General features: G+C 66.6%; 53 protein-coding genes, 1 tRNA gene and 1 pseudogene (2 of these 55 running past the window's edge). 18 read left to right on the plus strand and 37 right to left on the minus strand.

All coding sequences use genetic code 11. The annotated features are described in order from the left end of the window. Positions 1-613 carry the start of a glycoside hydrolase family 15 protein gene (locus tag AADH62_RS02345; RefSeq protein WP_341578124.1) on the minus strand. It extends 1,181 nt beyond the left edge of the window, so 613 of the gene's 1,794 nt are visible here — the first part of the coding sequence; it begins with the start codon at positions 611-613; its stop codon lies beyond the left edge, outside the window. Between the two features lie 119 nt (positions 614-732). Here AADH62_RS02345 and AADH62_RS02350 point away from each other — a divergent pair, with 119 nt between their 5' ends. Beyond that, positions 733-2,106: a glucose-6-phosphate dehydrogenase gene (locus AADH62_RS02350; RefSeq protein WP_341578125.1), complete on the plus strand. Its 1,374-nt coding sequence runs from the start codon at positions 733-735 to the stop codon at positions 2,104-2,106. 12 nt (positions 2,107-2,118) lie between these two features. Here AADH62_RS02350 and rraA read toward each other — a convergent pair whose 3' ends face one another. After that, the gene (rraA, locus tag AADH62_RS02355) at positions 2,119-2,586 is read right to left on the minus strand and encodes a ribonuclease E activity regulator RraA (protein WP_292732226.1); all 468 of its coding nucleotides are present in this window, start codon (positions 2,584-2,586) and stop codon (positions 2,119-2,121) included. A 119-nt stretch (positions 2,587-2,705) separates the two neighbouring features. Between rraA and AADH62_RS02360 the strand changes: the two genes are divergently transcribed. After that, positions 2,706-3,533, plus strand: coding sequence for an LLM class F420-dependent oxidoreductase (locus AADH62_RS02360; RefSeq protein ID WP_341578126.1), 828 nt, complete (start codon positions 2,706-2,708; stop codon positions 3,531-3,533). Positions 3,534-3,622: 89 nt separating this feature from the next. Beyond that, positions 3,623-4,189: a nitroreductase family protein gene (locus tag AADH62_RS02365; RefSeq protein WP_228178268.1), complete on the plus strand. Its 567-nt coding sequence runs from the start codon at positions 3,623-3,625 to the stop codon at positions 4,187-4,189. 68 nt (positions 4,190-4,257) lie between these two features. Here the strand turns inward: AADH62_RS02365 and AADH62_RS02370 are convergent, their stop codons facing one another. Continuing rightward, a complete protein-coding gene (locus AADH62_RS02370; protein ID WP_341578127.1) occupies positions 4,258-6,471 on the minus strand; it encodes an ATP-dependent Clp protease ATP-binding subunit in 2,214 nt (737 codons plus the stop codon). A gap of 166 nt (positions 6,472-6,637) precedes the next feature. On the opposite strand from AADH62_RS02370, the gene AADH62_RS02375 reads away from it, so the two are divergent. Further along, complete coding sequence (locus tag AADH62_RS02375; RefSeq protein WP_341578128.1) at positions 6,638-7,873, plus strand: DUF2254 domain-containing protein; 1,236 nt, start codon at positions 6,638-6,640, stop codon at positions 7,871-7,873. A 37-nt stretch (positions 7,874-7,910) separates the two neighbouring features. On the opposite strand, the gene AADH62_RS02380 is transcribed toward AADH62_RS02375, so the two are convergent. From AADH62_RS02380 to AADH62_RS02395, 4 genes are all read right to left on the minus strand, one after another. Next, positions 7,911-8,582 (minus strand): hypothetical protein, encoded by a 672-nt coding sequence (locus tag AADH62_RS02380; protein ID WP_341578129.1) that lies wholly within the window; start codon positions 8,580-8,582, stop codon positions 7,911-7,913. 76 nt (positions 8,583-8,658) lie between these two features. Beyond that, on the minus strand, positions 8,659-9,636 hold the full coding sequence (locus AADH62_RS02385; protein WP_228178264.1) for a GlxA family transcriptional regulator: 978 nt from the start codon (positions 9,634-9,636) through the stop codon (positions 8,659-8,661). A 236-nt stretch (positions 9,637-9,872) separates the two neighbouring features. Further along, complete coding sequence (locus AADH62_RS02390) at positions 9,873-11,072, minus strand: glycosyltransferase (protein ID WP_341578130.1); 1,200 nt, start codon at positions 11,070-11,072, stop codon at positions 9,873-9,875. A 2-nt stretch (positions 11,073-11,074) separates the two neighbouring features. Then, entirely contained in the window at positions 11,075-12,298 is a 1,224-nt protein-coding gene (locus AADH62_RS02395) for a glycosyltransferase (protein ID WP_292728750.1), read from the minus strand. 165 nt (positions 12,299-12,463) lie between these two features. On the opposite strand from AADH62_RS02395, the gene AADH62_RS02400 reads away from it, so the two are divergent. From AADH62_RS02400 to AADH62_RS02410, 3 genes are read left to right on the plus strand one after another with little or no spacing between them, the layout of a single operon-like run. Beyond that, the gene (locus tag AADH62_RS02400) at positions 12,464-13,138 is read left to right on the plus strand and encodes a GAP family protein (protein WP_228178261.1); all 675 of its coding nucleotides are present in this window, start codon (positions 12,464-12,466) and stop codon (positions 13,136-13,138) included. Between the two features lie 40 nt (positions 13,139-13,178). After that, a complete protein-coding gene (locus tag AADH62_RS02405) occupies positions 13,179-13,607 on the plus strand; it encodes a DUF6325 family protein (protein ID WP_228178260.1) in 429 nt (142 codons plus the stop codon). An 18-nt stretch (positions 13,608-13,625) separates the two neighbouring features. Further along, entirely contained in the window at positions 13,626-13,967 is a 342-nt protein-coding gene (locus tag AADH62_RS02410; RefSeq protein ID WP_228178259.1) for an SHOCT domain-containing protein, read from the plus strand. Between the two features lie 2 nt (positions 13,968-13,969). On the opposite strand, the gene AADH62_RS02415 is transcribed toward AADH62_RS02410, so the two are convergent. Next, positions 13,970-15,010: an AI-2E family transporter gene (locus AADH62_RS02415; RefSeq protein ID WP_341578131.1), complete on the minus strand. Its 1,041-nt coding sequence runs from the start codon at positions 15,008-15,010 to the stop codon at positions 13,970-13,972. 13 nt (positions 15,011-15,023) lie between these two features. Then, positions 15,024-15,776 carry a potassium channel family protein gene (locus AADH62_RS02420; RefSeq protein WP_341578132.1) on the minus strand — a complete coding sequence of 251 codons (753 nt, stop codon included), beginning with the start codon at positions 15,774-15,776 and terminating at the stop codon, positions 15,024-15,026. 95 nt (positions 15,777-15,871) lie between these two features. Here AADH62_RS02420 and AADH62_RS02425 point away from each other — a divergent pair, with 95 nt between their 5' ends. Then, the gene (locus AADH62_RS02425) at positions 15,872-17,149 is read left to right on the plus strand and encodes an ion channel protein (protein WP_341578133.1); all 1,278 of its coding nucleotides are present in this window, start codon (positions 15,872-15,874) and stop codon (positions 17,147-17,149) included. Here AADH62_RS02425 and AADH62_RS02430 read toward each other — a convergent pair. The 5 genes from AADH62_RS02430 to dnaK are packed head-to-tail and all read right to left on the minus strand — an operon-like array spanning position 17,136 to position 22,280. Further along, a complete protein-coding gene (locus AADH62_RS02430) occupies positions 17,136-18,230 on the minus strand; it encodes a DUF998 domain-containing protein (RefSeq protein ID WP_341578134.1) in 1,095 nt (364 codons plus the stop codon). The two genes, AADH62_RS02425 and AADH62_RS02430, sit on opposite strands and share 14 nt — an antisense overlap. Positions 18,231-18,263: 33 nt before the next feature. After that, a complete protein-coding gene (locus tag AADH62_RS02435) occupies positions 18,264-18,728 on the minus strand; it encodes a heat shock protein transcriptional repressor HspR (protein WP_341578135.1) in 465 nt (154 codons plus the stop codon). A 21-nt stretch (positions 18,729-18,749) separates the two neighbouring features. Then, complete coding sequence (locus AADH62_RS02440) at positions 18,750-19,742, minus strand: DnaJ C-terminal domain-containing protein (RefSeq protein WP_341578136.1); 993 nt, start codon at positions 19,740-19,742, stop codon at positions 18,750-18,752. Positions 19,743-19,757: 15 nt separating this feature from the next. After that, positions 19,758-20,402, minus strand: a complete 645-nt coding sequence (locus AADH62_RS02445; RefSeq protein ID WP_341578137.1) for a nucleotide exchange factor GrpE — start codon at positions 20,400-20,402, stop codon at positions 19,758-19,760. Positions 20,403-20,414: 12 nt separating this feature from the next. Further along, the gene (dnaK, locus tag AADH62_RS02450) at positions 20,415-22,280 is read right to left on the minus strand and encodes a molecular chaperone DnaK (RefSeq protein WP_341578138.1); all 1,866 of its coding nucleotides are present in this window, start codon (positions 22,278-22,280) and stop codon (positions 20,415-20,417) included. Between the two features lie 206 nt (positions 22,281-22,486). On the opposite strand from dnaK, the pseudogene AADH62_RS02455 reads away from it, so the two are divergent. Next, positions 22,487-22,897 (plus strand): annotated as a pseudogene (locus AADH62_RS02455) (GNAT family N-acetyltransferase); the annotation flags it as partial. Positions 22,898-23,118: 221 nt separating this feature from the next. Here AADH62_RS02455 and AADH62_RS02460 read toward each other — a convergent pair. Next, complete coding sequence (locus tag AADH62_RS02460) at positions 23,119-24,327, minus strand: cation:proton antiporter (RefSeq protein ID WP_341578140.1); 1,209 nt, start codon at positions 24,325-24,327, stop codon at positions 23,119-23,121. 3 nt (positions 24,328-24,330) lie between these two features. After that, on the minus strand, positions 24,331-24,819 hold the full coding sequence (locus AADH62_RS02465; protein ID WP_300591466.1) for a cation:proton antiporter regulatory subunit: 489 nt from the start codon (positions 24,817-24,819) through the stop codon (positions 24,331-24,333). Positions 24,820-24,881: 62 nt separating this feature from the next. On the opposite strand from AADH62_RS02465, the gene AADH62_RS02470 reads away from it, so the two are divergent. Beyond that, a complete protein-coding gene (locus tag AADH62_RS02470) occupies positions 24,882-26,381 on the plus strand; it encodes an MFS transporter (protein ID WP_341578141.1) in 1,500 nt (499 codons plus the stop codon). A gap of 111 nt (positions 26,382-26,492) precedes the next feature. Here the strand turns inward: AADH62_RS02470 and AADH62_RS02475 are convergent, their stop codons facing one another. Beyond that, positions 26,493-27,077, minus strand: a complete 585-nt coding sequence (locus AADH62_RS02475; protein WP_341578142.1) for a MarR family winged helix-turn-helix transcriptional regulator — start codon at positions 27,075-27,077, stop codon at positions 26,493-26,495. Positions 27,078-27,220: 143 nt separating this feature from the next. On the opposite strand from AADH62_RS02475, the gene AADH62_RS02480 reads away from it, so the two are divergent. After that, entirely contained in the window at positions 27,221-27,952 is a 732-nt protein-coding gene (locus tag AADH62_RS02480) for a hypothetical protein (RefSeq protein WP_341578143.1), read from the plus strand. A gap of 112 nt (positions 27,953-28,064) precedes the next feature. Here the strand turns inward: AADH62_RS02480 and AADH62_RS02485 are convergent, their stop codons facing one another. From AADH62_RS02485 to AADH62_RS02550, 14 genes are all read right to left on the minus strand, one after another. Beyond that, positions 28,065-28,787: a phosphate ABC transporter ATP-binding protein gene (locus AADH62_RS02485; RefSeq protein WP_300590871.1), complete on the minus strand. Its 723-nt coding sequence runs from the start codon at positions 28,785-28,787 to the stop codon at positions 28,065-28,067. A 312-nt stretch (positions 28,788-29,099) separates the two neighbouring features. Further along, a complete protein-coding gene (locus AADH62_RS02490) occupies positions 29,100-29,912 on the minus strand; it encodes a sortase (RefSeq protein ID WP_341578144.1) in 813 nt (270 codons plus the stop codon). A 257-nt stretch (positions 29,913-30,169) separates the two neighbouring features. Further along, positions 30,170-31,426 carry a hypothetical protein gene (locus AADH62_RS02495; protein ID WP_341578145.1) on the minus strand — a complete coding sequence of 419 codons (1,257 nt, stop codon included), beginning with the start codon at positions 31,424-31,426 and terminating at the stop codon, positions 30,170-30,172. 53 nt (positions 31,427-31,479) lie between these two features. Further along, positions 31,480-32,589, minus strand: coding sequence for a hypothetical protein (locus AADH62_RS02500; protein WP_341578146.1), 1,110 nt, complete (start codon positions 32,587-32,589; stop codon positions 31,480-31,482). Between the two features lie 128 nt (positions 32,590-32,717). Continuing rightward, on the minus strand, positions 32,718-34,199 hold the full coding sequence (locus AADH62_RS02505; protein WP_341578147.1) for a hypothetical protein: 1,482 nt from the start codon (positions 34,197-34,199) through the stop codon (positions 32,718-32,720). A 30-nt stretch (positions 34,200-34,229) separates the two neighbouring features. After that, positions 34,230-35,459, minus strand: coding sequence for a hypothetical protein (locus tag AADH62_RS02510; protein WP_341578148.1), 1,230 nt, complete (start codon positions 35,457-35,459; stop codon positions 34,230-34,232). A 238-nt stretch (positions 35,460-35,697) separates the two neighbouring features. Beyond that, the gene (locus AADH62_RS02515) at positions 35,698-38,316 is read right to left on the minus strand and encodes a hypothetical protein (RefSeq protein WP_341578149.1); all 2,619 of its coding nucleotides are present in this window, start codon (positions 38,314-38,316) and stop codon (positions 35,698-35,700) included. Positions 38,317-38,387: 71 nt separating this feature from the next. Continuing rightward, positions 38,388-40,001, minus strand: coding sequence for a phosphate ABC transporter substrate-binding protein PstS (gene pstS, locus AADH62_RS02520; protein WP_341578150.1), 1,614 nt, complete (start codon positions 39,999-40,001; stop codon positions 38,388-38,390). Then, positions 39,998-41,239, minus strand: coding sequence for a phosphate ABC transporter permease PstA (gene pstA / locus AADH62_RS02525; RefSeq protein WP_341578151.1), 1,242 nt, complete (start codon positions 41,237-41,239; stop codon positions 39,998-40,000). The genes pstS and pstA overlap by 4 nt, the downstream gene beginning before the upstream one ends. Beyond that, positions 41,239-42,351: a phosphate ABC transporter permease subunit PstC gene (gene pstC, locus AADH62_RS02530; RefSeq protein WP_341578152.1), complete on the minus strand. Its 1,113-nt coding sequence runs from the start codon at positions 42,349-42,351 to the stop codon at positions 41,239-41,241. Before pstC ends, pstA begins: the two co-directional genes overlap by 1 nt. A 220-nt stretch (positions 42,352-42,571) precedes the next feature. Further along, positions 42,572-44,269 carry a protein kinase domain-containing protein gene (locus AADH62_RS02535; RefSeq protein ID WP_341578153.1) on the minus strand — a complete coding sequence of 566 codons (1,698 nt, stop codon included), beginning with the start codon at positions 44,267-44,269 and terminating at the stop codon, positions 42,572-42,574. Between the two features lie 8 nt (positions 44,270-44,277). Then, on the minus strand, positions 44,278-44,838 hold the full coding sequence (locus AADH62_RS02540) for a hypothetical protein (protein WP_341578154.1): 561 nt from the start codon (positions 44,836-44,838) through the stop codon (positions 44,278-44,280). A gap of 154 nt (positions 44,839-44,992) precedes the next feature. Beyond that, the gene (gene dcd, locus AADH62_RS02545) at positions 44,993-45,601 is read right to left on the minus strand and encodes a dCTP deaminase (protein ID WP_341578155.1); all 609 of its coding nucleotides are present in this window, start codon (positions 45,599-45,601) and stop codon (positions 44,993-44,995) included. Positions 45,602-45,632: 31 nt separating this feature from the next. Beyond that, the gene (locus tag AADH62_RS02550; protein ID WP_341578156.1) at positions 45,633-46,745 is read right to left on the minus strand and encodes a substrate-binding domain-containing protein; all 1,113 of its coding nucleotides are present in this window, start codon (positions 46,743-46,745) and stop codon (positions 45,633-45,635) included. A 221-nt stretch (positions 46,746-46,966) separates the two neighbouring features. Between AADH62_RS02550 and AADH62_RS02555 the strand changes: the two genes are divergently transcribed. Further along, positions 46,967-47,040, plus strand: a tRNA-Gly gene (locus AADH62_RS02555). 104 nt (positions 47,041-47,144) lie between these two features. Here AADH62_RS02555 and AADH62_RS02560 read toward each other — a convergent pair. Then, positions 47,145-47,771 (minus strand): hypothetical protein, encoded by a 627-nt coding sequence (locus tag AADH62_RS02560; protein WP_341578157.1) that lies wholly within the window; start codon positions 47,769-47,771, stop codon positions 47,145-47,147. 249 nt (positions 47,772-48,020) lie between these two features. Further along, positions 48,021-48,215 (minus strand): hypothetical protein, encoded by a 195-nt coding sequence (locus tag AADH62_RS02565; RefSeq protein ID WP_341578158.1) that lies wholly within the window; start codon positions 48,213-48,215, stop codon positions 48,021-48,023. Between the two features lie 199 nt (positions 48,216-48,414). Here AADH62_RS02565 and AADH62_RS02570 point away from each other — a divergent pair, with 199 nt between their 5' ends. The 3 genes from AADH62_RS02570 to AADH62_RS02580 all read left to right on the plus strand — a co-directional run bounded on the left by AADH62_RS02570 (position 48,415) and on the right by AADH62_RS02580 (position 50,891). Next, complete coding sequence (locus tag AADH62_RS02570) at positions 48,415-49,107, plus strand: TetR/AcrR family transcriptional regulator (protein ID WP_341578159.1); 693 nt, start codon at positions 48,415-48,417, stop codon at positions 49,105-49,107. A 70-nt stretch (positions 49,108-49,177) separates the two neighbouring features. After that, entirely contained in the window at positions 49,178-50,092 is a 915-nt protein-coding gene (locus AADH62_RS02575; protein ID WP_341578279.1) for an ABC transporter ATP-binding protein, read from the plus strand. A gap of 1 nt (position 50,093) precedes the next feature. Beyond that, positions 50,094-50,891 carry an ABC transporter permease subunit gene (locus tag AADH62_RS02580; RefSeq protein ID WP_341578160.1) on the plus strand — a complete coding sequence of 266 codons (798 nt, stop codon included), beginning with the start codon at positions 50,094-50,096 and terminating at the stop codon, positions 50,889-50,891. A 3-nt stretch (positions 50,892-50,894) separates the two neighbouring features. Here AADH62_RS02580 and AADH62_RS02585 read toward each other — a convergent pair whose 3' ends face one another. Then, positions 50,895-51,731, minus strand: a complete 837-nt coding sequence (locus AADH62_RS02585; RefSeq protein ID WP_341578161.1) for a PfkB family carbohydrate kinase — start codon at positions 51,729-51,731, stop codon at positions 50,895-50,897. A 125-nt stretch (positions 51,732-51,856) separates the two neighbouring features. On the opposite strand from AADH62_RS02585, the gene AADH62_RS02590 reads away from it, so the two are divergent. Beyond that, positions 51,857-52,825 (plus strand): nucleoside hydrolase, encoded by a 969-nt coding sequence (locus AADH62_RS02590; RefSeq protein WP_341578162.1) that lies wholly within the window; start codon positions 51,857-51,859, stop codon positions 52,823-52,825. 20 nt (positions 52,826-52,845) lie between these two features. Here AADH62_RS02590 and AADH62_RS02595 read toward each other — a convergent pair whose 3' ends face one another. Together AADH62_RS02595 and AADH62_RS02600 are read right to left on the minus strand one after the other, a co-directional pair. Continuing rightward, positions 52,846-53,709, minus strand: a complete 864-nt coding sequence (locus AADH62_RS02595) for an EamA family transporter (protein ID WP_341578280.1) — start codon at positions 53,707-53,709, stop codon at positions 52,846-52,848. Positions 53,710-53,773: 64 nt separating this feature from the next. Continuing rightward, on the minus strand, positions 53,774-55,066 hold the full coding sequence (locus tag AADH62_RS02600) for a serine hydrolase domain-containing protein (RefSeq protein WP_341578163.1): 1,293 nt from the start codon (positions 55,064-55,066) through the stop codon (positions 53,774-53,776). A 79-nt stretch (positions 55,067-55,145) separates the two neighbouring features. Between AADH62_RS02600 and AADH62_RS02605 the strand changes: the two genes are divergently transcribed. Together AADH62_RS02605 and AADH62_RS02610 are read left to right on the plus strand one after the other, a co-directional pair. Continuing rightward, positions 55,146-55,454: a DUF2470 domain-containing protein gene (locus AADH62_RS02605; RefSeq protein ID WP_341578164.1), complete on the plus strand. Its 309-nt coding sequence runs from the start codon at positions 55,146-55,148 to the stop codon at positions 55,452-55,454. A gap of 72 nt (positions 55,455-55,526) precedes the next feature. After that, on the plus strand, positions 55,527-56,192 hold the full coding sequence (locus AADH62_RS02610; protein ID WP_341578165.1) for a biliverdin-producing heme oxygenase: 666 nt from the start codon (positions 55,527-55,529) through the stop codon (positions 56,190-56,192). A gap of 7 nt (positions 56,193-56,199) precedes the next feature. On the opposite strand, the gene AADH62_RS02615 is transcribed toward AADH62_RS02610, so the two are convergent. Then, a protein-coding gene (locus tag AADH62_RS02615) for an ATP-dependent DNA helicase (protein ID WP_341578166.1) crosses the window boundary here: on the minus strand, positions 56,200-56,776 show its final stretch. 800 nt of this gene lie beyond the right edge of the window; only the last 577 of its 1,377 coding nucleotides appear in the window; the start codon falls outside the window, past its right edge — the gene reads right to left on this strand; it ends in the stop codon at positions 56,200-56,202.

The following is a 56,776-nucleotide window of genomic DNA, read 5'->3' on the forward strand; positions in this document are numbered from 1 at the left end:
AGTGCAGCGTGTGGGTGAGCAGTCGGTCGACATCAGCGGGGTCGGGAGCCTCGAGATGAGACGGAAACCAGGTCAGGGTCAGATCCAGGCCACTGCCCGATTCGACGGTGAACGATCCGCGATGGACATGGTCGTCCGGGTTCATCTCGACACCGCGCACCAGCACGGCATCCGGGCCCGCGATCGCCAGCAGTGCCGGCGCAACATGGCTGCCCACCTGGCGGACCCAGGGCAGCGCACGGGCATAGTCGAAGCGCATCCGCAGTTCCGTCGTGAAATCAACGTGTCCCGAGACGCCCTCGATGCGACGCACGAGCTCCACCCGACCGCCGTCGATCGGCATGAACTCGCGCACCTCCGCCACACCGGTGGGCGTCTCCCAGCGGGTGACGAGCACGAACGTGTCGTCTTCGTAATACCGGGTCACCGTAGCGTCGGGGTCCGTAGCGCGGATGGTCCAGTGGCCGTGCTTCTGTTCGCCCAGCAGCGCGCCGAAGATCGACGGAGAGTCGTATCTCGGCAGGCACAGCCAGTCGATGCTTCCCTCCCGGGAGACAAGCGCAGCCGTGCGGCAGTTGCTCAGAATCGCGTAGTCCTCGATCGGGGCAGCCATGACCCGATTCTGTCAGTCCGCGATGCCTTGCCCGCGGTATAGCGAGGATTCGATACGAATCCGCTCGGAGTTGGACCAGCCCCTGGTCGCGGTTCACGAGGCGTCGATAGGGTGGCGGCATGGCCGACCAGACGACGACCCTCCTCATCCTCGGCGCCTCGGGCGACCTCACCTCCCGCCTGCTGCTTCCCGCGCTCGGACAGCTTCTGTCCAGGCAGCCGCAGCGGCGCGTCCGTCTTCGCGGCGCAGGCATGGATGACTGGACCGACGCGCACTGGCAGCAGGTCGTGCGCGACGCCTTCGCCTCGAGCGACTCTGCGGCGGCATTCGAGAAGGTCGCCGAGACTACCTACACGAAGGCCGATATCACCGCGCCCGATGACCTCACAGCGCTGCTCTCGGAAACGGAGGGCCGCATCGCTCTCTACTTCGCGGTGCCCCCGGCGATCGCCGCGAAGGCGTGCGAGTCACTGTCTGCCGTCGACCTGCCGCCCGGCCTCATCCTGGCCCTCGAGAAGCCCTTCGGCAGCAACGCAACGAGCGCCCACGAGCTGAACGCGAAGCTCGCGGCCCTCGTGCCCGAAAGCCAGGTGTTCCGGGTCGACCACTTCTTGGGACGGTCGATGTCGCTGAACATCATCGGCGCACGATTCGCGAATCGGGTCCTCGAGCCGGTGTGGTCTGCCGAGCACATCGAGTCGATCGACATCACCTATGACGAGAAGCTGGGGCTCGAGGGTCGCGCCGGGTACTACGACAAGGCCGGCGCGCTTCGCGACATGATCCAGAGCCACCTGCTGCAGTTGATGGCCCTGGTCACGATGGAGCCGCCGGCAACCCTCGGCGAGCAAGACCTCCGCGGAGCTACCACGTCGGCGCTTCTTGCCACCCACATCTGGAACGACGACCCTGTCGGGTCATCTCGCCGTGGCCGCTACACGTCGGGCTCGATCGATGGGCGAGATCTCCCCGACTACGTGGACGAACCAGGCGTCGTACCCGACCGCGACACCGAGACCCTTGCTGAGGTCGTGCTCGAAGTCCGCAACAACCGCTGGGCCGGCGTGCCCATCACGTTGCGCTCTGGCAAGGCTGTCGGTGACCCTGTCAAGGAGATCTTGATCCGCTTCCGCCCGGTTCGGCACCTCCCTGACGGATTCACGGGCGCGACCCACGGGTCGCGGCTGCGGTTCACGCTCGGGCCCGACCGGATGTCGCTGGGGCTGAACGTCAATGGAAGCGACGACCCGTTCGCGCTCACGTGGGCAAAGCTCAGCGCCGATCTCGGCGAGGGGGCGCTTCTGGCCTACGCCGAAGTCCTCTCGGAGATTCTCGATGGGGACCCAACCCTGTCGGTGCGTGGGGATGCTGCCGAGCAGTGCTGGCGCATCGTGCAGCCGGTGCTCGACGCGTGGGCAGCAGGCGACGTTCCCTTGCAGGACTACGCGGCAGGCTCGCACGGGCCGGACGGCTGGCCCGACCACGACTACTGAGGCATCGCCGCGCTACCGCTCCACAAGCACGCCGTCGGCATCCGCCCACACGTGTTTGCCCGGGGTGAACGTTACGCCGCCGATCTCGACCGGAACATCGACCTCGCCGACACCGTCCTTGGCGCTCTTACGTGGGTTGGAGCCCAGCGCCTTGAGGCCGATGTCGAGCTGGCCGATCGCCTCCCGATCGCGGACCGCCCCGTAAACAACGACTCCGGTCCAACCGTTCTCGACAGCGGACGCCGCGATGAGGTCTCCGACCAACGCAGACTCCAACGAGCCTCCGCCGTCGATGACCAACACGGCTCCGTGCCCTGTGGTTGCGAGGATCGCCTTCACCAGGGCGTTGTCGCGATGGCAGCGGACCGTACGGATGGGCCCGTCGAACTCGATCCGGCCGCCGATGTCCTGCAGCTGGATGCCGAGCGAATCGAGCTCGTCGCCGCGTTCATCGAACAGGTCAGCTGTTGCAATCGTCATGCCCTGACGGTATCTGCGCGCATCGCCGGGTGAGTGGGTCGGCAGCCGGAAAGATTCCGCAGACTTCCGAGCGGCGCAACCGCGGGTCCGTCACGACCGGATCGGACGATACTCGAAGGATGACGACCCACCCCGCAAAGCATCGCCCCGTGCGCGTCGGCGTGCAGCTCGCGCCCCAGCATGCCTCCTACTCCCAGATCCGCGATGCCATCCTTCGCGCCGAAGATCTGGGAGTCGACGCGATCTTCAACTGGGATCACTTCTTCCCGCTCACCGAACCGCTGGAGGCCGCACACTACGAGGCGTGGACGATGCTCGCCTCGATCGCCGAACTCACGGATCGCGTGGAGTTCGGCCCGCTGGTCAACTGCAGCTCGTACCGCAACCCCGACCTGCAGGCCGACATGGCCCGCACCGTCGATCACATCAGTGCGAAAGGCGGGACGGGTCGGCTGATCTTCGGCACGGGCTCCGGCTGGGCCGAGAAGGACTACCTCGAGTACGGTTACGAGTTCGGCACTGTCGGATCACGGCTGAACGATCTGCGCGACGACCTCGGCCGCATCCGTCGCCGGTGGGAGTTGTTGGATCCGGCCCCGACGCGGGACATCCCGATCCTCATCGGCGGACAGGGCGAACAGAAGACACTCCGGCTCGTAGCCGAGCACGCCGCCATCTGGCATACGTTCACGCCGATTGAGAAGATCCCGCACAAGCTCGACGTACTTCACGATTGGTGTGCCCGCGTCAATCGGGATCCCGCCGACATCGAGATCGCGACGGGCTTCACGCCGCGCGGATTCGGGCCGCTGCTGGAACAGGATGCCCTGGAGCGGCTGCATCCGCTCGGGGTGCGATTCATCATCCCGTCGATTGACGGGCCGGACTACGACCTCTCCCCCGTGAAGCCGCTGCTGGAGTGGCGAGACCGGATGAACGGAGCCTGACGCGGCGCGGGGAATACCAACCGGAACTCGGTGTTGACGGAAAAGGACGACGGGGTCCGTTCCCACATTCCTCAACACCGGGAGAAATCATGACCACCATCGCCCCGTCCAATGCCCTGCTCGATGTCCTCGCGAACCGCCGCAGCACTCGGGTCTTCGACGATCAGCGCCCCGTCGACGAGTCAGCGTTGTCGGCAGCCCTCGAGGCTGCGCGCTGGGCCCCGTCGGCGGCAAACACCCAGCCATGGCGAATGATCGTCGCACGGCGCGGAACTGACACGTTCTCGCAGATCTCGGATGCGCTCACGGGGTTCAACCGGGTCTGGGCGATCACGGCGGGAGCCTTCGTGGTCTTCCTTGCCGATACCGAGCACGACGGCGTGGAGTTGCCGTGGGCCGAGTATGACGCGGGCCAGGCCGCTGCTTACTTCACCGTGCAGGCACACGCCGACGGCCTGATGACCCATCAGATGGGAGGGTTCGATCGCGCCGCCATCGCTGCCGCGTTCTCGCTCCCTGAGACGGTTCGCCCGCTCACCGTCATGGCCGTCGGGAACCTCGGCGATCTCGACGCGGCAGACGAGGCGGTCCGCGAACGCGAGGCCGCGCCACGCACCCGCCGGCCGCTGTCGGAGACAGTTCTGGCCGACGCCTGATCGCACGGGGCATAGGCGCGGGGCTCGAGGTCATCATCTGATCTCGAGCCCCGCGGTGTTTCTCGGCGTCAGTCGTCCATCAGTTCGGCTTCGATGATGTCGTCATCCTCGCCCGGACGCGGCGTCGGGGCGGCGGCCGGTCCATTACTGGTCAGGACCAGCGAGTCCCCGTCGACCGCAACATCCACCCGGACGAGGTCTCCGTCACGTACCCCGCCCGACAGCAGCGCCATCGCCAGGCGATCCTGAATCTCGGACTGGATGAGACGGCGCAGCGGACGAGCACCGAACACCGGGTCGTAGCCCCGCTCGGCAAGCCACCCTCGTGCGTCAGGCGTGACCGCGAGGGTCAGCCGGCGCTCGTGGAGGCGCTGCTGCAGTCGGTCGACCGTCAGTTCGACGATCTGGGCCAGATCGTCCTGCGAGAGCGCCTGGAAGATGACGATGTCATCGAGCCGGTTGATGAACTCGGGCTTGAACGCCTGGCGCACCAGAGCGAGTACCTGTGAGCGCTTCTGCTCCAGCGGCATCGTCGGGTCGATGAGGATCGGCGAACCGAGATTCGAGGTCAAGATGAGGATGACGTTCGTGAAGTCCACGGTGCGACCCTGGCCGTCAGTAAGGCGACCGTCATCCATCACCTGCAGCAGGATGTCGAACACTTCCGGATGCGCCTTCTCGACCTCGTCGAGCAGGACGACGCTGTACGGACGTCGCCGTACAGCCTCCGTCAGCTGTCCACCCTGCTCGTAACCGATGTATCCGGGAGGGGCACCCACCAACCGGGCAACCGAGTGCTTCTCGCCGTACTCCGACATGTCGATGCGCACCATGGCGTGCTCGTCGTCGAAGAGGAATGCGGCGAGCGCCTTCGCGAGCTCGGTCTTGCCGACTCCCGTGGGGCCGAGGAACAGGAACGAGCCTGTCGGTCGGTTCGGGTCGCTGATCCCGGCGCGCGATCGGCGCACCGCATCGGCGACCGCCTTCACTGCCTCCTTCTGCCCGATCAGGCGCTTGCCGAGCTCGGCCTCGAGGTGCACGAGCTTCTCACTCTCGCCCTGCAGCAGGCGCCCCACCGGAATACCGGTCCACCCGGCTATGACAGCCGCGATGTCTTCCTCGGTGACCTGCTCGTTGACCATCCGGTCTTCGCTGGGTTCAATGCTCTCGGCCTCGATGATCCCGCGCTCGAGCGCCGGGATCTCGGCATAGAGCAGCCGCGACGCGCGCTCCAGGTCACCCTCGCGCTGAGCGCGCTCGGCCTCGATGCGCGCCGCATCCAGGCGGGTCTTCAGTTCACCGACACGGTTGAGGATCGAGCGCTCGGTCTCCCACTTGGCCTGCAGCTCCGAGAGCTTGTCCTGCTCGCGCTTCAGGTCCGCGCGCAGTTTCTCGAGGCGCTCGCGCGACGCGTCATCCTTCTCCTTCTTGAGAGCGAGCTCCTCAAGCTTGAGCCGGTCGACATGGCGGCGCAGCTCGTCGATCTCCAGCGGTGCCGAGTCGATCTCCATCCGCAACCGGGATGCTGCTTCGTCGATGAGGTCGATGGCCTTGTCGGGCAACTGCCTGCTCGGGATGTAGCGGTGCGACAGGGCAGCCGCCGCGATCAGCGCGCTATCCGAGATCGCGACCTTGTGGTGTGCCTCGTATCGCTCCTTGAGTCCGCGAAGGATCGCGACGGTGTCTTCGACGTTGGGTTCGCCGACGTAAACCTGCTGGAAGCGGCGCTCGAGCGCGGCATCCTTCTCGATGAACTCGCGATACTCGTTGAGGGTCGTCGCCCCGATCATGTGCAGCTCGCCGCGAGCGAGCATCGGCTTGAGCATGTTGGATGCCGCGACCGATCCTTCGCCACCGCCCGCGCCCATGAGCACGTGGAGTTCGTCGATGAAGGTGATGATCTGACCTTCGGAGTCGGTGATCTCCTTAAGCACCTTCTTGAGACGGTCTTCGAACTGCCCGCGGTACATGGCGCCGGCGACGAGCGCCGAGATATCGAGCGCGATGAGCTCCTTGCCCCGGAGGCTCTCGGCAACATCCCCCGCCACAATGCGTTGAGCGAGACCCTCGACGACGGCAGTCTTGCCGACGCCCGGTTCGCCGATGAGGACGGGATTGTTCTTGGTGCGGCGGGTCAGGACCTGGCTGATACGCCGGATCTCGGCATCCCGACCGATGACGGGGTCGAGTTTGCCCTGGCGGGCACGGTCGGTGAGGTTGATGCCGAACTGTTCGAGCGCGCTCTGCTGCTCGTCCTGGTCGGCCATCGGGGTGGTCTGCATGATGCCTCCTGCGCGGCGACGTGGGTGGCGGTTCGTCCGCCGAAATCTGCGTGAGCTCAACCTTGAGCCGTTCTGACTCAAGTTTATCACCGCGTGGTCGATTCGGGAAGAGCTTCGCCGATAAACGGGGCCTCGGGATAGCGTGGGTTCTCATGCGGAGCCGACGATGACAAACGTGAGGGTGTTTCTGACCCAGATGACCCGCGCGGTGTGGTTCCGGGCCTCGCTGTTCAGCCTCGCCGCCGTGCTGCTCGCCCTCGCGGCGGGGTTCCTCGAGCCGCTGCTTCCCGATCTCGCCGTCAACCTGGGGCAGGGGTCGGTCGACGAAATCCTGCAGATCGTCGCGAGCTCGATGCTCGCCGTCACGACGTTCTCCCTGACTGCGATGGTCACGGCCTACGGTTCGGCGTCACGGGTAGCTACGCCCCGTGCAACTCAGCTCCTGGTTGCCGACCCCACGTCGCAGAACGTGCTGTCGACCTTCATCGGCGCGTTCGTCTTCTCGATGGTGGGAATCATCGCGATCTCAACCGGCTACTACGGCGACCAGGGCCAGGCGATTCTGTTCGCGGGCACGCTGGTGGTCATCGTGATCGTCGTGGTCGTGCTCCTGCGGTGGATCTCACATCTCGGATCGTTCGGGCGTATGTCGGACATCATCGACCGCGTCGAATCGGCGGCCCAGCGCACGACGTCCCAGTACGCGAATCGTCCGAGCCTGGGTGCCCGCCGGCAGGACCCGCGAACGGTGACCGGCGCCTCGGTGAGGCCAGAGCGCGCGGGATACGTTACGCACATCGACCTCGGCCGCCTGGAAGCGGTGGCCGAAGCTCGAGAGCTCACGATTCATGTCCGCGCACTGCCGGGGACAGTCGTCGACGCGGCCAGCCCCCTCGCGCTGGTTGCCGGCACCGTTGATGAAGAGGTCCGTTCGAAAGTCGCCAACGCATTCCACATCGAGTCCCACCGAAGCTACGACCAGGACCCGCGACTGGGGATGATCGCCCTATCTGAGATCGCGAGCCGCGCGCTCTCACCCTCGACCAACGATCCGGGTACCGCCGTCGACGTCCTCGCTGCCCTCAGTCGCGTGTTCGAGAACATGCTGCAGACCGAGCCCGACGACGACACACCATACGGCCACGTCACCGTCGAGCCCGTCACCCTCGGCGACCTCGTCGAGGACGCGTTCCGCCCGATCGCCCGCGACGGTGCCGGAATGGTGGAGGTCGGCATCCGGCTCCAGAAGACCCTCGCCTCGCTCGCCGACCTCGCCGGTCCCGCGCGCAGTCGTCCGTTCACGGATGCCGCGACCGACGCTCGCGCGCGAGCACAGCGCGTCCTCTCCCGCTCCGACGCTGTGGCCTTACGGAGGGCAGCGTCAGCCGCGCCGCGCCGCTGACGACAGCCGCCACTGACGCGGCGGGAGCCGATCGGACTCAGTCGCCGAGGCTGGGGTACAGCGTTCGGAGGTGACTGAGCACGTCACCGGTGATCTCGGTTTGCGAACTCGTCGTGCCTGCGCCGTTGACCGTCACCCAGAGTGGGGACGCGAAAGCGTAGACGGTCGTGAACATCCCGAGGGCGTCGTCGCGCTCCCACGTGTATGCCGGAGCTGTACCGATCAAGGTGCCCGTAAAGACACTGGTACCGAGGGCTGTGGTGAGGGTGTCGCGGGATGCCTGCGGCAGCGCGGCAACAACGACGGTGAAAGCTCCGTCGCTCTGCGGAATCCCCCAGATGCATCCGATCTTCTGTGTCGCTTGGGTCAGCGCGGTCTCTGCGACAGGGCCCGCCATGATGCCCGCGAATTCCGTGGGTCCAAGTTCAGCGATGAACTGCGCGTCTGCCCCGAACTGGGCCTGCGCGACGGCCAGATCGAGCAGGTCGGTGCACGCGAGAGCGTCGAGGTCGATCTCCTCGGCGGGCGCCTCTGTCATCGGTGGCCCGTCGGAGGTGGCATCCGGGGACGGCTCCGTCGATGCGGATGCCGAAGGCGTCGGGTCGGGCTGGCTAGCCGGGGTGCACCCGACCAGAGCAACGCTCAGCGCAGCAACGCCGGCCCATACCGAGATCCGCGACGCGGCCATCTGTCCCCCAGCCCTCGACATGGCCAGAGTGTATCGGAGCCGCAGCACGCCACAGGGCGCCGTTGCCCGATCGTTGCGTCCGCAGACGAGGACAGCCTCAGCCGGTCGGAGCGAGGTCCTGCGATACCGAGGGGAAGCGCGCGCGGTACGCGGTCGGGGTGATCCCCAGGACCCGCGCAAAGTTCTGACGCAGTACCGCTGCGGAACCGAATCCGCTCTCCCACGCAATCCGGTCAAGGCCCAGGTCGGTGCGCTCGAGCAGCCGCTGCGCGTGGATGATGCGCTGGCGGGCAAGCCACGCCGCCGGTGTCGCGCCAAGGTCCGCCTTGAAGCGCCGGGCAAACGTCCGAGGCGACATGTGCGCTCGCGCGGCGAGCTGTTCCACCGACAGATCGGCGCGGAGGTTCTCGAGCATCCAGTCGGTCACCGGAGCAAGGGAGTGAGACGCCGCCACCGGCAGCGGCTTGTCGATGAACTGCGCCTGGCCGCCGTCCCGCTGCGGTGCGACCACCATTCGCCGGGCGATGCGGTTCGTCGCCTCTGCGCCGAGTTCCTGGCGCATGAGGTGCAGGGAGGCATCCAGCCCCGCCGCCGTCCCGGCGCTCGTGATGATGCGGCCGTCTTGGACGTACAGGACATCGGGGTCCACGTCGATCTGGGGATACATCCGAGCCATGGTCTCGGCGTACATCCAGTGGGTGGTGGCACGACGACCGTCGAGCACTCCCGCCGCCGCCAGGACGAACGACCCGCTGCACACACTCATGAGCCACGCGCCGCGCTCGGCTGCGCGTCGAACGACGGCCGATACCCGGGTGTCGGCCTCGTGCCATCTCTCGCGCGGCACCGGTGTCACGATCACAAGATCAGCGGTCTCCGCGAACGATAGATCCTCGTCGACCGTGATCGAGAACCCGAGGTTGCTCGGCACGAGCCCCGGCTCCGCAGCCACGATGCGGAAATCGAACCCCCGGATGCCATCGCCGGAGCGGTCGAGACCGAAAGCCTCACATGCCAGCCCGAATTCGAATGGCGCGAAGCCCGGCTGGACGACGGTGGCAACGGTGCGGATCATGATGACTCGACTTTCGGCAGCGCACCCAGGGTGGCATGAATCCTACGACGTATGTTCATTCCGCCACTCGTGGCGGGAATTATTCGATCATAGCTTTTCTGACATGATTATTCTCCTCTTCATGTCAGCGATTGCCGTGTGGGGCGTGGTTTCCGCGCTCCGCGCCGTCCGCACCGACGGCTTTCGCCGCGTTCCCACCGACTATCGACGCCTGCCGTGACGGTGCCAGCGCGGGTTCAGCGCTCGGCGTGCCGGGCTCTCGCTGCCTCGTACACCTCGAGCATGGCCGCGGTCCGCGACGACTGGCGGAATCTCTCGGCGATCGACGGGTCGGGCACTGGCGCTGCGCCGTCGCGGATGTCGGCGACGGCGCTGCGCAAGACCTCAGCGAGGGTTGCGGTCTCGTCATCCGGAACTGCCCACACACCAGAGCCGAGTTCTGCCACGAGGTCCGGGTCGCAAACGATCGATGGGGTTCCGAGTGTCGCAGCCTCGAAGATCGTCATTCCCTGCGTCTCGAACCCGATCGAGGTCTGGACGAGGGCGTCGGCCGACCGGATGCGTCGCAGCGTTTCACGGTAGGGCAACGACCCGAGGAAGAACACCGACGCACGGGCACGCTCGGCCACCCGCTGAGCGGCAGCCCGTTGCGCGCCGTTGCCGATCACTTCGATGTCGGCGTCGATTCCCGACGCGACCACCGCCTCCAAGAACGGAATCAGACGCTTCTCGGGACTCATCCGCCCCACCCACACCAGGCGCGGAGACCTGGACTCGGGAAGCCCGCGCGGGGAGCTGAGTGCCAGGGCCAGTTCGTCGTCGTCGATGCCGTTCCAAACGACATCGACATGCGGGGCGACGCGGCGGGCCTCAAGGCGGCGCGCGAAGTGGGCCGAGGGCGCCGTGACGGCATCCGCCGACGCCGCCAGCATGCGTAGGTACGCCCAGCCGTCGGCGCCCGCATCCGCAGGTTCCGAGAGCGCACGACGGCCCCACCGGTTCAGAACGCGCAGCACGAGGTCCGGGAATGGGGCGACCGCGCGGATGCCGACATCGACCCGGTTGTGGAACGTGAACACCACGGGAAGACCGTGGCGCCGGGCAAAGCGTAGGCCGAGGAACGCGCCCCAAAAGTCACCCTGCACGTGCACGATGTCGACCGGTAGCCGCCCGGCCATCACCGCGTCGACGGCGCGATCGGCCCTGGCACTCGGCCACGTCATCGAGTACTCGCGATCGAGGGTCACTGGGATGGATGGAAGGTCGGCGTATCCCGGGTCCTCAGAATGCTGGGCCGAGCGCCGGCCGTGTCTGCGGGGCGCGACGATCGTGACGGTGTGACCGGCTTTCTCGAGGAACCGGCGCTGTAGCCGCATCGACACCTGTGCGCCGCCGAGCGTTTCGGCGTGCTGGTCGCCGAACATCACGACGTGCATTGCTACTCCGGGACGGGTTCGCCGCGGTACAGCGCTTCGAAAGTGTCGAGTGTGCGGTTGATGTCATGGATGGCGACGGCATCGAGAGAGGCTTGCTGCATCCGGCGGCGCTCCTCAGACTCCGCGGTGAGCACATCAGTGAGGCGCGCTGCCAGCTCATCGTCATCGCCCGGCGTGAAGAGATAACCGTTCTCGCCGTCGTGCACCAGGTGCGGGAGTGCCACGGCATTGGCCGCGACGATCGGAAGACCCGAGGCCATCGCCTCCATTGTGGCGATCGACTGGAGCTCGGCGATCGAGGCGATAGCGAAGACTGTTGCCCGCGAGTACAGCGCCCGCAACTCCTCCTCGGAGGTGTGACCGTGGAAGGTCACGCGATCCCCGAGACCAAGCTCCGTAGTCAGCGCTTCCAGGCTCTTGCGCTGGTCGCCGCCGCCGACGATGTCGAGGGTCGCCCCCAGTGCGGGGTCGAGCTTGGTCATGGCTCGCAGCAGGACATCGATCTGCTTCTCGTTGGTGAGTCGACCGACGAACAACACGCGCTTGTCGGGACGGGCACTGAAGTCAGGCGTGTAGTTGTGCATGTCGATGCCGCACGAGATCGGGATGACGCCGGTGATCCCCGTCGCCCGCTCCAGATAGTCGGCAGCGCGGCGCGTAGGAGTGGTGATGACACGGGTGAGTTGGAACGTTCGGTTCGCGTCTGCCCACGCCCACCGAATGATCGTGTCGTTCCACGACTTCGGCATCGCCGAGTAATCGAGGATGTTCTCCGGCATGACGTGGTTGGTCGCGACGACGGGAATTCCACGCTCGCGCGCGATCCGGGTCAGCGCGCGACCGATCACGATGTGCGACTGAATGTGGACGACATCCGGCTTCACGTCATCGAGCACGATGCGGGAGTAGTGCTTGGCGCGCCATGGCCACACGAAACGCAGCCAGTCGTGCGGATACCACCGGTACGAGCGAATGCGGTGAACGGTCATCTCCTGACCTTCGATCACCTCACGGAACACGCCGTGCTGCGCCCACGTCTTGCTTGGGGCCATGACGTGAACGTCGTGCCCGCGAGCAACCAGACCTGCCGCGAGCCGCTCCGCGAAACGCGCGGCGCCGTTGACGTCAGGAAAGAAGGTGTCAGCACCGATGAGCACGGTGAGGCGGCCGTCGCCACCGGGATGGTCGCCGGTCGGCGAGCCGTCGGACGCGTCGAGGGAAGTCACAGAGGGGCTGCCTTTGCTGAACGGCGGTCGCACCGCGGGATGCGGCGACACAACTGTACCTGAGCGACCCGAGCTGTCCCGGGAGGCGCTCCCGGGTGCTCCGGCGAGGGAGCGCGTGTCGTATGGACGATGATGGAGCCGGGAACATCTCGCAGGAGGTTCGACATGGGCAACGCGATCAGCGCGGTGCTTCCTCTCGCACTCGGCATCGCTCTCAGCCCGATCCCGATCATCGCGACGATTCTCTTGCTGCTCTCACCCCGGGCGCGAGCATCTTCAGTCGGGTTTGCCGCGGGGTGGATTCTGGGCATCCTCACCGCGGTCATCGTCTTCCTACTCTGCGCTGCGGTGATCTCGACGCCTGTCGTGGGAGGCGTTCGCCCCGTACAGGGCGGGATCCATCTCCTTCTCGGTGTCACGCTCATTGGCCTCTCCGCTCATCAGTTCCGGTCGCAGGCGAGGTCGCACGGGCGGCCGCCGGAGCTTCCACGCTGGATGCAGGGGATCGGTCGACTCGGGTTCTGGGACGCTCTCGGCCTCGGCATCCTGCTGGCCGCTGCGAACCCGAAGAACCTGGTCCTGGGTGCGGCTGCGGGTGTCGTGATCGGCACCTCGAACCTGGCAGTCGGCAACGCCGTGGGCGCGATCGCGGTGTACGTGCTCCTGGCGGCCTCGACGATCGTTGTCCCCGTCGTCGGATTCCTTGTGGCCCGCGACCGCCTCCGCCGACCGCTTGACTCACTCAGGTCCTGGCTGGAACGCGAGAACGCCGTCATCATGGGGGTGGTGCTCTTGATCCTCGGCGTCGTGGTCATCGCCAAGGGACTCGCGTACTTCTGACTTCTCCTGCATCCCTGTCATCAACCCGAAAGGATCCACCATGGCTGAGTTCCGCTACGGACCGGTCGAGCTCTACCTCGTCGGCTTCGAGGGCGATCGCCCGAGCCCCGATACCGCAGCCGCCTTGGCCGAGCTCGTTGAGGGCGGCCTCGTTCGTCTCCTCGACTTAGTGATCGTGTCGAAGTCGGAATCAGGCGAGGTGGAGGTCATTGAGATCGAAGAGCAAACCGAGGAGTACGGCTTCGGTGGTATCGACTTCGCAGAGATCGGGATCACCGGTGAGGAAGACATCGCGGAGCTTGTCGAGCTCGTCGAGCCGGGCACCTCGGCGGCGATCGTCGCCCTCGAACTCGTCTACGCGCGCCGGCTCGCCGACAAGCTCGCGTCGTCGGGTGGAGTGGTCCTGAGCGCCGAGCGCATCCCTGCACCCATCGTCAACGCCGTCATGGACCTGGCCGAAGAGGCCTGAGAGAAACAGGAGATCGACATGATTAGACGAGTCGGCCGACCCGGCCTCATCGGCCTCGCCGCACGTACCGCCGTCGTGGCCGGCACAGCTAGCGCCGTCTCGGGCGCGATGGCGGGCAACAGGCAGCGCAAAGCACAGTCTCAGTATGAGCAGGAACAGTACGAGGCAGCGCAACAGCAAGCGGCGATGCAGCAGGCGGCACAGCAGGCCGTCGCCGCGCAGCAGGCTGCAGCCCCCGCACCGGCAGCGGCTCCCGCGGTGGATGTCGTTGCCGAACTTCAGAAGCTCGCTGCGCTCAAGGATGCCGGCGTCCTCACCGACGAGGAGTTCGCCGCGGCGAAGGCCAAGCTCCTCGCCTGAACTCAGTCCGAGGGGTCGCTGGGCGGGTCTGAGGGCTCGACCGGCGACCCTTCGTCTGTCGAGCTGTCTGCGGCCGGGGGCTCGTCTTCGTGACGATCTCGCCCGACTGCGCTCTCTGGCGCCGCATCCCGATCACCGCTCAACCACCGGAGAACCTGGGCATTCGGATCGGCTTCGAGAATCAGTGCGCGCACCAAGAGCGTCAACGGGATGGAGAGGATCGCGCCGAGCGGCCCGATGATGAACGTCCAGAAGATGACGGAGAAGAAACTCAGCGTGAGGCTGAGGCTCACCGCGTCAGCGACGAACTTCGGCTGGATGAGAACCTGCAGCACCACGTTGACAACGCTGTAGATCGCGATCACCGCCAGAAGCAGGGGCCAACCCCCGACGACAAGGGCGAGCACGGCCGGCGGGATGAGTCCGAGGACGAACCCGATGTTGGGTACGAAGTTGGTGACGAAAGCGAGAATCGCCCACACTACGGGAGCTGGCACGCCGATGGCCGCGAGCGCTATCCCGTCGATGACTGCGACGATCGCTCCGAAGATGGCGTTGACGATGTAGTAACGCCGCGTCCCGATATTGAACGCGCGGATGCGTGCAAGCGTGTCGGTGACGGAGTCTTGGAACACCGCGCCCAGCCGCCGATAGCGAGCTGCGTCGGCTGCCATGAAGATCACGTAGGCGAGCACGAAGAACAGACCGAGCGCGACTCCGACGACCATTCCCGACACCGACGTCGCGACGCTCAGCAGCCTCGTCGGTTCAAGGAAGGACGACACGGTGTCGGCGGCCCGCTGATCCCAACCCATCGAGGCGAGCCACTGCTCGATCACGGTGACTGTCGCCTGCAACTGCGAGAGATAGTCGACGACCAGGCGCGCGAACTGGCGTCCGGCGAGCCAAAGGAGTAGCGCCATGGCCGTGAGGATCACGTAGGCCAGCACGACGACGGCGGTCGTGGCTGTCCACATCGGCCACCCACGTCGGCGCAGCACGCCCTGCAGCGGATGGCAGATGATCACGATGACAGCTGGCACGGTCCTCGATCGATCACGACTGCGGCGGGTCCGGATGCTTGCGGCCGGGGAGCACCTTTTCGACATCCTGGGGCAGACCCTTCACGGCTGCCTCGAGCTGTCGTGAGAGCGCCCGGATCTGACCGCGCGTCGCGGTCTCCTGGTCGTCGTTGCCTCCAACCGCGGCGGCTCGCTCGACGAACCACGAAGCGGTGGTTGCTGTCACCACCCCGACGACACCGATACCGACCGTCATCAACACCACGGCGATGACCCGGCCCGCCACGGTTACCGGATAGAAGTCGCCGTAACCGACAGTGGTCACTGTCACAAAAGCCCACCAGATTGCGTCCCCGAAGTTCAGGATATTCGCCCCTGGTGCGCCCCTCTCGACGTCAAGGACGCCGAGGGAGCAGATCCAGATCAGAATCAGGACGGTGCCGCCGGCGAGTATCGAGGCCTGCGTTCGCAGCGCATCTCCCTTGGACATCTTCTGAATCTCGGTCATCGCCTGGATCAACCGCAGCGGTCGGAGCACGGGAAGAATCACGACGGTCAGATCAAACAGGTGACCGCGGAACCACGGAGCCTTTCGCGGGGCGAGTGCGAGCCGGACGAGGTAGTCAACAGCGAAGATCACCCACGTCAGCGCCATGACGGTACGCATGATGGCGTACTCCGAGCCCTGCAGATTCGCAATCACCTGCCACGAGTAGGCGACGAGAAACGCGAGCGACGCGATCACCAGCGGCCAGTAGGTGATGCGTTGCCAGCGCTGTTCGGTCATGTCGCCGAGCGTACTGAACCGATCAACCACCTCTGCGAGCGCTCGCCGAGAGTTCGACCATCACGCACGATTCTGCACGCACTAAGGTGAGCCGCATGGTCCCGAACCCGTGGGCGTTCGCTGCCAGCTCGCGCGCGCTCATCGCCCTGTCGATCCCCGCTGCGCTCATCGGCATCCTGTCGGGGGTCATGCTCTGGGCGCTGGACGAGGTCGCACACCTGGGCACGGTGTGGGTGTGGGAGGCGCTGCCCGAGGCGCTGGGCGCGAGCGGGGATTCGCCCTGGTGGATTTTCGGCGTCCTCGCCCTCACCGGATTCCTCGTGGGACTCGTCGTCTGGAAGTTGCCCGGGCACGGCGGCCAGGACTCCGCGACCGTCGAGCTCATCGCGCCGCCCCAGCCAGTGCGCGCGGTGCCGAGCATCGTCGTCGTCATCCTGCTCACGCTCATCGGTGGCGTCAGCCTCGGTCCCGAGAGCCCCATCATCGCGATCAACACGGCCCTGGCGGTGTGGATCGTGACGCGGTTGTGGCCCGCGCTCCCGGCGCAGCTCGTCGTGCTCCTCACGGCTGCCGGAACGATCGGCGCACTGTTCGGCACGCCTGTGGCGGCCGCGCTCGTGTTCACGGGAGCGCTCGCGTCCGGCGGTGGCGCACTGTGGGACAAGCTGTTCCTGCCGCTCGTGGCCGCCGCGACGGGAACAGTCACCTCGCTCGTCCTCGGCAGCGGGCTGGGCGCCGTCGCGAGCATCGCGCCCTACACCGATCCGCAGGCCATCGACCTCGTCTGGGCATCCGTCATCGCCGCGGTCGGCGCCGCCGCTGCCCTCGTCGGCATCGTCGCGTTCAAGGCCCTACACCCGTTCCTGCGCCGACGGATGCCGAACCCGCTGCTTCTGAGCATCGCCGGCGGACTGCTGCTCGGCGGACTCGGCGCGCTCGGCGGCCCCCTCACGCTCTTCAAGGGCCTGGAGCAGAGCGCTCAGCTGATCGCCCTGAATGGCACGATCGGCTGGACAGGGCTTCTCGCCGTCGTCGGCATCAAGCTCGCGGCACTCGTGGTGGCGGCATCCTTCGGTTTCCGTGGTGGCCGTGTGTTCCCGGCGATCTTCCTCGGCGTCGCGTTCGGGATGCTTGCCCAGACTCTCGTGCCGTCGATCCCGTTCGGCCTGGCCATCGCCAGCGGCGTGCTCGGGTTCACGCTCGCCATCGCCCGCGACGGCTGGATCGCGCTATTCGTCGCCGTCGCCATGGTCGGCGACATCGGCATCCTCGCGATCATGTGCGTGGCGATTCTGCCGACGTGGCTAGTCGTGGCTCGGGCACCGGAGATGATCATCGACGATCACCCGGCGCCTCTTGTCACGTCGCGTTGATGTCAGTCTCCAAGGCCGCGGCGTTACGGATGAAGAGGATGATCCACGTGAAGACGAGGATCCCGGCGACCAGTTCGACGGCGGTCAGGGTGTAGTAACCCACCACGAAGAAGACCGCGAACACGAAAATGGCCGCAACGAAGAGCCAGCCGAGCGCGAGGAACGGGCGCGGGATCCCCGGGATCCACGCGGGAAGCCGGACCACGAGCACCCCGAACACCACGGCCATACCCGAGGCGAATCCGGTGTGAATCGCGAAGAACCGATCGACCGGAAAGACCCCGACGAAGGCGAGGAACATCCCGACCAAGATGAGGCATAGCCGCACCCACCGGATGCCGTTGGCATGTGAGGTCGGGATGCCTCGGGTCGTGTACCTCGCAAGGGTCGTGACGATGAAGCCTGCGACGATGAGCGTGAGATTGAACGTCATCGCCGACAGGTCGTTCGTCATCCCAAGCGCGGAGAGATTGTCCTTCCACCAGTACGGGTCGCTGGCCGTCAACATTGCCGCGAGCACCCCTTCGACCAGGAACACGGCGAGGATCAGCGCAAGCAGCGACAGGTCCATGTGCGTGGCCGAGTAGAAGACGAGGTATGCGGTCACCGACGCTGCGGCACCCGAGAGGGCGAGCAGCGGCAGCGCGTACACCTCCGCTCCGATGAACGCGTCTTCCATAATCACCGCGAGAAGCGTCCACGACAGCAGGGCGATGATGCCGTGCGCGAAGGCGAGGGCGGCGGCATCCAGGTAGTCGAGCACCCCGAGGCGGCGCGCGCCGGACTGGCGCTCGTAGAGGACGTACCGGCCCGCGATGAACGCGAGGATACCTGCGACCGCTGAGGCGATCGCGGAGAACTGGCCGACCGACCCGGGGCCGGAGATGGGTGCACTCTGGAACCGGAAGACGACCAGCGCGACCAGCGCGACAAGGACGAACGCGGTGGCTCCGACGCCAAGACTGAGCGACTCCAGAGCTCGCTCATGGTCGGGGCCGGATCCTTCGGCGGCGACGATGCGGTGCGCGCGGCGTGTCTCAGCCTGCGGTGCGGGTACTTCGCTCGGTGGTGTCGCTGTCACGGCATGAGGGTAGCGCAGCGGCCGCGGCGCGAGTCAGCCCTCGCCCTCCGGGATCTCGGATGCCGGGGGCAGCGCGTGACGCGGGTGCCACAGCACGATCTCGGTGGCGCGGCGGACGCGGCGGCCATGGCGAAGGGTGATGACCGATCCGCTCGATCCTGCCGCGAACACCCGCGCGCCGGGCCTACTGGCAAGCTCCGCTTCAACCCGGGCCTCGAGGTCGCGAACGCGCGTGTGCAGCTCGCGCACCCGGTTCTCGAGCTCGAGGATTCGCGCGATCGCCGGCAGGCTCATTCCCTCACTCGACAGCCGGGCGATCTCCCGCAGCTGCTCGACGTGGCGCAACGAGTAGCGGCGCGACCCGCCCTGCGTGCGGCCGGGAACGACCAGGCCGAGCCGGTCGTACTGCCGCAGGGTCTGCGGATGCATACCGGCGAGCTCGGCCGCTGCCGCGATCGCCAGGATCGGGGCCTCGTCGTCGATCTCGTGTTCAGGCATCCGGGTTTTCCTTGATGGGGGTCAGCTCGCTGCGCGGGCCAGCAGTTCGGCTCGCGGGTTCTCTTTCGGTTCGGCCTCGCGGTACTTCTCGAGCGCTTCTCGTGCGGCGCCGTCGACGTGGGTGGGGACGGCGATCTGGACCTCGGCGAGCAGGTCACCGGTGCCCTTCTGGGTCTGCACGCCACGTCCCTTCACGCGCAGTACGCGCCCCGACGGCGTGCCGGGGGCAACGCGCAGCTTGACGGGGTCGCCGCCGAGGGTGGGGACCTCGATGGTCGCGCCGAACACGGCCTCGGTGTACGTCACGGGAACGACCACGCGGAGGTTCAGCCCCTCTCGGGTGAAGACCGGGTGCGGCCGCACCGTCACCTGCACGACGATATCGCCGCTCTCACCGCCATCAGGCGAGGGCCGACCACGACCGCGCAGCCTGATCTTCTGCCCGTCGGCGACACCCGCAGGGATCTTCACCTTGAACGGCTGACCGTCTTCGGACTGCAGGGTGATGGTCTCACCCTTGGTCGCGGTCACGAAGTCGATCGTCGTGCGGGCGGTGACGTCGGCGCCACGGGTGGGCCCGCCGTAGCCGCGGAAACCGCCGGATGCCTGCCCGAACCGTCCCGAGCCGAACGAGCTGCCACTGCCCTGCCCGAACATCGAGAAGATGTCGTCGAAGTCAGCGCTCTCGTAGCTGTAGCCCCCGCGGCTCTGACCGAACCTGCTGAAGACGTCCTCGAATCCGCCTGCGCCCTGACCGCCCGCCGTGAAGCGAGCTCCCGATCCCATCGCGCGGATCTGGTCGTACTCCTCGCGCTGCTCGGGGTCGGAGAGCACGGCGTACGCCTCGCTGATTTCCTTGAAGCGGGCCTCAGCCTTGGCGTCTCCGGCGTTGGAGTCGGGGTGATACTGGCGGGCGAGCTTGCGGTAGGTCTTCTTCAGGTCCGCTGCGGAGACATCCTTCGAGACGCCCAGGACCTTATAGAAGTCCTTGTCGAACCAGTCTTGACTGGCCATCGATTGTCCTCCGTGCTACTCAGCTGGCACGGCGACGACGACCTTCGCGGGGCGAAGCTCGATCGATCCGAGCCGATAGCCGACCTCCACGACCTCGAGGATCGTCGTCTCGGCAGCCCCGGGAGTGGGCTGCTGGAAGATCGCCTCGTGCTGTTGCGGGTCGAAGACCTCGCCGGCTTCGCCGTAGGAGGTGACACCGAGCCGTTCGGCCACCGAGCGGATCTTCTCCGCAATGGCCGCGAAGGGCGTGCCCTCCTCGAGGTCGCCATGCTTCTCGGCGCGGTCCAAATCGTCCAGTACCGGAATGAAGCCCTTGGCGACAGCACCCTTGGCGCGTTCGATCTCGATCTCCCGCTGTTCCTCCGTGCGCCGACGGTAGTTGGCGTACTCCGCCTGGAGGCGCTTGAGGTCTGTCAACAGCGCCGACTCGAGGTCGGCGAGGACGACATCCTCGGCCGCTGCGGCGTCTGCCGACTGCGCGGCCCCGAGGATGTCGTCCACCGTGAGCTCATCCTGCCCGGCGCCGGCGGCGCCGGAGGAGGTGTCCTCCGGCGCTGCCGCGTCACCGTTGTCAGCGCTCGCGCTGTCAGGGGCGCCGTCAGGTCCGACTCCGGAGTCCTTCTCCGAAGGTGTGGGCTCTTCGTCGTCCTTGCGTGCCATGATCTCTTCCGTTTACTTCTTGTCGTCTTCGTCCTCGACGACCTCGGCGTCGATGACGTCTTCGTCGGGGTTGGGAACCTCGCCCGAACCAGGCTCGCTCGCCGCTGGGTCGGGGTTCTCACCCGCGGCCTGCCCTGCCTGGTAGATGGCTTCGCCGAGCTGCGACTGGCTCTGGTTGAGCTTGTCGAACGCAGCCTTCACGGCGTCGTCGTCATCGCCTGCCAGAGCGGTCTTGAGGGCATCGACATCGGCCTGCACCGAGGTCTTGACCTCTTCGGGCAGCTTGTCTTCGTTGTCCTTGATGAGCTTCTCGATCGAGTACGACAGGGTCTCGGCCTGGTTGCGGGTCTCGGCCGACTCACGACGCTTCTTGTCTTCGGCGGCGTGCTCCTCAGCCTCGCGCACCATGCGCTCGATGTCTTCCTTCGGCAGCGAGGAGCCACCGGTGATCGTCATCGACTGCTCCTTGCCGGTGCCCTTGTCCTTGGCGGACACGTGCACGATGCCGTTGGCGTCGATGTCGAAGGTCACCTCGACCTGCGGGATGCCGCGAGGCGCCGGCGCGATGCCGGTGAGCTCGAAGGTTCCCAGCGGCTTGTTGTCGCGGGTGAACTCGCGCTCGCCCTGGAAGACCTGGATGGCGACCGACGGCTGGTTGTCGTCGGCGGTCGTGAAGGTCTCGCTGCGCTTGGTCGGGATGGCAGTGTTGCGCTCGATGAGCTTGGTCATGATGCCGCCCTTGGTCTCGATGCCGAGGCTGAGGGGGGTGACGTCGATGAGCAGAACGTCCTTGCGCTCACCCTTGAGGACACCTGCCTGGAGGGCCGCGCCGACGGCGACGACCTCGTCCGGGTTCACGCCCTTGTTCGCGTCCTTGCCGGTCTCCTTCTTGACCAGCTCGGCAACGGCGGGCATGCGGGTCGACCCACCGACGAGCACGACGTGGTCGATGTCGCTGACCTTGATGCCGGCTTCGCGGATGACGTCCTCGAACGGCTTCTTCGTGCGGTCCAGCAGGTCCTTGGTGAGGTCCTCGAACTTCGCGCGCGTGATCGTCTCGGACAGCGACACAGGGCCGTTCTCCGTCAGCGACAGGTAGGGCAGGTTCACGCTCGTTGATGCCGAGCTCGAGAGCTCCTTCTTCGCCTGCTCCGCGGCCTCCTTGAGGCGCTGCAGGGCGATCTTGTCGCCCGAGACGTCGACACCGGTGGTGTCCTTGAACTGCTTGATCAGGTAGTCGACGACCCGCTGATCCCAGTCGTCACCACCGAGGCGGTTGTCGCCCGCGGTCGAACGCACCTGGATGGTCGAGAAGTCGTCATCCTTGCCCACCTCGAGGAGCGAGACGTCGAAGGTTCCGCCACCGAGGTCGAACACGAGGATGAGCTCGTCTTCCTTACCGCGGTCCAGGCCGTAGGCCAGAGCGGCAGCGGTCGGCTCGTTGATGATGCGCAGGACGTTCAGGCCTGCGATCTCGCCGGCCTCCTTCGTGGCCTGACGCTCGGCGTCGTTGAAGTAGGCGGGGACGGTGATGACGGCGTCAGTCACGGAGTCACCGAGGTACTGCTCGGCATCGTGCTTCAGCTTGGCCAGGATGCGCGCCGAGATCTCCTGCGGCGTGTACTTCTTGCCATCGACGTCGAAGGTCCAGGTGGTGCCCATGTGGCGCTTGACCGACGAGACGGTGCGGTCGACGTTGGTGACGGCCTGACGCTTGGCGGTCTCACCGACGAGCACCTCGCCGTCCTTGGTGAAGGCGACCACCGACGGGGTGGTGCGGAAGCCCTCGGCGTTGGCGATGACCTTGGGCTCGCCGCCCTCGAGGACGCTGACGACGGAGTTGGTGGTTCCGAGGTCGATTCCCACTGCACGTGGCATCTGTTTCTCCTTGTTCTGCGTGGAAGCGATGTTCCGGTTGAAAGTCGGCTCGCGTCAACCAGGGGAGGTTGAGCCGCGATGACTCAAGCCTAGCGAGCAGTCGATGGCATGTCAATCGGAGTTGAGTCACCTCATATCAAGTTTGCAGCGGCGATAATGTCTGGGTGAGCCTTCCCTGGCGCTTCGAGCCCCTGCGCGGCGAGCGCGTGACACTCGACCTGCTCCGCGCCGACGATATGGAGGCGCTCAGCGCCATCCAGGGCGACCCGGCGACCGTGCGGTACATGCTCTACGAGGCACGGTCGCGCGAACAGGTCATTGCCGCGATCGAGCGCGACAGCGCCCACGACTCTCTCGAGAAGGCCGGTGACTACGTGCAGCCCGCGATCCGGGATGCCGATGGGGAGCTGGTCGGGACGCTGTACTTCACCCTCGTCAGCACCGATGACCGCACCGCCGAGATCGGATGGCTCCTGTCGGCATCCGCAAGGGGCAAGGGCTACGCGACCGAGGCTGCCGAGATCTTCCTGCGCGTCGGGTTCGACGAGCTCGGACTACACCGGATCGCGGCCGAACTCGATCCGCGCAACGATGCGTCAGCTGCAGTCTGCCAGCGGCTCGGAATGCGCCACGAGGCACACTTGCGCGAGAACATGTGGCTCAAGGGCGAGTGGGTCGACACAGCGATCTACGCGATCCTCGAGCGGGACTATCGACGCGCGCACTCCGAGTTTCGGGATGCGGACGGGCGCTAACTCCTGCAATTCACAGCCGTCCGGGGCGGCGCTCGCCCCTCACCCACCGAGTTGCAGGAGTTGGGACCGCGCCCGGCCGCCCCTCAGCTTCCGGCTGCCGCCGCCCGCTGTCGCATCCGTCGCGCCTTCTGCCGCGCCTTGGCCCAGGCGTCGAACCGCGCGGTATCGGGAATACGTGCCAGGAGGGGTCCGACGACGATCGTGATGAGGACGTAGGCCGTCGCGAGCGCGGCAAGCGATCGGTCTGCCCCAGCTGACACGGCAAGGCCCGCGATGACGATCGAGAACTCCCCGCGAGGCGTGAGCGCGAAGCCGGCACGCCAGCGACCGGGCTCGGCGATCCCGGCCTTGCGCGCCGCGAGGTAGCCGGTCAACACCTTCGTTCCCATCGTGACGATCCCCAGGATGAGTGCGGGGACGAGCACCGGAGGAAGATCGGATGGGGTGGTGGAGAGCCCGAAGAACAGAAAGAACACCGCCGCGAACAGGTCGCGCAGCGGGGTGAGGACCTGCGTCGCATGCTCGGCCGCGGGACCGGAGATCGCGATGCCGACGAGGAAAGCTCCGACCGCTGCCGACACGTTTGCCTCTGCGGCAAGTCCCGCGACGATCAGGGTGAGCCCCAGCACCGAGAGCAGCAGCACATCCGCGCGCTTGGACCAGACGAGCTTGGAGACGAGCGGACCGTGCCGCAGCGCCACCCACAGGATGAACAGGACCGCGGCCAACGCGATCGTGACACTGATCGTCCCGGCAGCGAGATCCATACCGACCAGCACAGCTGTCAGCACCGGAAGGTAGAAGGCCATCGCCAGGTCCTCGATCACGAGGATCGAGAGGATCGTCGGCGTCTCGCGGTTGGGGAGGCGCCCGAGGTCTTGCAGGACTTTCGCGACAACACCGGATGATGAGATCCACGTGATTCCCGCGAGGACGAGCGCACCGATCGGCCCCCAGCCCAGAACGAACCCGGCGATGGCGCCCGGAATGGCGTTCAACGCCATGTCGATCCCACCGGCCATGCGCGACCGGTTGAGGCTCCCCATCAGCTCTTTTGCGTTGTACTCCAGGCCCAGCATCACGAGCAGCAGGATCACGCCGATTTCAGCGCCGACTTCGATGAACTCCTCGCCCTGCGAGATCGGCAGGATGCCGCCCTCGCCGAACGCGAGCCCCCCCAGGAGGATCAGCGGAATCGGGGAGATTCCGATGCGCCCCGCGAGGCGACCCAGCAGCGCGATGCCGAACAGCAGCGCGCCGATCTCGAGAAAGAGCAGCGCGCCATCATGCATCGATCACGCGCCGTTCAGAATCCGGACCAGATGCTCCAGGCCCTCGCGGGTGCCGACGACGACCAGGGTGTCACCGGCGCGCAGCACGTCGGAGGGCTCGGGCGCAGGGATGACGCCCGACTCCCGCACAACGGCGACGATCGAGCAGCGCGTGAGCGTGCGTGCTTTGGTGTCGCCGAGGGGGCGACCGACGTACGGGGAGTCGGCCCGCACGGGAATCTTCTCCATCTGCAGGCCGGCGAACGCCTCCTGCAGTCCTGCCAACTGGGTCAAGATCACTGACCCGCCGAGTACCTCCGAGAGGGCGGTGGCCTCGTCATCCGTCAACGCCAGAGTGTCGCCACAGCGGTCGGGGTCGTCCTCGTCCGAGATCGCGATCTCGCGGCCACCGTCGCGGAAGTTCACCACCGACAGACGCCGACCGTCGTCGGTGAGGATGTCGTGACGGATGCCGATACCGGGCAGTTCGGCGCGCTCCACATGGACGGGCATGCGCCCATCTTCCCACCAAAAGGGCTACCCAATGTTCACTCTGGGCCCCTAGCGTATGGCGAGTGAGCGATAGCGAGCCCGAACTCCGCGCGGCCCAGGCCTCGGCATCCGACGCGACCCGTGTGCCGACACCCCCGCCGACCACCGACACCGACGCGCTCGAGAGCCTCGCGGTGCTCTTCCAGGACTCCACCGAGGAGCGCGAGATCCCCCGCAAACAGGTCGTCTCGTGGGCGTTCTGGGACTGGGCGACGCAGCCGTTCAACTCCGTGCTGCTGACGTTCGTCTGGGTGCCGAGCTTTCTCGTGTCGCCGTTCTTCCTGGACCCGGCAGTCGCAGCATCCGGAGTCGTCAACGGCACGGCTATCGACTGTGACACCCCGGCTAACGCGGCGACCGAGTACTGCAGCGCGCTCGGCGGCCTGGACGCGAATCTCGGCTGGGGCATCATGGTCGCCGGGATCCTGATCGCGCTGCTCGCGCCGGTTCTCGGCCAGCGGGCGGATGCCACGGGTCGCCGCAAGCGCACCCTAGCCGTCTTCACGTCTTTGCTGATCGCAGCGCAGCTTGCGATGGCCATCGTTCCCGGCGTCCCCGCCTTCTTCTGGTTCGGCGTCGCAATGATCGCGTTCGGAAGCGTCGTGAGCGAGATCGCAGGAGCCAGTTACAACGCCCTGATCGTGTCGGTCGCGACGCCGAGAACGGTCGGGAAGGTTTCGGGTCTCGGTTGGGGCTTCGGCTACATCGGCGGGATCATCGCACTCGTGATCGTGGTCGCACTCATCCTGACCGGAGTGCTCGATGGTACCCAGGCGATCACATTCCAGTTGGTCGCCGCCGGCGCCACGGTGTGGACACTCGTGTTCGCCATTCCGATCTTCTTCAATGTCCCCGAGCCGCCTGCGTCGGCAGAGACCAAGCGCGTCGGGTTCTTCGCAGGGTACGTCGAGTTGTTTCGATCGATCGCGCGCCTCTGGCGAAACCATCGGCCGACTTTCTGGTTCCTGCTGGCATCGGCCGTGTACCGCGACGGTCTGGCAGCCGTGTTCACCTTCGGATCGGTGATCGCCGCGCGCGTCTTCGGTTTCGGTTTCCAGGACCTCGTCATCTTCGGCGTTGCGCTAAACCTTGTCGCGGGTATCTCCACAATCCTCGCCGGGCGGCTGGACGACCGGTTCGGACCCAAGGGCGTTATCCTTACCGCGATCGGCGGCATCGTCGCCTGCTGCCTCGCCGTGTTCGTCTTCGCTTCGTCCGGTCAACTCCTGTTCTGGATCGCGGGGCTTGTTCTCGCGAGCCTTGTCGGGCCTGCCCAGGCCGCGTCGCGATCTTTCCTCGCTCGGGTGACACCACAAGGACAGGAGGGGGAGATCTTCGGCCTGTACGCGACAACCGGTCGCGCTGCGAGCTGGATGGCTCCCCTGCTCTGGGGTGCCTTCATCGCGATCGCGGGAAACCAGACCGTGTACGGCATCCTCGGGATCGCGCTCGTCCTTGCCGCAGGGTTCGTGCTCCTCTTCTTTGTGAAGGCGCCCGCGCCCCGAGAAGAGATCAGCCGCTAGGCGCTCGAACGGTCATCGCGGCGGTAGGCGAACTCACGAAGGTCGGACGTTACGGGCGGCATCCGCCCTACCTGGGTGAATACTCCTACCTACGGGATGCAGCGGGGCGGGTCAGCTGGGCCAGGCGTCGGCGAGCTTGGTCAGCAGACGCGCGAGGTCGGCGCGTTCGGCATCCGTGAAGGAGGCCAGCGCCGCCGTGATCGCATCGCGGCGCTGATCGCGAAAGCCGCGAACGAAGGCCTCGCCCTTGTCGGTGAGGACGATCCGGGTTCGGCGGGCGTCGTCGGGGTCGGCCTCGCGACGCACGAGTCCGAACTCGACCCCCTGCTGTACGAGGCGTGATGCGCGAGGCTGATCGACGCCGATGGCTTCGCCGAGCTCGCTCACGGTTAGCGGATGGTCGCTGGATGCAAGCACTTCGAGCACCCGCATCCGTGCCGGACCCGAGATGCGGGCATCTCCCCGCTGTTCCCTCGGACCCATCGGTCCCGCCCACGGACCCCAGCCGCCGCCCGGCCCGAAGCCCGGGCCGCCTCGGTGATGCCCGCGCCTGCGGTGGCCACTCTCTTCGTCGGACCCGTGATCGTCCGAGTCGGAGGGTACGTGGCGCATCCATCGCCCGGGGCCGCGCCGCCCTCGTAGGCGAACGAGTGCTGCCGCGATCTGATCGATGGGGTCGGACGGCGAGCTCGGCATCCTTCCAATTTACATGCGAGTTGACATGGACTCTGATTACATGTCACCATACAACTACATGCATCATCACATGCATTTCCGAGGAGGCGGCGGCAGCGCCCACCGGAACCGACGCGGGCTTGGCCCGCCAGAGAGGATTCACCATGAACACCCACGAAGAACACCACGGAGAAGCTCCCGCTGGGAGCGACCGTCTGCTCGGCTACTGGCTGCGCCTGGTCGACGCCCTGATCAGCCGAGAGTTCGACACCCGCCTCGCCGAGTCCGGCGCGGACCGCCGAGACTGGATGCTGCTCAACATCATCGACGGCACCCACGCCTGGGCCCGAGCACCTCGAGGTAAGCGGATGCGTCGCCTCGAGGACCGCGGCTGGATCGAGCAGAACGGATCCGGCGACTGGACGCTGACCGACGCCGGCCGCGAGATGAAGGCCCGCCTCGCCGAGGCTGTGTCCGGCATCCGTGAGCGCGTGTCAAGCGCGGTCTCACCCGAAGACTACGCCACGACCATCGCTTCACTCCAGGCGATGGCCCGCAAACTCGGCGGGGAACAGGAGCACGACCCGGACCGGGGCCCCGGCTTCGGCCGATTCGGCGGCGGCCGCCACGGCCACCCCTTCGGACCCGGATTCCGCCCCGGATTCCGCCCCGGATTCGGACGCGCCTTCGGCCCCGGATTCCGTCCCGGGTTCGGTCCAGCATTCGATGCCGACGACGATGCGCGCCACTGCGACGACGGTCGTGACCACGGCTCGCACCGGAACGGTCACCGTCACGGCAAGCACCGTCACGGCAAGCACCGCCACGGCGAGCACGCCTACGAGCGCGGGTTCGACGCCGGCTTCGCGCGCGGTCGCGAGTCCGCCGCGAGCTGAGGCGACCTGGCCTCACACACCCACTTCGGTCGCGTCATGTTGCGGGTTCGGCTCAGCTCAACCCGCAACACGGCGCGACCGAACCGTTGTAGGCGTCAGGGAGCAGGTCGGGTCATCCGAACCGGCCGTTGACATAGTCGTAGGTGCGCGGGTCGATCGGGTCGGAGAACATAGCCTCGGTGTCGCCGTGCTCAACGATGACACCCGGGGTCCCCTGGGATGCTAGGAAGAATGCGCACTGCTGCGAGACCCGCTGGGCCTGCTGCATATTGTGGGTCACGATGACGATCGTGACTTCTTCCTTGAGCTCGACCATGGTCTCTTCGATCACGCGGGTCGAGGTAGGGTCCAGAGCCGAGCACGGCTCATCCATCAGCAGGACGCGGGGCTTGACCGCAAGCGAACGGGCAATGCACAGTCGCTGCTGCTGACCGCCCGACAGACCGCCGCCGGGTGCACGAAGACGGTCCTTGACCTCTTTCCACAGCCCGGCCTTGATGAGAGACGTCTCGACGAGCTCGTCCTTCTCGTCGCGACCCGCTTTCAGACCGGTGAGCTTGAGGCCGGCGATGACGTTGTCGTAGATCGACATCGCGGGGAACGGGTTGGGCTTCTGGAAGACCATCCCGATCGACTTGCGGGCGTCGACGAGCTTCTTGCTCGCGTCGTAGATGTCATCTCCGTCAAGCAGAACCTCACCCGCGAGGGATGCCGAGGGCACGAGTTCGTGCATGCGGTTGAGGATCCGCAGGAAGGTCGATTTTCCGCATCCGGACGGTCCGATGAGGGCCGTGACCTGACCGGCCGGCATCGTGAGGGAGATCCGGTCGAGCACCTTGCGCTCACCGAACCAGGCCGAGACGTTCCGCCCCTCAAGCTGCGCGAGTGGAGTGCTCGCGTCGACCCAAGCGAAACGTCCACGACGCTTGCGGGCATCCTTGCGGCCGTCTGCTTTCGCAGCCTGCACAGCGGATGCCGCCATCGGCGCGGGCTCCACGGGTGCCGGTGCGATAGTCGAGGTCGGGGCTGGCGGAGTCGTCGGGTCGACCGCGACCGCTGTCGCAGCGGGCAGGTGTGCACGTGCACCCTGCGGGGCGATCACCTCGGTGACGCTGTCGGCGTCGGGTTCAGCATCCATCGGTTCTCCTTACATGAGGTTCGGCAGTAGTCGCACCACTTCGCCTGCAACCCACAGGCAGGCAACGAGCGTCAACGGCACGAAAACGATCCAGGTGCGTGCGGGGCCGATCCTGCGAAACGACCAGACCGCCGCGATCTCGACGACGATGAGGAACTGCAGCGCGAACACCAAGGCCCACACCATTGACGTGTCCCCCGCCATCTCTTTGTCCGCCGCCGGGAGCGTTGCGAACCGGGTCTGCCTGACGCCCGACGGTTGCGGGTCGCTCACCAGTCGCGCATCGACGCGGACGAGACCGGTCGGCACGAACGGAAGTCCGCGAGCGGTGATCAGCACGAGACGGCTTTCGCCGGCCTTGACCGACGGCGGCATCGGGTCGCCGGCGTAGCGCAGCCCGATCACCTCGTAGGTGTTCTCGCCCTGACCGGTGATCACCGTGAACTCCGTTCCGGGTGTCAGCTCCTGGATGCGGCCAAACGGAGCGCCGTATCCAGCCGCGCGCCCCATGACGATACTCAGTCCCACCTGGCCGGGAAGGACGGTGTCACGCCGGTGCCCTGGACCGGACTGGGTCGTCTCGGAATCGGTCCCCTCGACGATCACTTCCCGAACCCCGATGCTGGGCATGTCGATGATCGCGACCGGCACGCCATCCGGCAGCAGGATGTCGTCAACGTCCCCTTCTGAGACTGGCGCGACAGCCTCAGCGAGTTGCTTGCGAAACGCATCGTCCAACTGCTGCTGTGCCGCGAAGTGGCGGAACTGCCCCAGCACGGTGATGCTCAGCACCAGTACGAGCAGAAGGGCTGCGAGCACCATCAGGGCGATCCTCAGGTACTGCTGCCCGGGCGTCAGCTCGACGGGCGGCCGCGGTGATGCGGGCGGCCTTCGCGGCGGCTTCGGTGGCGCGGAGCGTCGCGGCGGAACCGGCGCGGGGGGAGCAGGCGCGTCGGTTGCACGGTCGGTGGGGGGAGGCGGCACACGAGGGGATAGGAAGGGTATGCGCTGCCACCACTTCTGCGGCGGTTTCTGGCTCGGCAGCTGAGGCGTCGAGGACGGGGCTGGCTCGGTCGTCGTCATCGGGACGCTGCTCCACTTCCCACGAGTTCGCCGCGCCGCTCAGCGGGAGCGGGCGGCTCGTCATCCTCGTCGTCACTGCGGCGCCGGGCAGCGAACATCGCCTGCAACCGGCCGGTCACCAGCATCCACACGAGGATGCCGAGCGTCACGAGGATCAGGAGCGCGAGCACGGGCAATGCGGCTGGAGGGGGCACAAGAACGTCAGCCTGCCGACTCACAGGCGACAAAGCGGTGTTGTCGACAACCTCTGGGGGCGTGAACGTGGCGTAGCCGCGGTAGAGAGTCCAGTTGCCGACAGGCTCGAAGGTGGCGGCTATGAGGCGGGACTCTCCGGGCTGAATGTGCGGCACACCGATGCCTTCCACTTGCGCGACCGCGCCGCCGAATAGCGAGTCCAGGCGGAACGCGATGGTCGCATCGAACGCCTCGGGAGAGGTGTTGCGGACGATCATCGACAGGGAGACCGTGCCGCCCTGAAGATCGAATGTCGGCACCGCGGTTGCCCGCAGTGCGCTGACGGCGAAGACACCGAGATCCAGCGCGCCGGTGCCGAGATCGTCGCTGGTGGGCTCCTGTGTGACTGTAACGGGGGTCTGCGAGCCGGACGAAGCGCCGGGGTAGGAAACCGTGCCCGCGGGCCCGCTGATGGCGGGGGTCGTCGTGACTGGCGCGGCCTTCACGCGCACGCCCATTGTGATCACCGCTGGCGAACCAGCGCTGGTGTACCCGAGCAACTGAACATGGTGATCACCGACCGCGATCGCCGGCGGCACCGGGAACGATCCACTGAACGCTCCGGAGCCGTCGGTCGTGAGCGTTCCGAGCAGCGTCGGATCCGTGTAGTGCGCGACGGATGCCGGGCTGAAGGCTGCGAAGCCGGAACCGGACACGAGGTAGGAGCCATCGGTCTGAACCAGAACCGCCCCATCGGAGTCGAGCGCGACCTCGCCTCCCGACGCGGTGCGTGCCTTCAGCTCGATCGTCAGCCCCCCGACCGTGACGACAATCCCGGTGCCGTCCGCGTTGGGGCTACGGACGACACTCTGGCGCACTCCGCCGATGAGTGCAGCGGCGCCGGTCACGGATGTCGGCACCTCACTGGGCACGGGTGGCACCGGAGTGCGGGTCGGGCTCGGGCTCGGATCCGTGATCGTGACCGTGACGTTCCCGTCAATCTCTGTGTCGTCATCCGCCGCGGCGGCAACGACGCCCGACGCGACGAGAGCGAGCGCTACCGCGGCGCCCCCTGTCACAGCAAGGAGACGCCGCAGGCCCGCACCACCTGTGCGGCCAGATCGGCGCGCTGTCACTCCGAGGTCCGATCCCGTCCTGCGGTAGCGGCTGCCAGCCGCTCCTCGGCGGCCTGGCGCTGCGCCTCGCGCTCGGTGAATCGCATCCATTCCGCCGCGCGTTCGGCATCCTTGCGGCGACGCCACCACACGAGACCGGCGATCCCGGCGCCGATGGCGAGCACGATCACAAGCGGCCATGGCACTGCCCAGACGATGGCGTCGCGATTGGTCGCCGTGATGCTGATGAGATCCGTCTCGGGCGTGGGGTCCTTCACGAACGGATTGAGGGTGATCCACGGGTTCAGGTAGAGCAGGGCCGCGACGCCCGGGATCTCGACCTCGACATTGCGTCCATTGCCGGGAAGGACCTCACCGATCCCACCACCCTGCACTTCGCCGACCGGGATGCCGAACCACGTCTTCGCACCAACCTTGCTGTTGGTCGCGAGGGCGACATTCCCCGAGTTCTCGACGGTATAGAACATGTGAATCGATCCGGAGAACGGGTTCCACCAGTCGCCGACGTACTCGGCGTTGAGCGCGCTGATCGACAGTTGCGACACGACCTCGCCGGCGACTCGCACATACAGCGGAGCTGCCACGCGGTTCTCGACGTCCAGCACCACGCCGGGCGCCGTGACAGAAACGAGGACGCCGCCGATGTGGTCGCCCGGGGTCGCGTCTGCGGGAACCGCGACGGTGAAGGGGACCAGTCGCGATCCGCCGGCCCCGAGGGGGAACGTCAGCGAGCTCGCACCGCCCTCGAACGTGACCCAGTTGTCGACGACGTCGCCTGCATCGCCCGTGGCGGTGAGGTCGAAGTCGCCCTTGTCGTTGTTGAAGGCATCCGAGGCGACGACGGTGTAGTCCGCCGCGACGGAGCCGGTGTTTCGGACCAGGAACTGATCGGTCACCGTCTCGCCAGGGGACACCGAGAAGGTGTAGCGCGCGCGTCCGTCGACCACACCGTCCGTGCCCGCAGGAAGGCCCGACACACCGATCTGGTCATCTGCCGCCGTGGCCGGCAGCGAGATCGAGCCGACGACGGATGCCGCGATGAGCGCGACGGCGGCGGCACGAAGCGAAAGCGAGACCACCCTGCGGGTCGTCGTGGCAATGGTCATGATGCGGAGTATCTCTCTGGTGTCGTGTCATCAGGTGAACCGGGGGTCACACCCGGTAAAGGACAGATGAATGGACTGGGTGGGGGCCTAAGCCCCCACCCAGTCGGGTATCACCTGAGCGGCGTTTCTCAGCTCGCGGGAACGAGCGTGAGCGTCACCGACGAGGTGTAGGACCCGGCGGCAGCCGAGACCGGGGCGAGGAACGACAGATTCAGGTCGTAGTTCGCACCCGTCGCGGCCGTACCGTTGCCGGTGGTCGCCGCGAGAGCAGAACCGAACGCACCCGCGCCAGCCGTCTTGCCCGCGGTCGGAGCCGAGCCCGCGGAGTTCCCGCCGACGACGGTGGCCACGTAGCCGAGCTGGTCCTTCGAGATGGTCGCACCGCTCGGGCCCGCGAAGTCGTTCGCCGACACGTTGACCGACCAACCGGTGAGGGTCGTGCGGTCGTCGATGACGGTGAAGCCACCGAGCGGCCTGACCGCCGTGGTGTCGCGAGGGACATCACCGAAGTCGACACCCGTCGCGGGGGTCGTCAGCTGGAACGCGTTCGTGGCCGTCACGTTAGCGGTGATCGGGACCACTACTGTGCCATCGCCGATCTCGATATTGATGACCGCTACGCCCTCGAGCTGCGAGATGTCGCCGGGCTGAACGAAGACGAGGTACGCATCCTCTTCGTAGTTCAGTCCAGCCGACAAAGCGGATGCGACATCCACGACCGCCTGGCCCGAACCGTTCGCCGTCACGTTGCTGAGCGGGATCTTCGCCCCACCCGTCGTGTAGACGTATGGCTTGTAGGTCGACGCTGCCGTCAGACCGTTGACCGTGACAACAGTGCCCTCAGCGGTGTTGGTCTTGCCGTTGCCACCAGTCACGACAGCCTGCACGGTGGCGAGGTCCGGCGTGGTGGGCGGAGCGGCAATGATGATCTGGTCGGCCGCGAAGGTGTAGGTGTCAGTGTCAGCGTTGATCGTGATCTGGCGAGCCCAGGTAACGACCGGAACGACACCCGAGTTGCTGGTCAGCGAGACACCGACGTAAGCGGTCTTGGTGCCCGTTCCGGAGAACAGTGCGGCCACGCCACCGTTGTTGCTGCCGCTGACGCCGAGGTTGCTCATGCCGATGTTGGTGGCAGTCGGAGCAGCATTGGCCGGCGAGAAGGTGTACGCCGCCCACCCGTTGACACCCTGGTTGATGTTCTCGGGCGTGGTCACGAACGAGTACAGCTCGGTGTACCCGGACGTGCCACCCGCCGTGACACCGAAGTCGGTGGCAGACGGACGCAGAGCGTCGAACTTGCTCGAGGGGGAACCAGACACCTGGGCCTGTGTCGTGAGCGTGAACACCTTGTCGGCCGCAGCCAACGTGGTGCCCGACCATACGTAGAACGAGCCATCAGCAACCGGCGTGCCGCTGACGACGCCCGTGCTGGGGTCGACAGTGAGGCCGGCCGGCGCCTGCGAACCTAGCGGGAAGACCGCCGAGTAGCCGTGCGAGGTCGTGATCGAGTCACCGGGGTTGTAGGTGGCAGCCTGCGCCGCGGTCGATCCCGCAACAATCAGACCCACTGCAGCCAGAGTCGCAACTCCGGCCTTGGTGATGTTCTTCATTGGAATCAGTTCTCCTGTTCTTTCTCGGGCTTAGAAGGCGCCGAGGTTGCCGGAACGCAGCGGAGCGTAGAGCGCGTCGAGCGCGTCACGCACGGTGTGGGCGCCGAAGCCGAAGGCCTGCTTCACGCCGCCGACGGTGTCGGGGTCGGTCGACTGGTTCAGGAGCGAAGTCCCGGGGATGTCGGCCGTCGTGTAGCCAGCGGTCTTCGAGACACCCAGCAGTGCGGCGAGGGAGTTGTCGAACGTCGACGAGCCGGGGTATGTGCGCGAAGCCTGCGTGATGAGGTAGGTGTCACGGCCGAAGGTGGTGTTCGCGTAGTAGCTCGGGTTCGGGACGAGCTTGCCCGACACCGTGCTAACGGGTGCGACACCAGTGATCGAGCTGCCGAGCGTGAAGCCGGCACCACGACGGTCGGTCCCGACCCCGTTGACCTGAGCGATCCACTGGGCCACCGAGTGTACGACGACGGCGTTGGTCGGCATGGGCTGACCGTTGAAGAGCTGGTTGGTCTGGTGCTCCTGGCCGATCAGCACGCAGCTGTTGAACTTCACTCCCGACTGGCTGTCGGTGGCGGACGAGCTCAGGCCGACGATCGGCAGGAAGAACTGGCGGGTGCCCGAGCCGGACTGCGGGAGAACCGGGGTGTACTCGACGCCGTTGATCTGCGGGAGGCCGTTCGGGCCGAGGTTCTGGCAGGTGAACAGCGAGGTGAGTTGGGCCTGCGTCAACTCGGTCAGACCCGAGGCGTTCGTCGCGAACGAGAGGGCGTCACGGGCGAACGGGTATGCGGCCAGCGTGATGGCAAGGTTGCCGACCGTCGGGTCCACGGCCGTGCCGGAAGGCGCCGAAGACGAGCGGGCGATGTCGATCTGACCAGAGATCGAGAGCGTGCGGGAGCTGCTGGCGGTTGCGCCGTCGATCGAGCGGCTAAGAGCCACCTGACCGGAGCCGGAGCCGTTGGGTCGCAGGATTGCCGGGCCGAAGGGCTTCGTGTGGATGAAGGACTGCACGCCCTGGGAGACGTACAGCGGGTCGATGGCGTCATAGTTGCACGCCACCTTTCCGTTGCCGCTTGCGCGAACCGCCTGGCCGGTGGCCTGCGATCCGTTGGCAAGGCCGGTCATGACGTCCTGGATGGTGTCCGAACCGACGACGGCAAATCCGTCGCAGACCGGCTCGGCGTGGGCAGCCGGAGCTGCAACAACGAGCGACGCAAGAACCCCGAGGGCTGCTGCGGCACCGATGAACTGCTTCTTCACGGTGTTCCTTTTCTTTTCTGGGGGAGTGGGTGTCTCCGTCAGCACGAATCGGACCTGAACTCGGGCACGGAGCGTCTTCGCAGACGCACTTCACGGTCGTGGCCGGAAGTGAACGGAGGGCGAGCAGAAGTTGAAGGAGTGGTCTCTGATGCGGCACCTACGGGTTCTCCCAGAGATTGCCCAGAGCTTGCTGAGGAGCGCACGGCCGGCACGTGTCAGTGCGACCTGCCGAGGTGTTCTAGACCGGGCGACGGACCCGTGAAACGAGCGGGACCCCGAGGGCCGCCACAAGGCCGGCCGCAAGGCCGACCGGCACCGCTGCCGCCAGGGGCTCGGTCTGCGGGTCTGAAGGGGTTTCGCCGAGCTCTGCGACAGTTATCGGCGTCTCGGCTGCTGGCGCATCGCCTGCAGTGGCAGCAGGCGCATCGGGGGGAACGGCATACACGGGTGTGACGTAGCCCGCTCCTCCGGAGGATGTCAAGGACGACGGGTTCGACGAAGTTGGGCTCGGAGTCGGGGTCGCCACCCCTTGACGAGCCTTCGTCGCGGCAGCCGTCGCCTGCTTCACCCAGTCCGATGGCAGTGGCGCGTAGCCACGAGGCAGGCTTCCCGAACTCTGCCCGGGCGCCTGACCTTCGGTGGCGATGAACTCCACAAGCGACGCGTAGTCGTTGCGTTTCGTCTTGTCCGGGTCCACGGGGTTCAGCGCGGCATACACGGGCAGGGTCAGCGGGTAGGCCGCAGCCGCCTTCTTCGCGCTGTCCGACGTGTTGTCAAAGCTACGCACGCCCTTGCCGCCGGGGAACTCGGTCATGGCCGCGGCTGCTGCAAGCATGCCTTCCGTCGTAGCCGCCACAAATTGCCCCGCGGGGTTCTTGAGCAGGGCGGTGTAGGTCTCGAATCGAGCTGCCGCGGAGGCATCGGTTACACCGATGGCGGTGCGTTGGCCGACCGGCGCCGGCGCGTCCCGCACCCACTTAGGCGGCGTGGAGTTCGGATCGAATCCGCCCAGCATCCTGTCGTCACCACGCAGCACGAACTGCGCGGACTGCTCGAAGCTGTCGGAGTAGGGGCGATAGTCGATCTGGTTCATCGCGATCGCGCCATCCTTGGTAGCGGCGTTGAACGTGTCCGGGATTTCCCACGGATCGGCCTTGGGGAAACTGTCCGCGGGGAGGGCAAGACCCGTTCCGAGAGCATTGGCGTCGTCGGTGATGGCGTAAAACGGGTTGACGACCATGCCGTCGGGATCCGGAGTACCCGTGAGCCATGCCTTCGCATCGGCGTCGGCCAGGATGTAGTCCCACACCGCACGAATTGCATCAGCTCGACCGATGGGGGTGGTCGCAGACGCGATACCCACACCCAGCAGGATGTTGTTGTCCCACTCGGGATTGAGGGCGATGAACTCCGGATCTCTCGTGATGTTCTCCGGGTTCAGTTCGCCGGTCTCCGCGTTGCGGAGGTACGCGATGCGCTTGCCATCAGAATCCTCGGGGAACACCCGAGTAGCCGGCGAGGTGCTGTAGTCCAGTTCTGAAAGATCGGCCGCGGGAACGCTCTTGTCGATGCTCTCGAGGTAGGAGTCGGTCAGAAGTTTCGCTAGGAGTCGAGGCGTCAGCTTCATCGAGGTGAACGGTGTCCTGCTCTTCTTCTGCTCCTCCTCCGGCGCGGTCACATTCACGAATCGGTCGACAGAGAACGAGACTGTAACGCCCGTAAGCGCGAGCGGCGCATAGACCATGTCGTCGGTGACGCCGCTCTGCGAAAGAGGTCTCGACACGAGCGCCATCGGTGCGCCACTGGTGGTTGCCGACGCCAGAGCTGCGTCCTGGTCCGTGCCGCGAGCGTACGCGATGGCGCGCCCACCTTCCGTCCCGCAGTACGCGCCCTGCCACGAGAACATAGCCTCGGCGAGCAGCGGGCTACCCTGTACCTGCAGTTCGCCCGCCGATAGTGAACACCGTGAGCCGACCGGCTCAAAGTCGAGCTCAAAGGCGATGCGATGGCGCCACGAGTCCCACCACAGACCCGGGTAGATCGCTGCGTTTGCACCGTTATCTGCAGTGCCGCGTGGAATGACGACAAGCCAGCAGGACTGGCCGGTGACCGAATCGGTGCCGAGCCCGCGGGGCGAGCCGCAGCCAAGGGCCGACGACTCGAGCGCTGTTTGAGCCTCGAAGACAACTTCACCAGTGCCGTCTTCGGAGAAAGGCGCCCAGACGATCTCGTTCGTGTTGAACTTCGTGAAGTACCTGTTCTGGTTGACGTCGACGGGCGTGAGACCGGCCTGACCGCGCGTGAGGACCTGGCCCTGAGCATTGGTGGTGAGGTTGCTCACCAGGTAGTCCTCCGAGACCACGGCAGGATCCGCATTCAGATCCTCGTTGTAACCGATGAACGGGAGCGCCGTGTAGGCGCCCACCTGGAAGGACGTGTACTTGCGGTCATTGGCCGCCACCGCTTGGACAGGCGCAGTGCGCGCCCGAAGTCCACCGTCAGCAGAGATCGCTCCGAAGACGCAGGTTTCTCGGGCTGGGCCGGGGACGCCGTTCTCGATGACAGTTCCCCAGCACTGCGCGATCTGTAAGTAGTTGGTGGTAGTCGACGAGAGCGCCCCACCGGAGTAACTCACCCGCAGACCCTCGTTCGTGAGGCCCTTGGTCTTGGATACCGTGACCTTCAGATCCGGGAACGGCGTGCCGGTCGGGTCGAGGGCATCCTGGGCGGTCAGGGTCTTTGCCGACGACTCTTCTGTCGCGGCAGCCGCCGTGGTGACCGAGAGTTGCGAGCCGACCAGCCCGACGCCTCCACCGACGAGCACGGCCGTCAGCGAACCCGCGACGAAAGCACGCATCCAGAGCGCGATGCCGCTCAACGGAGCGCGGCGTGATCGACGGTCCCGCCTCGACGAAGACGACGTGGTGATCACTTCGTGCCGCCCTTACTCGCACCGGACCGAAGGATTCGGATCATCGCGGGCGGCGCTATCACGGCGAGCAAGAGGAACAGCACCGCGGCGAGCATCGCCGTCTGCTGCCAGCCCCATCCCTCGTCCTTAACCGTGAAGGGCGATGCGACGGCTGCTGCACCCCCACCGGTGCTCGTGCCTTCGATAGGGTTACCGTTCTCGTCATACAACGGCACACTGCCGTCGCCGGTCGCCGCACCATCCGACGTGCCGGAGGTCGTGCCCCCACCGGTTGTCCCACCGCCAGTTGCGTTGGATGCCGACCCGCCATTGCCCGAGCCGCTGACCGGCGTCGACTGCAAAGCGCCGGCCGTGCCGGTGGTGCACTGATCGGGTCCCTGCTTATCGCAGGCCGCGGGCTGGGGTGCGGTCTTGGCCAACTGATTCGAGGACGGAGAGTCACCGGCAGTGAAGGTGGGGTTGTTGCACTTGTTCGGGTCGACGTTGGCCGAGCCGGCCCCCGGGATCCGCTTGATCTGCTCGAAGCCAGCGAGCACGAGGTTCATCGTGAGTGGCGAGTATCCCAACGAGGATGCCTGTTGCTGACCCTCGCAGAGGAAGTAGCTCATGAAGGCGCCGAGGGTGTTGCCCTTTGCTGCGGTGAAGACGCCCTTTTCCTCGGTCGGCACGATCATGTACGAGTAGCTCGACAGCGGATAGGCGCGTGGATCGGCGCTGTTGTAGACGCCGTCGAGGATCTGCGTGAGGTCGGTGTTCACCTGAGCTGACAGCATCGCCACGGCGACAGACTGCGCCGTGGGCTCGATGTAGTAGCCGGATTTGTTGAGAACCTTGGCCACCGGGAAACCCGACTTCAGGGCGTACGAGTACTCGACGTAGGTGATCGCCCCCTCACCGTAGGTCTGTGCAACGTAGCCCGCCACACCGTTCGAGCCACTCTGTCCCTTTGCGCCGGAGAAGAGCGGATACTGCGACGTCAGGCCCGACCCACGACCCATGGATGCCGCGAACTCGCTCCACAGCGCGGGGTACTGTTTCGACATCCACAGGGTGAATTGAGCGCTCGTTCCGGAGCCATCAGAACGGATGACCGGAGTGATCTTCTTGTCCGGCATCGCGAGACCAGGGTTGTCGGCCTTGATCGCGGGATCATTCCAGTTGGTGATCTTTCCGGTGAAGATCTTGGTGATGACCTCGCCTGAGAGGCGCAGGTTGGTGACCTGCTTACCGCCGATCTTCAGGTTGTACATGAACGAGGTGCCACCGGCCACGATGGGCGCGTACGCATAGCCCCGGCCCGGTACCTCGGGGGCCGAGCCGTCCTCGGGCGCCGACTGGAATGGGATCTCACTCACGGCGAAGTCGACGGTTCCGAGGATGAACTCCTGCCGACCTGCCGTCGACCCGGTGCCGGAGTAGTTGATCGTCATCCCGTAGTTGGCCTTGACGTTCGCCCGCCACTGGTCCAGTGCGTTCTGCGACCAGGTCGATCCCGATCCGGTGATCGGCTCATAGGTTGCCGCGTAGGCCGGCGTCGTGTTGACAAGCGCCAGCGCCGCGACCACCGTGATCGCGGCCGTTCGCGCAAGCAGTGTGCGCCAAGAGGTCATTGCTTCTCCTCGGGCTGGTAGCCGTAAAGGGGCCGCGCAAAGCGCGCCCTGTCCATGCGGATGAGGTCGTTTTGCGACCGTCGGGCCGCAGCTCGCCGCTGCCGTGGAGTGAGCTCGCCCGGACCCCGGCCACCGATGACGCGTGCGATGGCGAAGAGGGCGAGCACCAACAGCATCAGCACGGCAGCCGCGCCGAAACCTCTCGCGATCATGTTCGGCTCTGGTGACTTGACGAAGTCGAACACTTGAAGCGGCAGGGAGATCATCGGACCCTGAAACGGGTTGAGATTCATAACCGCCGTGATACCGGAGGTCAGCAGCACGGGCGAGGTCTCGCCGATGCCGCGGGCTGTGCCGAGGATGACTGCCGTCGCGAGCCCCGAGCGCGCGGTCGGCAGCACGACGCTCCACACCGTGCGGAAGCGGGATGCTCCGAGCGCGTAGGCGGCCTCGCGCAGGTTGCCGGCAACGAGGCGCAGCACGACATCCGACGCGCGCACGATGATCGGGAGCATCATGACGGTGATCGCCAGCGACGCGGCAAAGCCCGACCGCTGACCCGTGATCAGCAGAATGATGGCCGAGTACACGAACAGGCCGGCGACGATCGACGGGAGCGCCGTCATCGCATCGGTGACGGTGCGCACGAACCGCGCGAACGGTCCGCCGACCTCGTTCAGGAAGACCGCGGTGAGGATGCCGAGAGGAATCGTGATCACCAGCGCGATCCCGATCTGGAGCAGCGTTCCCATGATCGCGTGCGCGATGCCGCCCATGTCGAGGGGATCGAGAGGTCCCGCTGACTCCATGTCGGAGAAGAAGAAGTTGGCGTGGAACAGCGCATCAGCACCCCGCGTGATCACGAAGACGACGACGAACACAAGCGCGCTGGCCAGAATGATGCCGGCGCTTGCGAGGACGACGGTCATGAGGCGGTCGATGACCTCTCGGACGTCGGCGACGACCGAGAGAAGCAGTGCGTAGAAGACCAGGAACAGGATGAAGGCGACGACGAACCAACCGACCACCCCCGTCAGGGGCGCAATCCACCCGAAGATGAGGGTGGCGGTTGCCATCGCTCCAGCGGCGGCTCCGACGACCGGGTAGACATCGTCGACCCGCACCGCTCGCAGTTCGCGCCGTCGGCCGGTCGGGGTGTCGCCCGGGTCAGGTGTCTGAGTCAGGCGCGGCTTGGTGTCGGCATCCTGTACCGGCGAGGTCTCCAGCGTGGTCGACATCATGCCTCGCTCTGGGCGCCGGAGCGCGATCTGGCGACGATGGTCGACGCGGTGAAGTTGATGACCAGGGTGATCAGGAACAGCGCGAGACCTGCCGCCATGAGTGCCGACAGCGCGAACTCCGACGCCTCCCCGTAGCGCAGTGCGATCAGCGCTGAGATCGAGTTGCTGCCGGTCTTGAGTACTTCCCAGTTGATGTAGAAGATCGGCGAGATGATCATGTAGATCGCGATGGTCTCGCCCAACGCCCGTCCGAGCGCCAGCATCGTGCCGCCGATGATCCCGCCGCGACCAAAGGGCAGGACGACAGCAGTGATCATTCCCCAGCGGGTCGACCCGAGTGCGTACGCAGCTTCGCGTTCGCCAGGGGGCGCCTGCATGAAGGCCTCGCGCATGATCGAGGTTTGCGTGGGAACGATCATGAGCGACACGACGATTCCCGCGATGAATGCCGACGAGGTGAACGCGCTCGCATCCGACGCAGGCGTCCCGTCCGGATTGGTGACGGCGAAGATCGGAATCCACGAGAAGTACGTCGAGATCCACTGCGAAACCGGGATCACGTTCTCTTGCAAGAAGAAGACTCCCCACAGGCCGAACACCACGCTCGGCACCGCCGCCATGAGATCGACCAGCGTGATCGCCCACTGCTTGATGCGGCCGCGCAACACCTCCGAGATGAGAAGCGACGTCCCGAGCGAGAGGGGGAGTGCGATGGTGATCGCGATGAGAGCGATCGAGACCGTGCCGAACAGGACGGCAGCGATCCCGAACTGACCGGTCTCGGGCGACCACTGCTGTTCGAACAAGAAGCTGATGCCCGAGACCTGCAGTGCGGACCCCGCTCGAATCGCCAGAAACAGGCCAACCGCCAGCATGATCGCTACCGTGATGCCACCAGCGGCGAACGCGACGGAGCGGAAGATGCGGTCGGATGTCGACGGTCGCGATGTCAGCGATCGTGCACCGTCGGGGTGCGCGACCGCGGGTTCATCGATGATCTGGGTGACGTCGTTGGCGAGAAAGACGTCAGCGACCTCATCGAAGACCGTGACGCCCTCATCGTGGCCGTCTTCCACCGCCTGACCCGACCCGTCACGTGAACGTCCCACTCGCGTCATGAACGACCGCCGAGTGTGCGCAACGCGGACATGGGACTTCTTTCGGGTCGAGGACGCCGCCCCTGCCGAGGAGCGACGCATGGATCAGGGCACCGCTCGGACGCGAGCCGCGGCTCGGTGACACTGGTGATCGTTATCTGCGCTGGTGAACGAAAGGCGTCGCATTCGCTAAGGCGCGCTTTCTCGCACGTGTGCGACGAGCATCGCTCGGTCATGGACTCGCCGTCGGGGTCGGGACAGCCGTCGATGTCGGGGTCGCGGTTGGCACTGCGGTTGGCGTCGGTGTCGGCGATGGTGCCGGGGCTGGTTCGAAAACCGTCACCGTCGAACCGACGACCAGCCGTGTTCCGCCTGCCGGGTCGGTACGAATCACGCCGGTCCCGACCGTCGAGGTCGGGGCCGAGGCCGTCGTGAAGCCGGCTCCTGCAACACTTTCCAGCGCCGCGTTCACCTCTCGTCCGACGACGGTCGGCACCGTGTTGTACCCCGAGGCGACCGTTACCGCTACCGTGCTGCCGAAAGCCGCCCGGTCCCCCGATCCCGGCGAGGTCTCGATCACCGTGCCCTCGGTCCAGCGGCTGTCGACCGATGTCACCGCACCGACGACGAATCCGGCGGCTGCGATTCGCTCGCTCGCCTCTGCGAGCTGAAGCTGCGCGACATCCGGAACGCGCGGACGGGTGTCGACTACCGAGGCAGGGGACGTCGGCTCCGGCGACGGCGTGGATGTCAACGGCTCGGGCGTCGGTTCGGTGGTGACGGATGCCGAGGGCGAGGTTGCCAGCGAGATCACGACACCGAGGGTGACGGCGGCAGCGACGGTCGCGAACATTGCGATGCCAGCTGGCCGACGACGACGGTGAATGGCGGCGAACGGGCTCACCGCGGGAGAGGACGCGCGCGGCGGGGTCGCTGTCGTACCGAGCACGCGGGTCACCCCCGTTCGGTCCCCGTGATTGTCGGTCGCCGCCTCGGTGGACGATGCGGGCCACGGCGCCGGCTTGGCAGGCGCGGGCACGGCGGCCCGTGTCGCCTCCGTTGCTGCGGCGACGAGCGCATCGCGCATCGCGCGCGCCGTCGGAAAGCGATCGGCCGGATCCTTGAGCATCGCCCTGACCACGACGCGATCCACAGACCGCGGGATACCCGGGCGACCCACCGAGGGCACCGGCGGAGGGGCCTCAACGTGCGCGCGCGCAACGTGGGTCGGATGATCCCGCTGGAATGGCGCGTGCCCGACGAGTGCGAAATAGAGCAACGCTCCCGCCTGGTAGACATCGCCCCGCTCGTCGACAGCGTTCCCGCGCGCCTGCTCCGGGGAGACGTAGCTGGCGTTGCCGAGGACCCCGACACCCCCCTCGTCGCGTGCGGCGAGCAGCGCGGCAGAGCCGACTGCTGTCTCACCGATGTCACCCGCGATCCCGAAGTCGAGCAGGCGAACGGTCGACGGATCGAGCTCGCCGCTAGTGTGACGAGCCACCATGACATTCGTCGGCGACACGTCGCGGTGGACCAACCCCGCCGCGTGAGCGGCATCCAGCGCCTCGAGCACGGGGACCATCACGCTGATGGCGGCCTCGGGAGAGAGCGGTCCGGCGGCACGCACGTGATCAGAGAGCGACAGACCCTCGACGAACTCGAGTGCTATCCACACGACAGGCTCGGGCCGATCGCGGTCCTCCCCGACATCCAGCACCTGCACGGCATGCGGATGTCGAAAGCGTGCGGAACGCGCAGCCTCAGCAAGGAAGTGCTCGCGGGCCGCGGCACGCTCCGTCAGGTGCGGGTGAAGGATCTTCAGCGCCACGCGTTGCCCGCTCGTCGCGTCCTCGGCGAGAAAGACGGATGCCGAGCCACCCGTCCCCAAGAGGTCGATGAGCCGGAACCTGCCGGCGATCAGATCGGCCATGACAACGCCTAGAGCACCGCGCCCTCACCGGCGCTCGTCGGACGGCGGCGAGCAGAGAAGTGCGCGGCGGGAGCCGGGAGAAGCCTCGCAGTACGAAGAGCCGAGAGCGCCGAGACGGCTGCCGCTGCAGCCGTGGACGACGAGGTGTACCACCGGGCGCACGTCATGACTGGACCTCCCTCGGCGTTGAGGACCCACCCGCGCCGAGTCGTGGCCCCATCGACGACGGCCGTAACATCGAGTCGACCCGTAAGAGTGGCGATCCGCTCGACGTGCCTCCGCGCCTGCTCGGCGTTCTGGTAGAGGTAGAAGCTCCGCCCAAGTTCGCGGTTGTTCGAGGCGACAAGGCGCCAGTACACGGCCCCGCTCATCTCACCACTCGCCTTCGCGCCTTCTGCGGAGCGACCGGACTTCTCGGGAGGATGAGCAACAGCGACTCCGGGGACTACTGCGTTTCGGAACCGCATCCACTTCTGGACCATCGGGTCATCGACCGACGGCATGACGCGAAAGCTCACTGCAGCGGCGAGCGGCGCGTGCGGGACGTGTTCGGAACCGGGCGATTCCACGCTGTCCTCCGGGAGAAGGTGATTGGGGCTCCCGGCCCAGGACATCGTCGGGTGATTCGCTTCAGCGGGCCGTGATGGTGATCATCGGCTCGCTCGCTTTCGCGCAGCTTTCGCGTAGGTGTCCGAGAAGTGTCCAGTTCGTTCTGTACGGGTCTCAGCTAGCGTCGGTTGCCCCGGCATCGCGCGCTCCGACATCCGTGCGATGGAAGTTCTGGTGAGAGCGGGAGGCGGTTGGTCCACGCTGCCCCTGATATCGGTTGCCGTAGGGGCCGGAGCCGTAGGGGTTTTCTGCCGGGGAGGACAGCCGGAAGAAGCACAGCTGCCCGATCTTCATGCCGGGCCACAGCGTGATCGGAAGGGTTGCGACGTTGGAGAGCTCGAGCGTCACGTGGCCCGAGAAGCCGGGATCGATGAAGCCTGCAGTGGAATGCGTGAGCAGTCCCAGACGCCCGAGCGATGACTTGCCCTCGAGTCTGGCGGCGACGTCGTCGGGCAGAGTCACCAGCTCGAACGTCGAACCCAACGCGAACTCGCCGGGGTGCAGGATGAACGGCTCGTCGGGTGCGACCTCGATGAGCCGCGTGAGGTCGGGCTGGTCGACCGCCGGGTCAATGAACGGATACTTGTGGTTGTCGAACAGTCGGAAGAACCGGTCAAGTCGCACGTCGACGCTCGATGGCTGCACCATCTCGGCGTCCCACGGGTCGAGTCCGACCCGACCGGCGGAGATTTCATGGCGAATGTCGCGGTCCGAGAGCAGCACGAGGCCAGCCTAGAGGACCCCCTGGTCAGCGTCAGCCGAGCTGGTCCGCGGTGTAATACCAGGTGTCGATGATCTTGGCCTGGCGAGACTGCCCGGTCACGATCTCCGGCCATACGAGGCGCGTGGTCACCGAGCCCGTGTTCGTGAAGTAGTCCTCCGTGCGCGAGAGCCCTGCCTCTGTGCCATTCAGCTCCGCGACAGCGGTTTCGGCGGCAGTTCGGGCAAGGACACGGATGTCGGAGAACACCGTCGCTTCGAGCCCGTTGCCGAGGGACCCGATAGTTGCCGGGTCGTCGCCGACGGTCGTGACGATGACGTCCGATCGGCCGGAATCGGCCAGCGCGGCACGAACGCCGTCGGCGACTTCAGCGGATGCCGTCACCACGGCAGAGAGCTTCTCGCCGTCTGCGTAAGACGATTCGAGGATCGACGTCATCCGCGCCTGGGCGGCTTCGCGCGAGCCGTCAGCCGTTGCGACATCCTCGCCGTTGATCTGGCCCGAGCCCACGACGAGATCGCCGGACTCAAGATAGGCGGCGAGGCTGTCGCGAACCGAGCTGTTGTAGAAGAACCAGTAGTCCCAGTCGTCGGTGTCTGCGCCGAACACTTCGATCCGGAACGGGTCGTCGACGACGACGCCCGTGGGATTGCCCTGCTCGTCGCTGAGTCCGAGCGCAGCGGTGGCAGCAGCCCCCGCTCCGTATCCGAACCCGTAGAGGTCGGGCGCGACGAAGAAGTCGACGCCGACCGCGTTGATCGGGAGCCGGTCGAGCGCGATGACGTCGACGCCGGCATCCTCCGCCACCGCAAGGCTGTCGACGAGGCCTTCCTCGTCAGCCGCGGTCACGATCAGCACGTCGACATCGGCAGCGATCAGCTCCTCGATCCGCTCATCCTGCTCGGCGGCATCGGCATAGTCCACGGTGACCGTGACCCCGGCTCCCTTGAGGAGCGATTCAAGTGCGTCACCGGCCATGGTCCACCGCGGCTCACCACTGGCCGGGAGCACGACGCCCACAGACCCGCTGGCGGTGCCAACCAGCGGCGTGAGCGTCGGCGACGGCAGAGGTGTCGAGGTGGCCGTGCAGCCTGCCAGGCCGAATCCCGCCATGACGACGAGAGCAACGAGTCCGCGAGTTCTCACCTCGGTCCTTTCACGATCACCGCGGATGACACGGATGACCGAGCACGAATCGCGGGCGACGCGCGAGTTTCTCTCGCGATGGTGCACCGGCCACCAACGGGCTGCGTCCAGCGGGTAAAGCACGCCTGTTGCGGCGGTGAACCGGGGCTGTGGACGCAGTGAAAAGGTTGCGGGTGATCCCCGGACCCGCCTTGATATGCTGGCGGGGCGCCTCGGCGCATGGGGCTGTAGTTCAATGGCAGAACTTCTGCTTCCCAAGCAGACAGCGCGGGTTCGATTCCCGTCAGCCCCTCCAATGGCCCGATGTGCCGCCACCGGCGGTGCAGCGGGCCATTCGCGTGGTTGCCGTAGGAACCGATCTCCGCGTGCGGGTGGGCCCCCGCCGCTGGCGGACGGGTGTCAGTCGTTTCCGATCGCGGCGGTGAGCGCCGCCTCCACTGCCGCCGCAACCTCAGTGTCGGTCGCCAGCAAAGCCGTGCCGTGCGCCGAGGATTCAACGAGCAGGACGCGCGAGTCGGGCTGGGCTTCAGCCAGGCGACGCGCTTGATCGGCGAAGTCGTCGTCGCCGGTTCCTGCGACGAGGAGGATCGGCTGCGTGATCGCGCGAATGCCAGCAAGTGCGTCGATGTCGTTGTACTGGGCAGGTGATGAGATCGCTACAACAACGGATGGCGCAGGGTTGAGCTCGCCCGCGGTGGAGAGAACGTACGCTCCTCCCATCGAGGCTCCGACCATCGCATACTCCGACACTCCAGCCGCGCCGAGCCACGCAACTGCGGCGCTCATCACGTCCTCAGGCGAGGCGGTCAGTGAGGGGATGAACACCCGATAGCCCCGCTCGGCGAGCGTGCGGCCATAGGCGTCCCACGCACAGGGCCCCTGCTCGGCTTGATGAGCGAGGATCACCGCGCGCGGCCCGTCGCCAAAGGTCAGGGCTTCGGTTGGAACTCCTGGCGCGTCGAGAACCAGGGCCGTGTCGCCCTCCTGAAGGCATCCGGATACTTGACGCGGTTCGGATGACGACACAAAGCCGGCTTGAGGTGAGGAGCTTGTGCCAGCGCTCTCAACCGCGCTGGCACAGCCCGCGAGACTGAGCGCGAGCACTGTGATGAGATCAGTGCCAGAACGCGTCGATCCGCCATCGTGAGCCCCCCTAGGTCCGGTACTCCTGCTTCAGTGTGGCACCGTGACCTGACGGTTCGCTTCCCGAAACCTCTCCCGAGAACATCGAAGGCCCACGCAGTACTCTGCGCGGGCCTTCGGGTTCAGGGGACGTCAGTCGCGGGTTGCTTCCTTGACGTCGTTGCGCGCCTTGACGGCGTCGCGTTCAGCCTCTGCCTTCTTCACGTCGGCTTCGGCAGACATCTCTTCGGCCTTGTCCTTGGCGCGGTCGACGCCGTCCTTGATGGCGTCGGCGGTGTTCTCCGCAGCCTCAGCGATGTTCTTCTTCGCATCTTCCATGAATCCCATGGGGTCTCCTTCCATCTGCAGAGCGCGGCGTGATGTCGCAAGGCTTGACGGTAGCTGGTCTCTTTGCCATGTCCCAGGGGGTTGCAAGATCCGGCCCGACCGTCCATAGTTCGCGCCGACAGTCGGGATTCCCCATCCCGAGCCCTACAGAGCCGCTAGCCCTTGACGTCACACTGAACAAGTGTTTAATGTGTTGAACATGCGTTCAGCCCCCGACGCTTCGACCCGTGATCGGATCCGCGATGCGGCAATCGCGGCCTTCGCAGAGCGCGGCTTCGACGCGGCCAGCCTGCGGGATATCGCGCAGCGCGCCGGCGTGAGCGCAGCGCTGATCGTGCACCACTTCGGATCCAAAGACGGACTGCGCGAAGAGTGCGACGCCTACGTCGTCCAGGCGCTGGTCACCGACAAGGGCCGACTCGCGGGTGGCGGCGCCTCAGCGATGATGCGCGAGGCCCTCGCCGACCGCCAGCGCTACGAGCCACTTCTTGACTACATGTCCCGGATGCTGACATCCGACACGTCGGCCGCCGATGACCTCTTCGACTCCCTGGCTGCTGCAACGCGCGCCCTGCTCGAGCAGCAGGCCGCGGCCGGGATGCTGCGCCTGCAGTCCGACATGGACGTCACAGTCACCGCGGTGACGCTGTACGGCCTCGCGCCGGTGCTGCTGCGCCGCCAGCTCGCCCGGAGCCTCGGTGAGGATGGGCTGACCGAGGCGCTGCTTCGCCGGCTCACTCTGCCGCTGCTCGAGTTCTACACCCTCGGTCTCTACGCCGACGACAGCCTGCTCACCGCCGCGCGGGATGCACTCACGCGACCCCTCGGCCCGCACTCGGGCAAGGGCGAGAACGACCCGCACCAGGATCCCGACCCGCCGCTGGCCGACTAACCCTCGGCATCCATCACACACCAGCGACGAAAGGAGCAGGGGATGACCCCCTGCCATTGAACTCAACGACCTGCGCAAGCAGTACGGGCGGCGCACCGCCCTCCATGGCCTGACCCTCTCGGTCGCGCCCGGCACGGTGTTCAGCCTGATCGGCCCCAACGGGGCAGGAAAGACCACGACCCTCCGGATGCTGGTCGACATCATCCGCCCGACCAGCGGCACCGCGCACGTTCTGGGAACGGATCCACGAACCGGCGGGCCAGCCCTCCGGCGACGCATCGGTTACGTCCCCGGCGAGCTGCGGATGGAGGGACGCGCCACGGGTCGACGCCTCCTCGATTTCTATGCGAGCGTGTCGGCACCAATCCGTCCCGGGCGCATCGACCAGCTGGCCGAGCGTCTCTCGTGCGACCTCTCCCGCCCCGTCCGCACCCTGTCGAAGGGCAACAAGCAGAAGCTCGGGCTCATCCAGGCCTTCATGCACGAACCGCCGCTGCTCATCCTCGACGAGCCCACGAGCGGACTCGATCCTCTGATGCAGCGCGAGTTCCTCGGGCTCGTGCACGAGGCGCGGCAGAACGGCCAGACGGTTCTGCTGAGCTCCCATGTGCTCAGTGAGATCCAACAGGCAGCCGACGAGGTCGCGGTGCTCAGCCAGGGCCGGATCGTCGCGGCGGGAGCTGTGGACGAGCTGCGGCTCGGCGCCGTGCGTCGCATCCGTGCCGTGCTGACGGATGCCGACCCCGGCGCGGTCCGCGACGCACTCGCACCCCTGTCGACGAGCACGCCTCCCGAGATCCGTGCGCAGGATGACCGGGTGATCGCGCACGCCACGATCGAGGGCGAGATCGACCCGCTCGTGAAAGCCCTGGCCCGCTTCCACGTCGCCGAGCTACTGATCGAGGAGCCCGACCTCGAGGAGTCGGTGCTGCGCCTCTACGGGTCCGCGAGCACCGATACCCCCACAGCGATGGGAGGCGAGTGAGATGGGCCGCCTGCTTCCCATCGCAGCTCGGAACCTGCGCGACTCCTGGCGCGGGCTGCTCGCGTGGACACTGGGTCTCACCGCCGCCCTCGCGCTCTACCTTCCGCTGTTTCCGTCGTTCGGCAGCAACGGCTCGCTCGAAGAGATCATCGCGGCGCTGCCGCCAGAGCTTGTCGACGCGCTCGGCTACGACCAGATCGGCACCGGCTCGGGATATGCGCAAGCAACGTTCTTCGGCCTGATCGGTTTCGCGCTGATCGTGATCGCGACCACCGCGTGGGGTGCGAGTGCGATCGGCGGCGCCGAAGAGAATGGCCGCCTCGAACTCGACCTGGCACACGGGATCGGCCGTGTCTCCTACGTCCTCGAGAACGCCCTGGCGATCCTTCTGAAGCTCGTCGTGTTCGTCATCGTCATCGGCGTGGTGGTCGGCATCCTCAACGTACCTTCGGAACTCGGGCTGGAGGCATCCGGAATCATCGCAGCGATTGCAGCCCTCGCGGGACTGGGCGCACTGTCGGCCGCTGCCGCACTGCTTGCCGGCGCCATCACCGGTCGCCGGATCGCCGGGGTCGCGGCGGGTGCGGGGATCGCGGTCTACGGGTACGCGCTGCAGGCTGTCGCCAACCAGTCCGAGGATCTCGCGTGGGTTGAACGGCTCTCACCCTATGCGTGGGAGTACAGCGACGCGCCGCTCGAGTCGGGATTCGCCTGGGGCATCGCAGCGGTCTGGGGTGTCGCGATCGTGTTCACGGGCGCGGCAGCTCTCGCACTGCGCTCCCGCGACATCACCGGCTGAGCGCTACCGGTATTCAGCGAGAGAGCGGAGGGGCGGCTGGGCGCCGACGTGGGTCACCGCGTCGGCGCCCACTGCACATGCCGCGGCCAGCGCGACCTCATCGGGCCAGCCGGCGTGGATGGCGAGCGTGATCGCGGCGCTGAAGGCATCCCCGGCACCGACGGCGCTCACGGCCTCGACCACGGGTGACGGAGCAGTCAGCACCCGGTCACCTTCGCGCCACAGCGATGCTCCGCGAGCTCCGTGGGTGACGACGACCAGGCGCGCTGCTGAAACTGCCGGGAGCGCGGCGAACTCCGCGTCGTTGACGATCACGAGGTCGGCGCGGCGCAGCACCGAGGCGGGCACGTCGCGGGCAGGGGCGGCGTTGAGCGCGAAGAACCCGGGCACGGATGCCGCGAGAGTCTCGATCGCGTGCGGGGGGATCTCCAACTGCGCGAGCACTGCCTCATCGGGCGCGAACGGCCCTGCCCCCTCGACCGCGTCGTTCGCTCCCGCGCACACGACGATCGTGTTCTCGCCCGCCGCATCGACCGTGATCAGCGCCGTTCCCGTCGGCTCCGCGACGACACGGATGCCGGATGTGTCGACACCGGCACGGCGAAGGGTCTCGACCATGGCCCGGCCATCAGCGTCGTCTCCGACCGCGCCGAGCATCCGAACTGCCGCACCGAGCCGAGCGGCAGCAGCCGCCTGATTCGCGCCCTTACCGCCGGCACCGCGGATCGGTCCACGTCCACGCACGGTCTCACCCGGAATCGGAAGTTCACCCACCGTGACCGAAATGTCGACGTTGATACTTCCGACCACGCAGAGCGGTCCCAGACCTCGGGATGTCATGTCGACATTCCATCACGCACCGTGGCCCCCGGTACGACTGAGGGCTGGCCGCGCGATATAACCGAAGGGGTGCGCGACGCGCCCCGGACAGCGCCGTCCGCTCATCTCATCACCCCGGGAGCGACATGACTGCGCCTCTTCCGCTGTACCTCGACTGCGACACCGGTATCGACGACACCGTCGCCCTGGCCTACCTGCTGCGCTCGCCCCTCGTGGATCTCGTCGGGGTCGGCACGGTCAGTGGCAACACGGATGCCGCGCAAGCTGCCCGCAACACCCTCGATCTGTTGGCGCTGGCGGGCTTCCCTGACATCCCCGTGGCAATCGGCGCGCACGACCACCTCACCCACGTCTACGGCGGCGGCGCGCCACACGTGCACGGCGACAATGGCGTCGGCGGTGTCATCCTCCCCGATTCGGGCACCTCACCCGACCCGCGCGACGCGGCTGATCTGCTGCTTGAGCTGTCTCACACGTACGCCGGTGAGCTTCACCTCCTGACCATCGGGCCCGTGACGAATATTGCGATAGCGCTTGAGCGCGACCCGACGCTGCCGTCGCGGATCGCCGCTGTCACGACGATGGGTGGCGCAGCCCTCGCCCCCGGCAACATCACTCCCGTCGCAGAGGCGAATATCTTCAACGACCCCGAGGCTGCTGATGTTCTCGCGCGCGCCGGCTGGGACGTGACGTTCGTGCCACTGGATGTGACCATGAACCATGTCCTCACCGATGGCGACCGGGGCCGCCTGCTCGCCTCAACCGATCCGTTCGCACGCGCGGTCGGTGAGATCCTCGACCACTACCTCGACTTCTACGTGCCGCAATTCGGCGAGCGGCTCAGCCCCCTGCACGACCCGCTGGCGGCGATGACCGCGGCGGGGGCGCCGGGCATTGGACGAAGCCTGCGTGTTCCCGTCGTCATCGATACGACTGATGGCCCCTCGCGGGGCTCGACCGTGGTCGACATGCGCGGACAACGCCTCGGCCCCCGGGATCACGACGGCGTCCGCACCCGGGTGCTCTTCGACGGGGCCGATAGCCTCACCGAGCACCTGGTTTCGACGATCCTCGGCGGCACGGCCACGCCCTAGCCGGGAGGCGCAGCACAGACCTACGGGAGGGGCTCCGCGGGAGATGCTTCCGCTCCGCGCGGGTCAGCCGCTGCTCGAGCTGACGCGGCCCGAACGGCACCGATGCTCGCGGCGATGACCAGCGCGATCCCGACGATCTCGAGCCACGTCATCCCCTGTCCGAGCAGCAGCCAGCCGGCGAGGGTGGCTGTCGCGGGGGCAAGGCTCATCAGGATCGCGAACGCGGATGCCGCCAACCGCCGCAACGCCAACAGCTCGAGCGCGTACGGGATCGTCGAGGAGAGCACCGCGACTGCCGCGCCCAGTGCGAGAAGGTCGATGCGCACGAGCGCGCCGCCTGCTGCGATCAGTCCCCAGGGCAGCGCCGCGAGTGCGCCCACCACCATGGCAAGCGCAAGTCCGTCCAGGCGTGGAAACTCACGCCCGACGCGCGCAGAGGCAAGGATGTACAGCGCCCAGCTGGAAGCCGCCCCGAGGGCGAACAGGACGCCGATCGGGTCCAGTCGGTCCCACCCGCCCCCGGCCAGCGCGATGACCCCGACCAGCGCCAGTCCTGCCCACAACCAGGCGCTGGCACGACGCGCGGCGATCACCGAGAGCACGAGCGGTCCGAGTACCTCGATCGTCACGGTGACACCGAGCGGCAGCCGCGCGAGCGCGAGATAGAACAGCCCGTTCATCAGGGCGAGCACCAGACCGAACCCGATGACCGAGCGCCAGGCGGTCGGGGTGTGACCGCGAAGGCGCGGCCGGGCGATGACCATCAGGATGACGGCCGAGAAGCCCAGGCGCAGGAACACGATTCCGAGAGGCCCCAAGGCGGGGAAGAGCAGAACGGCAAGGGACGCGCCGAGCTCTTGACACACCAGACCCGTGACAACCATCCCGACCGCGAACGGCGGCGAAGACAAGGCTGCCGCGCGGGGAGCGCTCACCCTGGGTCCGGGCTCACGGCTGAGGCAGCGGACAGACCGCCGCGCCGCGGATGGCTTCGGCCTGCTGTTCGGCGGTCCACGGCAGGCCCGCCGCGGGCGCTGTCTCGCCGGCGGCGGCCGGAGCCTTGGACGCGATCGCGGCAAGCTCCCAGGCGAGATTTGCTGCAATCCCCGCGGGGGCCGCGGAGTTGTTCAAGACGACGGCGACAGTCAGCCCGGTATCGGGATCGGCGTAGGCAGCCGTGAGGTAGCCGGGAATAGCGCCGTGCTGTCCGATCAGTCCTCCGGCGGCGAATGCTCCGCCGTCGTAGGTGTACCAGGTCGGCGCGCCGGGGTACGCCTCGCGAGGACTGTCGAACCGCGTCTGCTCATCCCCGAGCAGGGCGCCGGTGGCAAGCGCCTGCGCGTAACGGCCGAGATCGGCGATCGTCGAGACAGCTCCCGAGTCGGCGAAGCCGATGCTCGCCGAGAGCTCCGTGATCTCAAGAGGATCAGTGCACAGTAGCTGCCCGTCCTCACCCGGCAGCGAGTTGTTGCCCTGCAGCGACGGAGCATCGGTATCACCGGCCGGCGTCGCCGGGGCGGAGTCCGGCAGCCACGTGGAATCAAGGCTGAGGGGGTCGGTCACGTACTGCTCGAACAACTCGGGCAGAGATGTCGTGGTTGCGGTTTCGAGTGCGACGCCGAGCAGGAAGTATCCGGCATCCGAGTCGACGAAGGAGGAGCCGGGCGTTGTGGTGCGCTCCCGTCCCATGCCATAGGCCGCCAGCTCGAGCGGAGGCCACTGGCGGTTCGGGGTCTTGAGCCAGTCATTCCAGAGCGACGGCGCCGATGCTCCGATGCCTGACGTACTGTCGCAGAGCTGGCCCAGGGTGACGTCTTCGAGTCCCGAGGCGCCCCCCACGTACTCCGAAACCTTGTCATCCAGGGCGACGACCTCGCGGTCGACAAGCGCGTAGAGGACGTCGCATGTCATCGCCCGCGTCACGCGGGCTGCACGAAACTCCATGTCGGAGGTGACGGCCTGCGAGTTGGTCGGAGACTGCGTTCCCACACCGGCGACCCAGGAACCGCTCCACGGCGCCCAGACGCCCACAATGGCACCCGAGGAACCGGTCGCGGCCATCGCTTCAGCCAGCGCGGCATCCAGTTGCGACTGGGTTTCGGCGGGGAAGTCACCCTCGACCTGGGCCGGCACATCGATCTCGATGGTTTGGGTGGGAGCGCAGCCAACGAGGGTGGCCGCGAGGGCAACCGTCGCGATCCCGAGGGCGCTCCACCGCCGCCTGAGGATCGTCGCACCCATACCCAACCCCCGTTGTTCGTGCATTCAGCATTCAAACACATCAACATCACGCGAAGGTCACGGCCCCTACGCTGTGACCATGACGTATCGCTTCGACGACAGCATCCGCACCGGCGTGCTCGCCCACATGAACGGCGACCACGGCGGCGACAATCTCCTGATCGTGCGGGCGTTCGGACAGACGGATGCCGTAAGCGCGATCATGTCCGATCTCGATGGGGACGGCGGGGTGTGGGATGCCGAGCTCGGCGACGGTACGACAGTGACTGTTGCAGTTCCGTGGCCCGGCGGCAGCATCACCGAGCGGCCGCAGATCCGAGCCGAGATCGTGAAGCTCTATGACGCGGCGTGCGCGCGACTCGGGATCGAGCCCCGTCCGCACGAGTGAGGAACGCCGCTCGCTCAGTCTCCGGACTTTGGTCTTGTAAGGTTCGGCTTACCTGAAGGTACACTGGTGCCCATGACACCCGTGACCCCGTTCTCGACTGCCCTGCGCGAGCGCTCGAGCAATGCCCACTCGGGCAGTGAACACGCCGGCTTCATGAGCGATCTCATGAAGGGCGAGGGCACGCGCGAGGACTACATCGCGCTTGTCGCCCAGCACTGGTTCATGTACGACGCGATCGAGCGCGCCGCCGACGTGATGCGCAACGACCCCGTTGCGGCCCCCTTCATCAGCGACAAGCTCACTCGCATCCCCGCACTGGAAGCCGATCTCGAGTTCCTCATCGGACCGGACTGGCGCGAGCGGATCGCCCCACTCCCGAGCACTCAGCGCTACGTCGACCGGATCAACGAGGTCGGATCGATCTGGGCCGGCGGGTTCGTCGCCCACCACTACACGCGCTACCTCGGCGACCTCTCGGGCGGGCAGTTCATCGGCAAGCTCATGGCACGGCAGTTCGGCTTCGAGACCAACGGGATCGGGTTCTACGTGTTCGACGACATCGCCGACCCTCGGGCCTTCAAGGATGTGTACCGCGAGCAACTGGATGCCGCCCCCTGGGACGCTGATGAACAGGAACGCGTCATTGACGAGGTGCTGCGCGCCTACCAGTTCAACACCGACGTCTTCGTCGACCTTGCCTCAGCCAAGGCCTCGGGCCGCATCGCCGAGATCGCCTGAGAGTTCCTCAGGCGCGGGCCCGGACAGCGGCCATGAATCGCTGCACGTCGGGGTCTACCTGGATGTCGCGAGGCCGCAACGGCCGCGTCAGGTAGAGGCCCTCGAGCGACGTCAGGCGGCTCAGCGCCACGTAGGTCTGACCCGGCGCGAAGGCCCCCGAACCCAGGTCGATGATGGCGCGGTCGTATGTCTTCCCTTGAGACTTGTGGATCGTCACCGCCCATGCCAGGCGCAGCGGAAACTGGGTGAACTCCGCGACGATCTCGCGCGAAATCGACCGCGTCGACGCGTTGTAGGCGTACCGGAACCTCTCCCAGACGGCGGGCTCGACATCCATCTGTTCGCCGTCGACCTCGACGCGCACCGTGCCGCCCGCGATACGGGTCACGGTTCCGATGGTGCCGTTGACCCACCGCGGCGGCTGGCCGAACGTCGAGACGTCGTTACGCAGGAACATGACCTGCGCACCGACCTTGAGCTGCAGTTCGGCGTCGGCGGGGTAGGCGGCATCTCCGCGGCCGAAGTCGCCGCTGATCTCGGCGTGCGCCGTCTGAGTAGCGCCCGGCAGCGCATCCAGGTGTGCG

The organism is Microbacterium schleiferi, assembly GCF_038150145.1.
GTDB lineage: Bacteria > Actinomycetota > Actinomycetes > Actinomycetales > Microbacteriaceae > Microbacterium > Microbacterium schleiferi_B.

What these genes read in the sequence shown, in the direction of transcription:
- AADH62_RS02465 (WP_300591466.1), bottom strand. Translation starts at nt 24,819, where the DNA reads ATGCCCGTCCATGTGGAGCGCGCCGAACTGCCCGGTATCGGCATCCGT.
- AADH62_RS02410 (WP_228178259.1), top strand. Translation starts at nt 13,626, where the DNA reads ATGATTAGACGAGTCGGCCGACCCGGCCTCATCGGCCTCGCCGCACGT.
- AADH62_RS02390 (WP_341578130.1), bottom strand. Translation starts at nt 11,072, where the DNA reads ATGCACGTCGTGATGTTCGGCGACCAGCACGCCGAAACGCTCGGCGGC.
- AADH62_RS02570 (WP_341578159.1), top strand. Translation starts at nt 48,415, where the DNA reads ATGCGTTCAGCCCCCGACGCTTCGACCCGTGATCGGATCCGCGATGCG.
- AADH62_RS02375 (WP_341578128.1), top strand. Translation starts at nt 6,638, where the DNA reads ATGACAAACGTGAGGGTGTTTCTGACCCAGATGACCCGCGCGGTGTGG.
- AADH62_RS02605 (WP_341578164.1), top strand. Translation starts at nt 55,146, where the DNA reads ATGACGTATCGCTTCGACGACAGCATCCGCACCGGCGTGCTCGCCCAC.
- AADH62_RS02600 (WP_341578163.1), bottom strand. Translation starts at nt 55,066, where the DNA reads ATGGGTGCGACGATCCTCAGGCGGCGGTGGAGCGCCCTCGGGATCGCG.
- AADH62_RS02610 (WP_341578165.1), top strand. Translation starts at nt 55,527, where the DNA reads ATGACACCCGTGACCCCGTTCTCGACTGCCCTGCGCGAGCGCTCGAGC.
- rraA (WP_292732226.1), bottom strand. Translation starts at nt 2,586, where the DNA reads ATGACGATTGCAACAGCTGACCTGTTCGATGAACGCGGCGACGAGCTC.
- pstS (WP_341578150.1), bottom strand. Translation starts at nt 40,001, where the DNA reads ATGACCTCTTGGCGCACACTGCTTGCGCGAACGGCCGCGATCACGGTG.
- dnaK (WP_341578138.1), bottom strand. Translation starts at nt 22,280, where the DNA reads ATGCCACGTGCAGTGGGAATCGACCTCGGAACCACCAACTCCGTCGTC.
- AADH62_RS02490 (WP_341578144.1), bottom strand. Translation starts at nt 29,912, where the DNA reads ATGGTGCTCGCAGCCCTTCTGCTCGTACTGGTGCTGAGCATCACCGTG.
- AADH62_RS02500 (WP_341578146.1), bottom strand. Translation starts at nt 32,589, where the DNA reads ATGACCATTGCCACGACGACCCGCAGGGTGGTCTCGCTTTCGCTTCGT.
- AADH62_RS02425 (WP_341578133.1), top strand. Translation starts at nt 15,872, where the DNA reads ATGGTCCCGAACCCGTGGGCGTTCGCTGCCAGCTCGCGCGCGCTCATC.
- AADH62_RS02590 (WP_341578162.1), top strand. Translation starts at nt 51,857, where the DNA reads ATGACTGCGCCTCTTCCGCTGTACCTCGACTGCGACACCGGTATCGAC.
- AADH62_RS02380 (WP_341578129.1), bottom strand. Translation starts at nt 8,582, where the DNA reads ATGTCGAGGGCTGGGGGACAGATGGCCGCGTCGCGGATCTCGGTATGG.
- AADH62_RS02400 (WP_228178261.1), top strand. Translation starts at nt 12,464, where the DNA reads ATGGGCAACGCGATCAGCGCGGTGCTTCCTCTCGCACTCGGCATCGCT.
- AADH62_RS02420 (WP_341578132.1), bottom strand. Translation starts at nt 15,776, where the DNA reads ATGACCGAACAGCGCTGGCAACGCATCACCTACTGGCCGCTGGTGATC.
- AADH62_RS02365 (WP_228178268.1), top strand. Translation starts at nt 3,623, where the DNA reads ATGACCACCATCGCCCCGTCCAATGCCCTGCTCGATGTCCTCGCGAAC.
- AADH62_RS02435 (WP_341578135.1), bottom strand. Translation starts at nt 18,728, where the DNA reads ATGCCTGAACACGAGATCGACGACGAGGCCCCGATCCTGGCGATCGCG.
- AADH62_RS02405 (WP_228178260.1), top strand. Translation starts at nt 13,179, where the DNA reads ATGGCTGAGTTCCGCTACGGACCGGTCGAGCTCTACCTCGTCGGCTTC.
- AADH62_RS02385 (WP_228178264.1), bottom strand. Translation starts at nt 9,636, where the DNA reads ATGATCCGCACCGTTGCCACCGTCGTCCAGCCGGGCTTCGCGCCATTC.
- AADH62_RS02460 (WP_341578140.1), bottom strand. Translation starts at nt 24,327, where the DNA reads ATGCATGATGGCGCGCTGCTCTTTCTCGAGATCGGCGCGCTGCTGTTC.
- AADH62_RS02505 (WP_341578147.1), bottom strand. Translation starts at nt 34,199, where the DNA reads ATGAAGAACATCACCAAGGCCGGAGTTGCGACTCTGGCTGCAGTGGGT.
- AADH62_RS02370 (WP_341578127.1), bottom strand. Translation starts at nt 6,471, where the DNA reads ATGCAGACCACCCCGATGGCCGACCAGGACGAGCAGCAGAGCGCGCTC.
- AADH62_RS02595 (WP_341578280.1), bottom strand. Translation starts at nt 53,709, where the DNA reads ATGGTTGTCACGGGTCTGGTGTGTCAAGAGCTCGGCGCGTCCCTTGCC.
- pstA (WP_341578151.1), bottom strand. Translation starts at nt 41,239, where the DNA reads ATGTCGACCACGCTGGAGACCTCGCCGGTACAGGATGCCGACACCAAG.
- AADH62_RS02440 (WP_341578136.1), bottom strand. Translation starts at nt 19,742, where the DNA reads ATGGCCAGTCAAGACTGGTTCGACAAGGACTTCTATAAGGTCCTGGGC.
- AADH62_RS02445 (WP_341578137.1), bottom strand. Translation starts at nt 20,402, where the DNA reads ATGGCACGCAAGGACGACGAAGAGCCCACACCTTCGGAGAAGGACTCC.
- AADH62_RS02515 (WP_341578149.1), bottom strand. Translation starts at nt 38,316, where the DNA reads ATGCGTGCTTTCGTCGCGGGTTCGCTGACGGCCGTGCTCGTCGGTGGA.
- AADH62_RS02480 (WP_341578143.1), top strand. Translation starts at nt 27,221, where the DNA reads ATGAACACCCACGAAGAACACCACGGAGAAGCTCCCGCTGGGAGCGAC.
- AADH62_RS02475 (WP_341578142.1), bottom strand. Translation starts at nt 27,077, where the DNA reads ATGCCGAGCTCGCCGTCCGACCCCATCGATCAGATCGCGGCAGCACTC.
- AADH62_RS02535 (WP_341578153.1), bottom strand. Translation starts at nt 44,269, where the DNA reads ATGGCCGATCTGATCGCCGGCAGGTTCCGGCTCATCGACCTCTTGGGG.
- AADH62_RS02580 (WP_341578160.1), top strand. Translation starts at nt 50,094, where the DNA reads ATGGGCCGCCTGCTTCCCATCGCAGCTCGGAACCTGCGCGACTCCTGG.
- AADH62_RS02360 (WP_341578126.1), top strand. Translation starts at nt 2,706, where the DNA reads ATGACGACCCACCCCGCAAAGCATCGCCCCGTGCGCGTCGGCGTGCAG.
- AADH62_RS02565 (WP_341578158.1), bottom strand. Translation starts at nt 48,215, where the DNA reads ATGGGATTCATGGAAGATGCGAAGAAGAACATCGCTGAGGCTGCGGAG.
- AADH62_RS02350 (WP_341578125.1), top strand. Translation starts at nt 733, where the DNA reads ATGGCCGACCAGACGACGACCCTCCTCATCCTCGGCGCCTCGGGCGAC.
- AADH62_RS02585 (WP_341578161.1), bottom strand. Translation starts at nt 51,731, where the DNA reads ATGACATCCCGAGGTCTGGGACCGCTCTGCGTGGTCGGAAGTATCAAC.